This is a genomic window from Micromonospora parva, from assembly GCF_040649675.1.
Taxonomy (GTDB): Bacteria; Actinomycetota; Actinomycetes; order Mycobacteriales; family Micromonosporaceae; genus Micromonospora; species Micromonospora parva.
In genome coordinates this window covers 113,219-170,503 of record NZ_JBEZFX010000010.1, presented here as the reverse complement: position 1 = coordinate 170,503, position 57,285 = coordinate 113,219, and the positions used below count along the sequence as shown (strand labels likewise).

Annotated in this window: 50 protein-coding genes (2 of these 50 only partly in view); 33 read left to right on the top strand and 17 right to left on the bottom strand. The window is 70.1% G+C overall.

Annotated features, from left to right (window positions below; all coding sequences use genetic code 11):
- Both AB0C03_RS24850 and AB0C03_RS24845 read left to right on the top strand, forming a co-directional pair.
- Window positions 1-568: the 3' portion of a GNAT family protein gene (locus tag AB0C03_RS24850; RefSeq protein WP_030330662.1), read on the top strand. 74 nt of this gene lie to the left of the window's left edge; the window shows 568 of its 642 coding nt (coding positions 75-642); the start codon falls outside the window, past its left edge; its stop codon occupies window positions 566-568.
- Between the two features lie 131 nt (window positions 569-699).
- Window positions 700-846, top strand: coding sequence for a hypothetical protein (locus tag AB0C03_RS24845; protein ID WP_167337290.1), 147 nt, complete (start codon window positions 700-702; stop codon window positions 844-846).
- 86 nt (window positions 847-932) lie between these two features.
- Here AB0C03_RS24845 and AB0C03_RS24840 read toward each other — a convergent pair whose 3' ends face one another.
- Complete coding sequence (locus AB0C03_RS24840; RefSeq protein WP_030330660.1) at window positions 933-1,478, bottom strand: CGNR zinc finger domain-containing protein; 546 nt, start codon at window positions 1,476-1,478, stop codon at window positions 933-935.
- 45 nt (window positions 1,479-1,523) lie between these two features.
- Between AB0C03_RS24840 and AB0C03_RS24835 the strand changes: the two genes are divergently transcribed.
- Both AB0C03_RS24835 and AB0C03_RS24830 read left to right on the top strand, forming a co-directional pair.
- Window positions 1,524-2,765 (top strand): MFS transporter, encoded by a 1,242-nt coding sequence (locus AB0C03_RS24835; RefSeq protein ID WP_156057434.1) that lies wholly within the window; start codon window positions 1,524-1,526, stop codon window positions 2,763-2,765.
- Window positions 2,766-2,845: 80 nt separating this feature from the next.
- Entirely contained in the window at window positions 2,846-4,879 is a 2,034-nt protein-coding gene (locus tag AB0C03_RS24830; protein WP_357639096.1) for a hypothetical protein, read from the top strand.
- Between the two features lie 70 nt (window positions 4,880-4,949).
- On the opposite strand, the gene AB0C03_RS24825 is transcribed toward AB0C03_RS24830, so the two are convergent.
- Window positions 4,950-5,366, bottom strand: a complete 417-nt coding sequence (locus AB0C03_RS24825; protein ID WP_051708298.1) for a hypothetical protein — start codon at window positions 5,364-5,366, stop codon at window positions 4,950-4,952.
- 138 nt (window positions 5,367-5,504) lie between these two features.
- On the opposite strand from AB0C03_RS24825, the gene AB0C03_RS24820 reads away from it, so the two are divergent.
- The 4 genes from AB0C03_RS24820 (at window position 5,505) to AB0C03_RS24805 (ending at window position 9,440) form a co-directional block, all read left to right on the top strand.
- Entirely contained in the window at window positions 5,505-6,530 is a 1,026-nt protein-coding gene (locus AB0C03_RS24820; RefSeq protein ID WP_357639094.1) for an NBR1-Ig-like domain-containing protein, read from the top strand.
- 199 nt (window positions 6,531-6,729) lie between these two features.
- Complete coding sequence (locus tag AB0C03_RS24815; protein WP_357639092.1) at window positions 6,730-7,593, top strand: peptidoglycan-binding domain-containing protein; 864 nt, start codon at window positions 6,730-6,732, stop codon at window positions 7,591-7,593.
- A 32-nt stretch (window positions 7,594-7,625) separates the two neighbouring features.
- Complete coding sequence (locus AB0C03_RS24810; RefSeq protein WP_030330650.1) at window positions 7,626-8,510, top strand: peptidase inhibitor family I36 protein; 885 nt, start codon at window positions 7,626-7,628, stop codon at window positions 8,508-8,510.
- A gap of 6 nt (window positions 8,511-8,516) precedes the next feature.
- On the top strand, window positions 8,517-9,440 hold the full coding sequence (locus AB0C03_RS24805) for a peptidase inhibitor family I36 protein (RefSeq protein WP_156057432.1): 924 nt from the start codon (window positions 8,517-8,519) through the stop codon (window positions 9,438-9,440).
- Window positions 9,441-9,499: 59 nt separating this feature from the next.
- Here AB0C03_RS24805 and AB0C03_RS24800 read toward each other — a convergent pair whose 3' ends face one another.
- The 3 genes from AB0C03_RS24800 to AB0C03_RS24790 are packed head-to-tail and all read right to left on the bottom strand — an operon-like array spanning window position 9,500 to window position 15,138.
- Window positions 9,500-12,367, bottom strand: coding sequence for an FAD-binding and (Fe-S)-binding domain-containing protein (locus AB0C03_RS24800; RefSeq protein ID WP_357639089.1), 2,868 nt, complete (start codon window positions 12,365-12,367; stop codon window positions 9,500-9,502).
- A 27-nt stretch (window positions 12,368-12,394) separates the two neighbouring features.
- Entirely contained in the window at window positions 12,395-13,567 is a 1,173-nt protein-coding gene (locus tag AB0C03_RS24795; RefSeq protein WP_357639087.1) for an anhydro-N-acetylmuramic acid kinase, read from the bottom strand.
- An 11-nt stretch (window positions 13,568-13,578) separates the two neighbouring features.
- A complete protein-coding gene (locus AB0C03_RS24790) occupies window positions 13,579-15,138 on the bottom strand; it encodes a sodium:solute symporter (RefSeq protein WP_030330642.1) in 1,560 nt (519 codons plus the stop codon).
- 261 nt (window positions 15,139-15,399) lie between these two features.
- On the opposite strand from AB0C03_RS24790, the gene murQ reads away from it, so the two are divergent.
- The gene (murQ, locus tag AB0C03_RS24785; protein ID WP_030330640.1) at window positions 15,400-16,293 is read left to right on the top strand and encodes an N-acetylmuramic acid 6-phosphate etherase; all 894 of its coding nucleotides are present in this window, start codon (window positions 15,400-15,402) and stop codon (window positions 16,291-16,293) included.
- Between the two features lie 103 nt (window positions 16,294-16,396).
- Here the strand turns inward: murQ and AB0C03_RS24780 are convergent, their stop codons facing one another.
- From AB0C03_RS24780 to AB0C03_RS24765, 4 genes are all read right to left on the bottom strand, one after another.
- Window positions 16,397-16,681 carry a hypothetical protein gene (locus AB0C03_RS24780; RefSeq protein WP_030330638.1) on the bottom strand — a complete coding sequence of 95 codons (285 nt, stop codon included), beginning with the start codon at window positions 16,679-16,681 and terminating at the stop codon, window positions 16,397-16,399.
- 46 nt (window positions 16,682-16,727) lie between these two features.
- The gene (locus AB0C03_RS24775; protein WP_357639084.1) at window positions 16,728-16,901 is read right to left on the bottom strand and encodes a hypothetical protein; all 174 of its coding nucleotides are present in this window, start codon (window positions 16,899-16,901) and stop codon (window positions 16,728-16,730) included.
- Between the two features lie 774 nt (window positions 16,902-17,675).
- Window positions 17,676-18,914 (bottom strand): MFS transporter, encoded by a 1,239-nt coding sequence (locus AB0C03_RS24770; RefSeq protein WP_357639082.1) that lies wholly within the window; start codon window positions 18,912-18,914, stop codon window positions 17,676-17,678.
- 74 nt (window positions 18,915-18,988) lie between these two features.
- Complete coding sequence (locus AB0C03_RS24765) at window positions 18,989-19,627, bottom strand: DNA alkylation repair protein (protein WP_210857774.1); 639 nt, start codon at window positions 19,625-19,627, stop codon at window positions 18,989-18,991.
- A 216-nt stretch (window positions 19,628-19,843) separates the two neighbouring features.
- Between AB0C03_RS24765 and AB0C03_RS24760 the strand changes: the two genes are divergently transcribed.
- Window positions 19,844-20,557, top strand: coding sequence for an alpha/beta fold hydrolase (locus tag AB0C03_RS24760; RefSeq protein WP_357639080.1), 714 nt, complete (start codon window positions 19,844-19,846; stop codon window positions 20,555-20,557).
- A 68-nt stretch (window positions 20,558-20,625) separates the two neighbouring features.
- Here the strand turns inward: AB0C03_RS24760 and AB0C03_RS24755 are convergent, their stop codons facing one another.
- Window positions 20,626-22,509, bottom strand: coding sequence for an alpha/beta hydrolase-fold protein (locus AB0C03_RS24755; protein ID WP_357639078.1), 1,884 nt, complete (start codon window positions 22,507-22,509; stop codon window positions 20,626-20,628).
- Between the two features lie 237 nt (window positions 22,510-22,746).
- On the opposite strand from AB0C03_RS24755, the gene AB0C03_RS24750 reads away from it, so the two are divergent.
- Window positions 22,747-23,139, top strand: coding sequence for a YybH family protein (locus AB0C03_RS24750; protein ID WP_357639076.1), 393 nt, complete (start codon window positions 22,747-22,749; stop codon window positions 23,137-23,139).
- A 141-nt stretch (window positions 23,140-23,280) separates the two neighbouring features.
- A complete protein-coding gene (gene wrbA / locus AB0C03_RS24745) occupies window positions 23,281-23,889 on the top strand; it encodes an NAD(P)H:quinone oxidoreductase (RefSeq protein ID WP_360054437.1) in 609 nt (202 codons plus the stop codon).
- Window positions 23,890-23,982: 93 nt separating this feature from the next.
- Here the strand turns inward: wrbA and AB0C03_RS24740 are convergent, their stop codons facing one another.
- The gene (locus AB0C03_RS24740; RefSeq protein WP_357639074.1) at window positions 23,983-24,585 is read right to left on the bottom strand and encodes a class I SAM-dependent DNA methyltransferase; all 603 of its coding nucleotides are present in this window, start codon (window positions 24,583-24,585) and stop codon (window positions 23,983-23,985) included.
- 53 nt (window positions 24,586-24,638) lie between these two features.
- On the opposite strand from AB0C03_RS24740, the gene AB0C03_RS24735 reads away from it, so the two are divergent.
- The 3 genes from AB0C03_RS24735 (at window position 24,639) to AB0C03_RS24725 (ending at window position 27,025) form a co-directional block, all read left to right on the top strand.
- Window positions 24,639-25,433, top strand: coding sequence for a hypothetical protein (locus AB0C03_RS24735; RefSeq protein WP_357639072.1), 795 nt, complete (start codon window positions 24,639-24,641; stop codon window positions 25,431-25,433).
- 76 nt (window positions 25,434-25,509) lie between these two features.
- Window positions 25,510-26,346: an alpha/beta fold hydrolase gene (locus AB0C03_RS24730; protein WP_210857763.1), complete on the top strand. Its 837-nt coding sequence runs from the start codon at window positions 25,510-25,512 to the stop codon at window positions 26,344-26,346.
- Window positions 26,339-27,025: a TetR/AcrR family transcriptional regulator gene (locus AB0C03_RS24725; protein WP_357639070.1), complete on the top strand. Its 687-nt coding sequence runs from the start codon at window positions 26,339-26,341 to the stop codon at window positions 27,023-27,025. The genes AB0C03_RS24730 and AB0C03_RS24725 overlap by 8 nt, the downstream gene beginning before the upstream one ends.
- On the opposite strand, the gene AB0C03_RS24720 is transcribed toward AB0C03_RS24725, so the two are convergent.
- Window positions 26,935-27,534 carry a CDP-diacylglycerol diphosphatase gene (locus AB0C03_RS24720; protein ID WP_357639068.1) on the bottom strand — a complete coding sequence of 200 codons (600 nt, stop codon included), beginning with the start codon at window positions 27,532-27,534 and terminating at the stop codon, window positions 26,935-26,937. The genes AB0C03_RS24725 and AB0C03_RS24720 overlap by 91 nt on opposite strands.
- A gap of 198 nt (window positions 27,535-27,732) precedes the next feature.
- Here AB0C03_RS24720 and AB0C03_RS24715 point away from each other — a divergent pair, with 198 nt between their 5' ends.
- Window positions 27,733-28,047, top strand: coding sequence for a chorismate mutase (locus tag AB0C03_RS24715; protein ID WP_030330617.1), 315 nt, complete (start codon window positions 27,733-27,735; stop codon window positions 28,045-28,047).
- Window positions 28,048-28,066: 19 nt separating this feature from the next.
- Here the strand turns inward: AB0C03_RS24715 and AB0C03_RS24710 are convergent, their stop codons facing one another.
- Window positions 28,067-28,951, bottom strand: a complete 885-nt coding sequence (locus tag AB0C03_RS24710) for an IclR family transcriptional regulator (RefSeq protein WP_167337289.1) — start codon at window positions 28,949-28,951, stop codon at window positions 28,067-28,069.
- A gap of 123 nt (window positions 28,952-29,074) precedes the next feature.
- Here AB0C03_RS24710 and AB0C03_RS24705 point away from each other — a divergent pair, with 123 nt between their 5' ends.
- The 7 genes from AB0C03_RS24705 to AB0C03_RS24675 all read left to right on the top strand — a co-directional run bounded on the left by AB0C03_RS24705 (window position 29,075) and on the right by AB0C03_RS24675 (window position 37,948).
- Complete coding sequence (locus AB0C03_RS24705) at window positions 29,075-30,268, top strand: ABC transporter substrate-binding protein (protein WP_167337288.1); 1,194 nt, start codon at window positions 29,075-29,077, stop codon at window positions 30,266-30,268.
- A 75-nt stretch (window positions 30,269-30,343) separates the two neighbouring features.
- Window positions 30,344-31,297: a carbohydrate ABC transporter permease gene (locus AB0C03_RS24700; RefSeq protein WP_030330611.1), complete on the top strand. Its 954-nt coding sequence runs from the start codon at window positions 30,344-30,346 to the stop codon at window positions 31,295-31,297.
- Window positions 31,294-32,124, top strand: a complete 831-nt coding sequence (locus tag AB0C03_RS24695; protein ID WP_210861717.1) for a carbohydrate ABC transporter permease — start codon at window positions 31,294-31,296, stop codon at window positions 32,122-32,124. Before AB0C03_RS24700 ends, AB0C03_RS24695 begins: the two co-directional genes overlap by 4 nt.
- Before the next feature lie 8 nt (window positions 32,125-32,132).
- Window positions 32,133-33,314 (top strand): mandelate racemase/muconate lactonizing enzyme family protein, encoded by a 1,182-nt coding sequence (locus tag AB0C03_RS24690; RefSeq protein WP_030330608.1) that lies wholly within the window; start codon window positions 32,133-32,135, stop codon window positions 33,312-33,314.
- Window positions 33,311-34,519: a fumarylacetoacetate hydrolase family protein gene (locus tag AB0C03_RS24685; protein WP_156057430.1), complete on the top strand. Its 1,209-nt coding sequence runs from the start codon at window positions 33,311-33,313 to the stop codon at window positions 34,517-34,519. Before AB0C03_RS24690 ends, AB0C03_RS24685 begins: the two co-directional genes overlap by 4 nt.
- The gene (locus AB0C03_RS24680; RefSeq protein ID WP_357639063.1) at window positions 34,516-36,033 is read left to right on the top strand and encodes an aldehyde dehydrogenase (NADP(+)); all 1,518 of its coding nucleotides are present in this window, start codon (window positions 34,516-34,518) and stop codon (window positions 36,031-36,033) included. Before AB0C03_RS24685 ends, AB0C03_RS24680 begins: the two co-directional genes overlap by 4 nt.
- A 331-nt stretch (window positions 36,034-36,364) precedes the next feature.
- Window positions 36,365-37,948 carry an alpha/beta hydrolase-fold protein gene (locus AB0C03_RS24675; protein WP_357639061.1) on the top strand — a complete coding sequence of 528 codons (1,584 nt, stop codon included), beginning with the start codon at window positions 36,365-36,367 and terminating at the stop codon, window positions 37,946-37,948.
- Window positions 37,949-38,046: 98 nt separating this feature from the next.
- Here AB0C03_RS24675 and arfA read toward each other — a convergent pair whose 3' ends face one another.
- Window positions 38,047-39,570, bottom strand: a complete 1,524-nt coding sequence (gene arfA, locus AB0C03_RS24670) for an arabinosylfuranosidase ArfA (protein WP_357639059.1) — start codon at window positions 39,568-39,570, stop codon at window positions 38,047-38,049.
- Between the two features lie 379 nt (window positions 39,571-39,949).
- On the opposite strand from arfA, the gene AB0C03_RS24665 reads away from it, so the two are divergent.
- The 8 genes from AB0C03_RS24665 (at window position 39,950) to AB0C03_RS24630 (ending at window position 52,166) form a co-directional block, all read left to right on the top strand.
- Window positions 39,950-42,322, top strand: a complete 2,373-nt coding sequence (locus tag AB0C03_RS24665) for a glycoside hydrolase family 3 N-terminal domain-containing protein (RefSeq protein ID WP_357639057.1) — start codon at window positions 39,950-39,952, stop codon at window positions 42,320-42,322.
- 234 nt (window positions 42,323-42,556) lie between these two features.
- On the top strand, window positions 42,557-43,552 hold the full coding sequence (locus AB0C03_RS24660) for a LacI family DNA-binding transcriptional regulator (protein ID WP_357639054.1): 996 nt from the start codon (window positions 42,557-42,559) through the stop codon (window positions 43,550-43,552).
- 213 nt (window positions 43,553-43,765) lie between these two features.
- The gene (locus tag AB0C03_RS24655) at window positions 43,766-45,907 is read left to right on the top strand and encodes an alpha/beta hydrolase (RefSeq protein WP_357639052.1); all 2,142 of its coding nucleotides are present in this window, start codon (window positions 43,766-43,768) and stop codon (window positions 45,905-45,907) included.
- 102 nt (window positions 45,908-46,009) lie between these two features.
- Window positions 46,010-47,350: an ABC transporter substrate-binding protein gene (locus AB0C03_RS24650; RefSeq protein WP_357639050.1), complete on the top strand. Its 1,341-nt coding sequence runs from the start codon at window positions 46,010-46,012 to the stop codon at window positions 47,348-47,350.
- Between the two features lie 163 nt (window positions 47,351-47,513).
- Entirely contained in the window at window positions 47,514-48,368 is an 855-nt protein-coding gene (locus AB0C03_RS24645) for a carbohydrate ABC transporter permease (RefSeq protein ID WP_245233584.1), read from the top strand.
- Complete coding sequence (locus AB0C03_RS24640) at window positions 48,368-49,252, top strand: carbohydrate ABC transporter permease (protein WP_030330592.1); 885 nt, start codon at window positions 48,368-48,370, stop codon at window positions 49,250-49,252. The genes AB0C03_RS24645 and AB0C03_RS24640 overlap by 1 nt, the downstream gene beginning before the upstream one ends.
- 81 nt (window positions 49,253-49,333) lie before the next feature.
- On the top strand, window positions 49,334-51,061 hold the full coding sequence (locus AB0C03_RS24635) for an IlvD/Edd family dehydratase (protein ID WP_030330589.1): 1,728 nt from the start codon (window positions 49,334-49,336) through the stop codon (window positions 51,059-51,061).
- A gap of 112 nt (window positions 51,062-51,173) precedes the next feature.
- Window positions 51,174-52,166: a LacI family DNA-binding transcriptional regulator gene (locus tag AB0C03_RS24630; protein WP_030330588.1), complete on the top strand. Its 993-nt coding sequence runs from the start codon at window positions 51,174-51,176 to the stop codon at window positions 52,164-52,166.
- Window positions 52,167-52,242: 76 nt separating this feature from the next.
- Here the strand turns inward: AB0C03_RS24630 and AB0C03_RS24625 are convergent, their stop codons facing one another.
- Window positions 52,243-53,943, bottom strand: coding sequence for a cellulose binding domain-containing protein (locus tag AB0C03_RS24625; protein ID WP_357639046.1), 1,701 nt, complete (start codon window positions 53,941-53,943; stop codon window positions 52,243-52,245).
- 176 nt (window positions 53,944-54,119) lie between these two features.
- On the bottom strand, window positions 54,120-55,055 hold the full coding sequence (locus tag AB0C03_RS24620; RefSeq protein WP_210858004.1) for a hypothetical protein: 936 nt from the start codon (window positions 55,053-55,055) through the stop codon (window positions 54,120-54,122).
- Window positions 55,056-55,319: 264 nt separating this feature from the next.
- Between AB0C03_RS24620 and AB0C03_RS24615 the strand changes: the two genes are divergently transcribed.
- Window positions 55,320-56,153 (top strand): SAM-dependent methyltransferase, encoded by an 834-nt coding sequence (locus AB0C03_RS24615; protein ID WP_374224179.1) that lies wholly within the window; start codon window positions 55,320-55,322, stop codon window positions 56,151-56,153.
- A gap of 6 nt (window positions 56,154-56,159) precedes the next feature.
- Here AB0C03_RS24615 and AB0C03_RS24610 read toward each other — a convergent pair whose 3' ends face one another.
- The gene (locus AB0C03_RS24610) at window positions 56,160-56,870 is read right to left on the bottom strand and encodes a DNA alkylation repair protein (protein WP_210858003.1); all 711 of its coding nucleotides are present in this window, start codon (window positions 56,868-56,870) and stop codon (window positions 56,160-56,162) included.
- Window positions 56,871-57,134: 264 nt separating this feature from the next.
- Here AB0C03_RS24610 and AB0C03_RS24605 point away from each other — a divergent pair, with 264 nt between their 5' ends.
- Window positions 57,135-57,285, top strand: the 5' portion of a protein-coding gene (locus AB0C03_RS24605; RefSeq protein ID WP_030330579.1) for a hypothetical protein. Its footprint extends 53 nt past the window's final position; 151 of the gene's 204 nt are visible here — the first part of the coding sequence; the start codon lies at window positions 57,135-57,137; its stop codon lies beyond the right edge, outside the window.

Sequence of the window (57,285 nt, the reverse complement as noted above, 5' to 3'; positions counted from 1 at the left end):
AGTGGTGCCGCAACCCAGCCGCCGGGACGCCGGAGTCATCGCCTTCACCGGGCACTCGGTGGTGTTCACCGACGAAGACCCCCAGTGGGTACGCCGTCTGCTGAGCAGCACCGACTGCGACCCGTTGGCGGCCACGATGAACCCGCGTTTCCTGGGTGCGCTGCTCGACCGCACCCGACGGTCCATGGACACCATCGACCTGCTGACCGTCGCGAGCAACCTCGCCGGGCCGCCGCCACTGCGGCTGACCGAGCTTGCCGACGGCGAGCATCCCCGCGAGGTCAGGGCCCGTCGCCGCCGTGACGACGTCCGGGTCTGGGCCGCCGAGGGTGGAGTGGTCGTGCTCGGCCGAGGGGTGGCCGGCCGTTGGGAGGCGGCGATCGAGGTCGACGACGAGCGTCGCCACCGGGGCCTGGGGCGGGCGCTGGCGACGGCGGCCCGGCATCTGGTGCCCGACGGCCAGCCGGTCTGGGCCCAGCAGGCCACCGGGAACGCCCGCAGCGTGCGCGCCTTCCAGGCGGCGGGATTTCGACCGGTGGGCGCCGAAGCACTTCTCCTCCAAGCCTAGGCACACCACATTGACGGACCCCGCGTCCACTGTGCGCATACCGTGATCCGGGGGACGTTTCCACGATCACGTCCGGGGGCATCCCGGCGGATGAAGGCAGCCGCCTCTACCCCCTGATCGAGGAGAACACCATGTCGGTCCAGGCATTTCTCTACGTCGTCGCCGTCATCCTGATCGTGCTCGCGGCCCTGCCGTTGCCCACGAGGGGTGTCTCGCTCGCGCTTCTGGGTGCCGCCTGCGCCCTGCTCGCCTACGCCTGGCCGGTGATCACCGACTGATCCTGCCGTGAGTCATCGTGGGGTCGGTCCTGGCCGGCAGCCCTAGCGCGATCGGGGTGCCGGCCACGACCGTGAGTCTGTTGTCCTCATGGTGCCGGGGTGCGCCGTCGCTGGCGGTACGCGGCCGCCTTGGCGCGGTCTCCACAGCCGCGCATGCCGCACCAGCGCCGCCGCGCGCCGCGCGACCGGTCGACGAACGCTCGGGTGCAGTGCTCGTCGGCGCACCAGCGGAGGGTCAGGCGGTCGCGACTGGCGTGCAACTCCAGGCAGTCGCGCGCCAGGACCGCCAGGACGGCGGCCAGGTCGCCGTCGCGGTGCACCCCGTCGGCCTCAAGGCGCAGCGCGGGTAGCGGCTTCGCGGCGGCTGCATTGACCAGCTCGCGGTCTGTCGGGATCGGCCCGGTGCCGTTGATCAGGGTTTGGACCAGGCGGAACATCGCCTCTCGCAGCGCCTTGGCGTGGCTCAGCCCGGCGTCGTCCACAGCGGGCGGTCGTTCGACGATGCCGGCCTGGACGGCCCAATCCGCTACGTCTCGCGGAGCGGCCAACTGCTCGACATCGGTGTGCCCACGCTCGGCGAGCGTGGGGAGGAAGTCCAGTACCGGCCGATCGGCGATGAACTCGAACCTCACGTCACCATATTGACCGGTGACGTGATGCGATGCAAGAGTGATGCGATGGCATCACCGGTTGAACGGGTGACGAGAGCGGGTTCCGGTAGCCGTCGGGACAACGCTCGACTGGTCCGGTACCTGACCGCGGCGCTGCTGGCGCGTACCGCCGACGAAGGCGCACGTGTGGCGCTGGTGATCCTCGCCCTGGACCGAACCGGCAGCGCGGCCGTCGGCGGAACGTTGGTCGCCACCCTGCTCCTCCCACACGTCGTGGCTGCGCCCCTGGTCGGTGCGCTGGTCGACCGCGCGCGACGGCCGGCGGTCGTGCTCGCCGGCGCGATCGCCGTCTTCGCCGCCGGCCTCGCCGCCCCGGTCGCGATGCTCGGCCATGCGCCGCTGTGGCAGACCTGCCTCGTCCTCGCGATCGCGGGGTGCTGCGGACCCGCGCTGACCGGCGGACTGACCAGCCGACTGGCGGCACTGGCCGGACCCGGACAGGAGGCTCGCGCCTTCGCGCTGGACTCGTTGTCCTACAGCGTCGCCGGCATGCTCGGGCCGGCCACGGTGGGGCTGCTGGCGGCGGCCGATCCCGGCGCCGGCGTTCTCGCGCTCACGGTGGCCGCCGGGCTCGGCGCCCTCGGCGTCACATCCCTGCGCCTGGTCGCCTCCACCACGACGGAGCGGACACGAGCCGCCGGCCTGTTCGACGGTGCCCGCGCGATCGCCCGGATCCCGGACCTGCGAACGATCACCCTCACCACCAGCTTCGGTCAACTGGGCCTCGGTGGTCTGGCTGTCGTGGCCACCACCCTTGCTGCCGCTGCACAGCAACCGACCCAAGCCGGGCTGCTCCTCAGCGTGACCGCCGGTGGCGCATTGGTGGGATCGCTGCTCTGGGCATGGCGGCCGCTGCCCGCCCGCCACGCACCCCGGGTGACAGTCTGGGCGATGGCCGCGGTCGGCGTACCGCTCGCGTTGGCCGCCGCTGTGCACTCCCTACCACTGGCCGCAGCGCTGTTCGCGCTGTCGGGTCTCTGCACTGGACCGCTCGGCGCAGCGCTGTTCCTGGCCCGGAATCAGTTGGCCGACGAGACGATCCGCACTCAGGTCTTCACCATCGGCGCCGGGTTGAAGGTGGCGGCCTCGGCGATCGGGGCCGGGCTCCTGGGCCTCGCCGCCCCCCTCTCGGCGAGCGCCCAACTGCTGCTGGTCGCCGCCTTCCCGATCGTCGCGGGGATCGCGGGCGGCCTGCTGGTGCGGCGCCGCCCGCAATTGTGTGCGAGCGGACTCATCGACCCTTGCTGAGTTTCTTTCACAAGCGTAGGAAGAACACCACCACCGTCAGCCCCGCATCGGTCCGCCGTCCAGCGTCGAAGGAGATGCCTGTGACCACCCCCAGAGGGCTCCGTCTCGCCGTGTCCGTGCTGGTGACCGCGGGCGCGGTCCTGCTCGGCACGGCGGCCCCCGCGGCACCGCCGACGGCACCCGCACCGGCCGGGCACCCGTCCTGCGACCCGATCGACCCGACCGCCTGCCTGCTGCCGTTCCCGAACGACTACTTCACCGTTCCGGACCGGAGCAGCCCCACCGGCAAACGGGTACGGTTCGCCGCCGCCGCGATGCCCGCCAACGTGCAGGGAACCCCCATCGACCCGACGGAGTGGAACCGGCAGGACGGATTCAGCCCGGGCTCGCCGATCCTGGTGCGCGTACCCGGTCTCGACGCCACCGCGAGCGGTATCGCCCCGGTCACCGACATCGGCCGTTCGCTGGCACCGGACGCCCCGATCGTGCTGCTCAACGCCCGGACCGGCACACGCACGCCGTACTGGGCAGAGCTGGACGCGCACGCCGTCGGCCAGCCCGACCGGCAGCTGCTGATCATCCGGCCGGCGGTGGCGCTGGCCGAGGGCACCCGCTACGTGGTCGGGCTGCGGGGCCTGCGCGACGGAAACGGGGCCCCGATCCGAGCGCCGAAGGCGTTCACGGCGTACGTGACGGGTGCCGGCGTCACACACCGCGACCCCCGGGCGCCGCAGATGCGCAGGATCCTCACCGATCTGACCCGGAGCGGCGTCAACCGGCACAGCCTCTACCTGGCCTGGGACTTCACGGTGGCCAGCCGGCACGGGCTGACCGGCCGGATGCTGGCGGTCCGCGACGACGCGTTCGCCGACCTCGGCCGGGCTGTCCCGTCGGTCACCGTCACCCAGGTGACCGACTACCGGCCGGAGCAGGACCCGCTGATCGCCCGGCAGGTCAGCGGCACCATCGGCGTGCCGTCCTATCTGACCGGCGACGGCGGCCCCGGCTCCCGGTTGCACTACGGCCCGGCCGGCGGCGCCGGGACACCGCCCACGCCCAACGCCCTGCCCACGCCGTCGGGCACGACACTGGCGGCGGACTTCGTCTGCAACATCCCGCGCAGCGCCTCGGCCGCGAAGCCGGCGCACCTCTCGCTGTACGGCCACGGGCTGCTCGGCCGGCCGACCGAGATCAACGCCGGCAACGTCAAGACGATGTCGAACACCCACAACTTCACCTTCTGCGCGACCAGTTGGATCGGCATGGCCGCCGCCGACGTTCCCTATGTGGCCGGCGCCTTCACCGACCTCAGCGCCTTTCCCGCGGTGGCCGACCGGTTGCAGCAGAGCTTCCTGAACTTCCTCTTCCTGGGCCGCGCGATGATCCACCCCAGCGGCTTCGCCGCCCACCCGGCGTTCCGGGACGCCGCCGCCCGACCGCTGATCGATCGCGGTGGCGGGCTGCACTACGACGGCAACAGCCAGGGCGGCATCAACGGCGGCGCGCTCACCGCCATCGCCCAGGACTGGACCCGGTCGGTGCTCGGCGTGCCGGCGATGAACTACTCCACGCTGCTGCAACGCAGTGTGGACTTCGCGCCGTTCCAGAGCGTGCTGGACGGCTACTACCCGGACACTGTCGACCAGCAGCTCATTCTCGCGCTGCTGCAGATGCTGTGGGACCGGTCCGAGGCCAACGGGTACGCCCAGCACCTGACCGACCAGCCCCTACCGCGCACCCCCGCCCACCAGGTGCTGATGCACGTGGCCTTCGGCGACCAGCAGGTGTCACCCGCCGCTGCGGAGGTGCAGGCGCGCACCATCGGCGCTCGGCTGCACACCCCCGCGCTCGCCGACGGCTGGTCACTGGACGTGCACCCGTACTGGGGTATCGCGCCGATCCGCCGCTACCCGTACACCGGATCGGCAATGGTGATCTGGAACAGCGGCGCGGCCCAGGCGCCACCGCCGACCAACCTCGCCCCGGCCGGGCCCGAGTTCGGCGACGATCCGCACGAGTTCCCCCGCGCCCAGATCGGGGCCCAGAAACAGAAGGCGGTCTTCCTGCTCACCGGCACTGTCATCGACGTCTGCGCGCGGACCCCCTGCCCCTGACCCGGACATCGTGACCCGGTGGGGCGCTGGACCGGCCAGCACCCCACCGGGGTACGTCGGACTCGTCAGGTCAGCAGCGCACCTCGGTCTCCTTCTGCGCCACGTCCGAGATGCCGCCGAGGGCGCGGGTGCACACCGACAGCGTGTTCGCGCCCAGCGACCAGACCTCCGGGCCGCTGGAGCACTGCAGGTCGCGCAGCGTGCTTCCGGTCACGATGGAGGTGCACACCTGGTACGCGCCGTGGCTGGCCCGGTACTGCTGCCACACGTACGTGTAGGCGTAGTTCTTACCGCAGCCCTTGTACTGCTTGACCGATGCCGCGGTCTGACCGCCGACGGTGACGTACGCCGTCGCACCGATCTGCACCGAGCCCGCACAGCGCGGGTTGGTTTCGGCGTGCGCGGGTCCGGCGAACGCCAGCGTCGCGGGCAGAGCCAGACCGGCGGCCGCGAGGATGCGTACGCCACGTCGGATATGGCTTTTCATCGGGTGACCTCCTTCAATGCACCGGGGCGTCGCCCGCCGGTGTCGTCGATGCACCACATTGATGGCGGCCACCGCCCGTTCGGTACCCTCTGACACGCTCTGACAACGCCTGACAACGTCGTCTGACATGGGGGAGTGATGAAGGACCAACGTGCTGCCACGGAGTCGACTCAGGACAGACGGGCCGCCGAGCGGTTCGCCGAACAGCTACGGGCCCTGCGGGCCGAGGCGGGCGACCCGTCGTTCCGGAAGATGGCGGGGCGCTCGGGCCGGATCTCGCACACCACGCTGCACGAGGCGGCCTCCGGAACCAGGTTCCCCTCCTGGGAGACCGTCCGGGAGTTCGTGCGAGCCTGCGAGGCGGACGAGGTCCAGTGGCGGCGTCGATGGGAGGACGCACAGCTCCCCGGGACGGTCCCCGGCATCGCGGACGCCGAGGTGGCACCGATCGGCACCGCTTCCCCGGCCGGCGTCGACACCCCGCCCGCCACCGCTGACAAGCAGCCCGACACCAGGGTCGACGCCCCGCAGACCCACCGGCCCGTCGTCTCCGGCGTCCCCGTGACGCCGCCCGGGGATCGGGGCACGCTGGTCATCACGGGCTACCCGCGGACCGACGAGGAGGTGGTGGGTGCGCGGCGGCACCGGCTGCCGTGGCTCGCCGCCGCCTCGGTCGTGCTGGTGGTGGCGATGGTTGCCGTCGTGGGTGTCATCGTCCGCGACAAGTCCCGGGACGACCCCGGTGCCGTGGCCGCGTCGCCCGCACCGCCGACGTCGCCCTCCGAGTCAGCGTTCTCGGACTCGCTGATCCCCGGCGACTCCAGCAAGTTCATCTCCGACGTGACCATCCCCGACGGCACCCGGGTGCGGGTGAACTCCCAGTTCGTCAAGGTGTGGGCCCTCAAGAACGTGGGGAAGGTCGCCTGGCACAACCGTTTCCTCGCCCGGACCAACCCGACCGCCGACGCCGACGGTTGCCAGGTGCCGGACCGGGTGGCGATCGGTGACACGCCTCCCGACGAGCAGGTGATGATCAGTGTTCAGGTCACCGCACCGAGCCGCCCCGGGAAGTGCTGGGTCAGTTGGAAGATGGTCGACGAGAACGGGCAGGAGTTCTTCCCCACCCGCCGGCCGGTGTACTTCATGGTCACCGTCATCGCCTGAGCGCACCCCCGGTCGCCGGTGTCAGCGCACGATCAGCCGGTGTCAGCCCCGGTGCCGCCGAAGCTGACAACACCACATCCGTCGAGGTCGATGACCATCTGACGGATCTGACAGGACGGCGGGGGTACCGAACAGCAGGTCGATTCTCGCAAGGTGATGTCCGTTCCGAACGACTCACCAACCGCGAGGAGAATCGACAGTGCGTCGTCAGTGGTTGTCCGTCGGGCTCGCCGCGCTCTGCGTGGCCGTCGGGGTCCCGGCCCACGCGTGGGCCGCCACATCCGGCACCACCGCGCAGCGAACCGTCACCACGGCCGTGCGGCCAGTCGTGGACATGGAAGCCACCGTCCTGGCCGCCCAGATCGACCCCCGTCGGCCCGACAACACCCTCACCCCGGGCGCGAAGAGCTCCGTGCTCGCCGTCGAGCAGGCGTTGCAGGCGCAGGGCCTGCTGAACGCGCAGTGGGTCGACGGCTACTTCGGCACCGTGACCATCTCGGCGTACGCCGCGTACCAACGCACGCTCGGCTACACCGGGCTGGCCGCGAACGGGCTGCCCGGCACGACGTCGCTGACGAAGCTCGGGCAGAACCGCTACACCGTCGTCAACACGATCGGCCCGGGCGCGAAGGTCCCGCGCGACGGGTACGTCGTCAACGCCCGTACCCAGGCGATGCTGGCGCAGGCGCAGCGGCTGCTCGGCTACCCCCTGGTGCTCGACCAGGGCTCGTACAACCCCGGCGGCGACCCCACCTCGGCCGGTACGCACGACGGCGGGGGTGTGGTGGACATCGCGGTCACCGGCATGACCGCGGCCAGGCGCACCGCAGTTGCCCGGGCCCTGCGCCAGGTCGGCTTCGCCGCCTGGGTCCGCAACCCGGATCAGGGCGACTGGCCGTGGCACATCCACGCCACCGCGATCAACGACACGGACCTGTCCAGTCAGGCGCAGCACCAGGTCGGCGACTACTACCTGGGCCTGAACGGTCTGGCCAACCAGGGTCCGGACGACGGCCCCCAGGTCCCGATCAGGACCTGGGAGCAGTACCAGCGCGGGCAGTGACCCGCACCCCTCACCAATTCTGAAAGGACACCATGAACATCCGGAAGAGCCTTGCGGCCGTCGGCGTCGCGCTGGCCGCGACCACATCGATCCTCAGCGTCGGATCGCCCGCGTCGGCGGCGGCCCGAGACGGGGTCTGCGAGAGCGGCGAGTTCTGCTACTACTACAACAGCGACAACGCGGGGTCGGTCTCGGACTTCACCGGCTCGCTCGACGACTACGGCACCGAGCAGCCCTCGTGCTACGACTTCAAGGGCGCCGGCGCTGGCAAGGGCCTGTGCATCAAGAACGAGGCCGCCTCGGTCTGGAACCGCAGCACCAAGACCGTGCGCGTCTACTACAACAGCGGCTACGCCGGTTCCTACCAGGACTTCGCGGCCGGCGCGAAGGGCAACCTCAACGCCACGCTGAAGAACAACAACGCCTCGCACGAGTTCTCGCCGTCGACGCGCACGAACCTGTCGTACGCGCTGTACCAGGCCAGCGGCGGCTCGGTCACCTGCGCCTTCGACGGTTACACCACCACGCCCGGCCGGCACGAGGGCATCGACATCGCCCGCAGCGTCGGCTCGGACGTGCGTGCCCTGGTCTCCGGAACTGTCACCTACGTGGCGCGGGGCGCCACCGGCAGCGGCGGTCTGTCCACGATCTCCGTCTACAACTCCTCGCTCAACAAGACGGTGATCTACCTGCACACCGCGCCGAGGTCCGGGGTGAGCGTGGGCGACGCCATCAGCAAGGGCCAGATCATCGCCGACGAGTCGTGGCACGGGGTGTCCTCCAGCTCGGGCGCGCACACCCACGTCGAGGTCCGGGCCGGCCGGCAGACCCACGCGGCCGTCAGCGTCGGCGACCCCACCCTGGACAACGCCGACCCGACCGCGTTCTGGAACTCCCAGGGCTACAACGAGAGGTAGGACGCCGTGAATTTTCGCAAGGGCCTCGCCGTCGTCGGCGCCGTCCTCGCCATGTCCACCTCCATCCTGAGTGTCGCCTCGCCGGCAGCGGCGGCGGGACGGGACGGAACCTGCGACAGCGGCGAGTTCTGCTACTACTACAACAGCGACCAGGCCGGCTCGGTCTCCGACTTCACCGACTCGCTCGATGATTACGGCACGACCCAGCCGACCTGCTACGACTTCAAGGGCGCGGGCAGCGGCAAGGGCCTGTGCGTGAAGAACAACGCCGCGTCGGTGTGGAACCGGACCGGCAAGACGGTGCGGGTCTACTTCAACAGCAACTTCGCCGGTTCCTACCAGGACTTCGCAGCCGGCGCTATGGCAAACCTCAACGCCACGCTGAAGAACAACAACGCCTCGCACGAGTTGGTGAGCGGGGCGACGGGCTGTAGCACCGACGGCACCAACACCAAGCTGCCGAGCACGATCCTCGTGTACCGGGTCAGCCTCGGGCGCGTCGATCGGGTCGACTTCAAGACGTACGTCAAGAACGTCCTCCCGAACGAGTGGATCACGAGCTGGCCGGCCGCCTCGCTGGACGCCGGTGCGATGGCCGTCAAGAGCTACGGCTGGTACTGGGCGTTGCACTCGACCCGGAAGACGTCCGGTGGACAGTGCTACGACGTCCGGGACGACACCGGCGACCAGGTCTACCGGCCGTCGACGGCAGTCTCGTCCACGTCCGCCGCTGTGGACCGGACCTGGTCGGCCCGGATGACCCGCAACGGCAACATCCTGCGGGCGCACTACTGCGCGACGACGACCGCGTGCGGTGGCTGGGTCGACGGGGACTGGTTGTCGCAGTACGGCTCGCGTGACCTCGCCAACCAGGGCAAGACCTACCAGGCGATCCTGCGCTACTACTACAGCGACATCGCCCTGTCCTGAGATCACGTACCAACCGCGCCGCCCGCCGCAGTTCGCGGCGGGCGGCGTGCGCGTGCCGGTTACGCCGGCGGCTCGACGGCCTCGACGAGAATTTCCAGCACGTGCCGGTACGACTGCCCGGTGGCCCGGCTCATGCCCAGCTCGCAGGTGCGGTTGCTGGAGGCGTACGCGTCGTGGCCGCGCTGGTTGATCTCGGTGGCCTGCGCCGCCGTGGCACCGGCAGTGACCTCGGGGTGCAGCAGCCCCCGGTCACCGGCGAAGGCGCAGCACCCCCAGCTGTCCGGCACGGTGACGGTGTCGGCGACCGCCCGGGCCACGGTGCGCAGGTCGTCGATGCCGTCCAGGTGCACAGTGGAGCAGGTGGGGTGCAGGGCCAGCGAGCGCAGTCGCCGGGGCTGCGGCAGCGCCGGCAGGAGGTGCTCGGCGGTGAAGCTCACGCTGTCGACGACGCGCAGGCCGGCGTAGCGGGCCCGATCCTCCTCGGCCAGCGCGGCGGTCAGCTGTGTGAGCCCGTGCGTGCAGGACGACGCGTCGCAGACGACGGGCAACCGGCCCTCGTCGCTGGCCGCCCAGAGCGCGGCCAGGGTCCGTTCGGCCATCGCCCGGTGCCCGGCGGGGTAGCCCTTGGACTGCCACGGGGTTCCGCAGCACAGGCCCGCTGTTCCGGTCGGTACGACCAGCGGGACTCCGGCCAGTTCGCAGAGGCGCAGGAACGCCGTAGCCGCTCCGCCGGACCGGCCGTCCTCGGGAGCGAAGAGGCTGCCGACGCAGGCCGCGAAGAACACCGCCCGGGCGTCCGGCTCGCTGCGGGGCGCGGGGCGGGGCGCACCGGCGCGCGGCATGTCGTCGCTCCACAGCGGCATGAGTTCGGTCCCGCCGAGCCCTCGGATCACCCCGGTGGCGGCGCGGGTCAGCGGCGCCGGTACGGCGTGCGCGGCGGTCAGTCCCACCCGGACGCCCGTCACGGCGGCCTGCCAGTGCCGTGCGGCGGTGCGGGCGGTGCGCTGGGCGCGTGGGCTGTGCCGCTCGGCGCGCAGCCGCTTCATCGCCGCCCCGGTGTCGATGCCGACCGGGCAGGCGGTGACGCAGAGGCTGTCGGCGGCGCAGCTGTCCACAGCTGCGTACGTGTAGTCGGCGGTGAGTTCCCGGCGGCGTTCCTCGTCGCCGGCGGCGGTGGCGAGGGCGATCTGTCGTTGCAGGACGATGCGCTGCCGGGGGGTGGTGGTGACGTCGGCGGTGGGGCAGACCGGCTCGCAGTAGCCACACTCGACGCAGGCGTCCAGCTCGGGGTCGACGGTCGGCACGGCCTTGAGCTGCCGCAGGTGCACTGTCGGGTCGTCGTTGAGCAGGACGCCGGGGTTGAGCAGGTCGGTCGGGTCGCACAACCGCTTCAGCTCGCGCATCACGTCGTACAGCTCGTCGCCGTACTGCCGCCGGACGAAGGGTGCCATGGCCCGGCCGGTGCCGTGCTCGGCCTTGAGGGTGCCCCCTTCGGCCAGCACCAGGTCGACCATGTCGTCGGTGAACCGGGCGTAGCGCTCGATCTCGGCAGCGGTGTCGAAGGACTGGGTGAGCATGAAGTGCAGGTTGCCGTCGCGGGCGTGCCCGAAGATCACCGCGTCCGGGTAGCCGTGCCTGTCGAACAGACGGATCAGCCCGTCGCAGGTGCCGGTCAGCCGTGGCATCGGCACCGCGATGTCCTCCAGCAGGGCGGTGGTGCCGGGCGGGCGGGCACCGGCGACGGCGGTGTAGAGGCCCTTGCGCAGGTGCCAGAGCTGGGCCCGTTCGCGCGGGTCGCGGGTCAGCTCGGTGCCCGCGACGGCCGGCAGCCGGTCGAGCACTACCCGGGCGTCGGCCAGCGTCGCGGCCAGCCGCTCCGCGCTCTCCTCGGTGAACTCGACCAGCAGCGCGGCGTGGCCGGTGACCGTCAGCCCGCGCAGGGCCGGGCTCGCACCCGCGTCGCGCTGGCTGACCCGCAGCGCTGCCGCGTCGAGCAGTTCGGCGGTACGGGCACCGGCGGCGAGCAGGGCGGGCAGCGCGTCGGTGGCGGCGGTGAGACCGGGCAGGATCAGCAGGCCGGTGGCGGCGTGGTCGTGGATCTCGACGGTCCGGAAGACGGCCTCGGCCACGAAACCGAGCGTGCCCTCGCTGCCGATCATCAGGTGGGCGAGCATCTCGACCGGGCTGTCGTGGTCGAGCAGCGAGTTCAGCCCGTACCCCATGGTGTTCTTCATGGCGAACAGCCGCTCGACGGTGGCGCGCGACTGCGGCGTCGAGCGCACCCGGTCGCGCAGCCGCAGCAACCCGGCGTGCAGCTCGGGCTCGTCGGTCCGCAGCCGGTCGTCGGCGTCGCGGGCGCCGGAGTCGACGACGGTGCCGGACGGGAGCACGAAGCGCAGCGATTCCATCGTCCGGTACGCGTTGTCGGTGGTGCCGCAGGTCATCCCGCTGGAGTTGTTGGCCACCATGCCACCGACGGTGCAGGCGGCTTCGCTGGCCGGGTCCGGGCCGAGCCGGCGTCGGTAGCGGGCCAGCCGGGCGTTGGCCTGCCGGATCGTCAGGCCGGGTTGCAGCCGGATGCGCCGGCCGTCGTCGAGGACCTCGGCGTGCCGCCAGTCGGTGCGGACGTCGACCAGCACGCCGGCGCCGCCGGCCTGCCCGGCGAGGCTGGTGCCACCGCCGCGCAGGGTCAACGGCACGCCTGCCTCCCGGGCGCCGGCCATCAACGCCCCGACCTCGGCCGCCGAGGCGGCGCGGACCACGGCCTGCGGTTCGAACAGGTACGGCGAGGCGTCGTGAGCCGCCGCCAGCCTCCGGGGCAGCTCGGCGCTGGCCCGGCTGGGATCATCGAGGCGCTCGCGCAGCAGTTCGGCGACCGCACGGGCGCGGACGCCGGCCGAAGTTGGCGCGGGTACGGCGGTGCTCATGGGCGATCCTCCCGGGCGAGGGGGCGGTCAGTCGGCGACGATCTGCAGCCGGTTGGGAGTGGTGCTGACCGGCGCGGGCAGCCGTAGCGGCTGCCGGCCGGGCGTGATGCTGCCGAGTACGGACGGGTGCCGCGCGCCGGTGCCCGAGCGCAGGGTGCCCGGCAGCCCGTGCACGGTCAGGTAGCCCAGCAGCGCGAAGGCCAACGCCTCCTTGGCGTCCGAGGCGATGCCCAGGTCGTCGCTCGACGACAGGTCGACGTCCGGCAGCTCGTCGGCGATCATGCGCATCAGCGTCGGATTGCGCGCCCCGCCGCCGGAGACGACGAGCCGGGTGACGCCGTGATCGCGGCAAGCGTCGGCCACCGTGACCGCCGTCAGTCGGGTGAGCGTGGCCAGCACGTCCTGCGGGTCCGGGGTGGGCGCGTCGGCGAGGGCGGCCAGCAGGTAGGGCGTGTGGAACAGCTCCTTGCCGGTGCTCTTCGGGCTGGGCAGCCGGTAGTACGGCTCGTCGAGCAGTCGCCGCAGCAGGGCCGGGTTCACCTGCCCGGCGGCCGCCCCGCGTCCGTCCCGGTCGTAGTGCTCGGTGCCTCCGCTGAAGTGGCGGGCGGCGGCGTCGAGGAGCGCGTTGGCCGGGCCGGTGTCGAAGGCGAGCGGGTCGGCGTCCGGCGCGACGACGGTGATGTTGGCGATGCCGCCCAGGTTCAGGGCGGCCGGGACGCCGGGCAGGCCGCCCAGCAGCAGCGCGTCGAAGAGGGCGACCAGGGGGGCACCCTGGCCGCCGGCGGCGACGTCGCGGCTGCGCAGGTCGGCCACCACCGCAAGACCGGTGGCCTCCGCGATCCAGGCCGGCTGACCCAGCTGGAGGGTGCCACGCACCGTGCCGTCCTCGACCCAGTGGTGCATGGTCTGCCCGTGCGAGACGAGCAGGTCGGCGTGGCCGTCGCAGAGTTCCGCGAGGGCCCGCACGCCAGCCTCGGCGAACGCCTGGCCGATGCCGGTGTCGAGTACGCAGATCGCCTCGGTGGTGGTCGGGGCGGGCGGCAGGGCGGCGGCGATCCGGGTGCGCAGCTGCTCGGGGTACGGGTGACTGAGCCGGCCCAGCGTTCGCATCCGCAGCGTGTCACCGCTGAGGTCGAGGTCGGCGGCGGCGGCTTCGATGCCGTCGTAGGAGGTTCCGGACATCAGGCCGATCACGCGCATCACGTCCTCCTTCAGGCCCGGCCGGCGGGCGCTGCCGTCTCGTCGACCTCGTCGGTGCGTCCATGGTCGTACGGCGTCTCCGGGGCCGGGTGGAACCGGCTCGACACCGCGCCGACGACCAGGGTGATCAGGACGCCGATCGGGACCAGCCACTGCGCGGCGATGGCGGTGGCGGTGGTGGTCCCGGCCGTCGTCACATCGATCTTGACGTAGCGGACGATGTAGGTCATCACCGCCACGGTGACCAGGAAGGCGATCACCGCGTCGACCTGGTTGGCCCGCTTGACCAGGCGGCCGAGCAGGAAGGCCCCGAGCAGTGCGCCGTAGGTGTAGCCGGCGATGGTCAGACCGGTCAGGTAGACGTTTCCGGTGCTGGAGCTGAACGCGCAGGCGAAGACCGCCATCAGCACCGCCCACACCAGGGTCATCACCCGGGCGAGCCGGAGCATCACGTCGTCCGACGGGACCGTGCGGAAGAAGCTGTGGATGAAGTCGGCGACGGTGGAGTTCGACATCGAGTTCAGTGCCGACGACAGCGAACCCATCGCGGCGCCGAGGATGCCGGCCACCAGCAGACCCGAGATGCCCACCGGCAGGGCGTGCAGGATGAAGCTCGGGTAGAGGTTGTCGCTACTGGCCAGGCCGAGCTCCTTGAAGCTCTGACCCTTGTTGTACGACCACAACAGCGCCCCGACCAGGGAGAACGCCGCGAACTGGATCACCACGAAGATGCCCGAGGAGATCATCGCCTGCTGCCCCTCGCGCAGCGTCCGGGTGGACAGGATGCGCTGGACGATCAGCTGGTCCGACCCGTGGCTGGCCATCGCGAAGATCGCGCCACCGATGATCGCGGTCGGCAGGGCGAACGGGCTGGTGAGCACGTGCGCGAGGTCGAAGTTGGTGTCGAAGAGCTGGAACTTGCCGGCGTCGAATGCCTGCGAGTAGCCGTCGAAGCCGACGGCGTGGCTGAGCACCGCGATGGCCAGGATCGCCCCACCCAGGTACAGCCCCATCTGGATGGCGTCGGTCCAGATGACCGCTTTGATGCCGCCGAGGTAGGTGTAGACCACCGTGATGAGCGTGAGCACGATGATGATGGCCTGGTAGCTGACGTTCAGCCCGAACTCGTCGAGGAGCAGCTTGATGGGGATGGCCGAGGCGAACAGCCGTACGCCCTCGGCGAGCAGGCGGGTGAAGACGAACGTCACCGACGCCAGACCCTGGAGTTTCAGGCCAAACCGCTCACCGAGGTACTGGTAGGCGCTGACGAACCCACCCCGCTTGTACAGCGGGATGAGCACCGCGGCCACGACGACCCGACCGATGACGTAACCCAGGGCCAGCTCGACGTTGCCGAAGCCCTGACCGCTGTAGGCGCCGCCGGGAACACTGATCACGGTCAGGACGCTGGTCTCGGTGGCGACCACGGAGAACGAGACGGTCCACCAGGGCAGTCGGCCCTCGCCGACGAAGTAGTCCTTGGCGGACTTCTGTTTGCCGGACAGGCGTAGTCCGACGAAGGCGATCACCACGAGGTACAGCACGATCACGACGAGGTCGAGTTGACGCACGGCTCGCTCCCAACCAGCGATTGTCAAGAAGTGACGTTGGACCAGGGTAACGCGAAACTTTTTGCCACCGCCCGGCCGGGCTGGTTACGCTGTGGTTTCAGCCTGCTGATACGGGGACTGTTCGCAGCTGCGCCGCGGCCTGGCCGTGGCGGCGGGTCGCGAGGACGCGCTCGACGACGAGCCGTCCCGGGCCGCCGGGCGACCGGAGATCCGCGCCCCGCCGGCCGGCGACTGCACACCAGCGAGAGGAACGAGCACCCCGTGGACCTCAGCACCCTCGGCACCGAGACCCGCAACGACAAGACCAGCGACCTCGACCGGATGTCTCCCACCGAGTTGCTTCTCGCGATGAACGACGAGGACCAGACGGTCGCCGAGGCCGTCCGCCGGGCCGTGCCGGACATCGCCGCCGCCGTCGACGTCATCGTGGCGTCGCTACGCCAGGGCGGACGGCTGATCTACCTCGGCGCGGGCACCAGCGGCCGGATCGGCATGCTCGACGCCGTCGAGATCCCACCCACCTTCGGCACCACGCCCGATCGGGTCGTCGGGCTGCTCGCCGGCGGGGCACGCGCCTTCGGTGTCGCCGTCGAGGGCGCCGAGGACGACCCGACCCGCGCCGTCGCCGACCTCGACGCGGTCGGCCTGACCGCCCGCGACACGGTGGTCGGGCTCGCCGCCAGCGGCCGTACCCCGTACGTGGTCGGCGGGTTGGACCACGCCCGCGCGCGCGGCGCGGCGACCGTCTCGGTGGCCTGCAACACCGACGCGGTGACCAGCCGGCACGCCGACGTCGCCATCGAGGTGCCCACCGGGCCCGAGGTGCTCACCGGCTCCACCCGGCTCAAGGCCGGCACCGCCGAGAAGCTGGTCTGCAACATGCTGTCGACCGCCGCGATGGCCCGGCTGGGCAAGGTCTACGGCAATCTGATGGTGGACATGAACGCCACCAACGAGAAGCTCGTCGACCGGGCCCGTCGGATCGTCGCCGAGGCCGCCGACACCGACCTGGACACCGCCGCGCGGGCGCTCGCGGCGGCGCGCGGGCACGCCAAGACGGCCATCGTGCTGCTGCTGGCGAACTGCACCGCCGAGGAGGCCGCGGCCCGGCTGCGCGACGCCGACGACGACGTCCGGGCGGCCGTCGCCGCCTGACCCGTCGGGAGGCCGGCCTTCGGCGGGGCGAGCTGTCCCGCGGCTGACCCGCTACCAGATCGACGAAGCGCCCCGTTCGTTGCGGACGGGGCGCTTCGTGGTGTCAGTGCTGCTGGGTGTCGGGAGCCGGCTGGTCCCCGTCCGCATCGTCTCCGGTGGCGCTGGCCAGCTCGATCCGGGGGGACCGGTCCGGCGGGAGGTGGGCGAAATCGGCGATGACGACGACATCCACCTCCCCGTCGATCATGCTCTGTTCGACGGTCTCCCACGGTGCCCGCACGGTTCCCGCGAATCGGTACGAGTGTCGGCGAAGGTGGCGGAGACACTTCGCGACGGCGGGCTCCGACGGCTCGATGTCGGCGGGGATCCAGATGACGGCGATTTCCATGAGTCTCTCCTGATCAACGTCGTGGACGTGAGTGGGCGATCAGGAGCTACCGGGGTGGGGGAGGACCCCGCTCCACCGGTAGACCGGTAGCGCGCAGGTCGACGGCGCTGACGGTGAACCCGGCCCGCAGCAGCGGGATGGATGGCGGAGCTTCGGCTGTCGACGGAGGTGGCTCGGCACCGCCGGTGCTGGTGGTGGCCGGCCCGGTGGCGAGCGCCACGACGAACACCGGCGGCCCCGGTGCGGGACGGGCCGGCGGGACGGGCCGCTCACCGGTGACGGTGGCCGTCGTTGGCCGCGCCCGATCCGACGCGCGGCCATCGGACCTGCCGTGGGCACCGCCCGGGGACACCGTCGACGGCGCCGACTGGTCAACGCGTACGGCAGTCGGGACCGGGGCGGCTGGCGTCGGCGTGGTGCGCGGCGACGAGGGGGCACGGGCCGGACGACGTGGCGCGGTGGTGGCCGGCCTGGCCGACACTGTCGGTACCGGCCTGGCCGACAGTGTCGGTACCGGCAGGGGCGGCGGCAGGGGCGGCGGTTCTATCGACGGCAGGGGCAGCGGGTCCGTGGACGGCAGGGGCAGCGGGACGGCAGTGGTCCGCACAGGCAGTGGGACATCCAGCTGCACCTCGACGACGTCGTCCACCGAAACCGAGAGGGCCTGCGGCGAGGTGGCGACCTCCAGCGGCGGGAGACGCGACGGTGACGGGCTGTCGGCGTGGGCGGGGCTGGCGCCCAGGGCCGCCCCGAGCGCCGCCGCCCCGAGCGCCATCGGGGGAAGGCTGTGCCTCAACCGCATCAGCCGGCGGCCGTCGGCAGCGACGTCGCCGGCCCTGCCCGGCCGGGCTCGCCGGTGCGGTGCCGCTGGTCGGGCAGGTACCCGTGCCGCAGTGTCGCTTGCCTCATGTGCGGGTTCTTGCCCCGGTGAACCGTTGGCTACACCTTCTGTCGATGTCCTGGCCGAGCACTGTGGACGGAGCGGGGGTGGGCTTCACACCCTGGCCTCGGTGGGGGCCGGCGCGCTGTCGAGTGGCAGGTCGCGCAGGCCGCGGATCGGCGTCGACAGGTAGATGATCGGGGACAGCACGGTGAGCGCCCCGAAGATCAGCAACGTGGTGCGGGCACCGAGCGGCCCGGCCAGGAGGCCGGCGAGCAGGCCACCGACCGGGATGGCGCCCCAGGAGACGAACTTGACGGTGGCGATCACCCGGGACAACAGCTCCGGTGGGCTGGCGAGCATCCGGTACGTGCGGGTGGTCACGCTGAGCACCACTGTGGAGCTGGCGAGGATGAGGTTTCCGGCCGCGAAGGCCAGGAATGCGGCGGTGCCGGTGCCCAGCGGGATGATGAGCGCGCCGGCCACGCCGACGAAGGCCGCGATGATCAGGCCGCGGGCGGTGCCGAACCGGTTGGTGAAGCGGGTCGTCAGCGCGGCGCCGATGAGTGTGCCGAGACCGTCGGTGGCGATCAGCAGCCCGACCAGGATCGGCGATGCGTGCAGCTCGCGCACCAGGTAGAACGGGAAGAGGGCCAGCATCGCGCCGCTGACGAAGTTCGTCGCGGTGGCGTCCCACATGGCTGGTCCGATGATCGGGTGTCGGAGCACGAAATGCCAGCCCTCGCGGATCATCGTGACCATCGGTGGTCGCTCGGCCGGTCGCTGCACCCGGCGAGCCGGCAGGGTGCGCAGCAACACCGCGGAGACCAGATAGCTGACGGCGTCCACGAAGAGCGTCGGCACCGCGCCCAGCACCGCCACCGCGAAGCCGCCCAGGGACGGCCCGCCCAGCGTGGTGGCGGCATGGGTGCCGGAGGTGAGGCTGTTGCGGGCCTGCAACTGCGCGGCCGGCACGATCTCCGGCAGGAACGTCTGGTTCGCCACGTCGAACAGCACGTTGGCGAAGCTCACCACCAGGGCGACAGCGATCAGCTGGGCCACGGTCAGCATGCCGAGCCACCAGGCCAGCGGGACCGACGCGATGGCGAGGGCCCGGACCAGGTCCAGGCCGACCTGCATGCCGCGCAGCGGCACGCGCTGCACGATCACCCCGGCCGGCAGGCTGATCAGCAGGTACGCCAGATAGCCCGCCGCGGTGATCAGACCCATCTCGAAGGCCGACGCGTGGAGCACGTTCAGCGCGGTCAGCGGTAGGGCCAGCGCGCCGACCGCCGAGCCGAGGTGGCTGGTCGTGCCGGCGACCCACCACCGCCAGAAGGTAGTAAGTCCCATAATGGAACTCACTATAGGGACGAGTGCCGGACGGCGTCGACCCCGTTCCGAGGGCTCGTCCGGGAAGGTGCTGTCTATCCCGCGCGGCGGACCATCTCGGTGATCCAGATCGGCGCGAACGGAGACGTGCAGCCGGGGGAGGTCGGGTAGTCCCTGAGCACCCCCAGGCGTTCGCCGATGTCGATCGCCCGAGCGCGGTGCTCGGCGTGCTCGATCCCGATCTGCGCCAGGCAGTGGTTCATCGCCCACTGGAGGCGATCCGGCGCGTCCGCCATCTCGGTCTCGATCACATCGAGCAGTCCCGGGAGGTCGAGACTCTCGGGACTCTTCGTCACGCGTTCGGTGGTCAGCGCCCACCCGGCGCTCGCGACCACGGGATCCGCGTCGGCGAACCAGGCCAGCCGCAGCTCGTCGGCGTGCCGGTTCTTCTTCACCACGTAGTTGACCAGCCAGTCGTGCACCTTCGGGGTGCGCGCCTCGCGCACCATGACGTCCAACTCGTCACTCGTGAACGCCCGGGGACGACAGATCAGGATCGCCAGCAGTCTCGCCGCGGACTCACCCGTCGCCCAGAGTTGGCGCGCGAGATCGTGCTGCGTCTTCAGCCGCTTCGCGAGCGCCCGAAGCGCGCCGAGGTTCACACCATGATCGTCACCGTGTCTGGCGTTCACCTCGCGTGCCCTCGGGTCCGCCAGCTCGGCCAGCTCGGCCATCACCTCGGCCACCGTCGCAGTGTTCGTCGTCGCCGCCACCGCAGCCTCCTGCCCATCGGGGTTGATGCAGCTTACGGCGCTGGCCCGCCGACCGACGCGTTCGGCAGGACCGGTGCAGGCCACCGGGACCGGACGTTTCACATTCGCGTGACGGGTATCCAGGCGTACCAGTGCGACCGGCGGTGAACAGCTTCACGGAGTGAGGGGGCACCAGTCATGCCTGATCCACAGCCCACCATCGTGCTCGTGCACGGGGCGTTCGCCGAGTCGGCGAGTTGGAACGGAGTGCTCGAGCGCATGGGCGCCGCGTACGACTCGGTGGCCGTCGCGAACCCGCTGCGCAGCGTCGCGGGCGACGCCGCGTACGTGCGGGACGTCGTACGCGGGATCGGTGGACCGGTCATCCTCGTCGGCCACTCGTACGGCGGCATGGTGATCACGCAGGCCGCGGCCGGCGACACCTCGGTGCGGGCCCTCGTGTACGTCAACGCCTTCGCCCCGGACACCGGGGAGTCGGCACTGTCGCTGTCGGGCAAGTTCCCCGGCAGCACCCTGGCCGACACGCTGGTGCAGTACCCGGTGTCGACGGGTGGCAACGAGGTGGCGATCGCCCAGGACCGGTACCACGCGCAGTTCTGCGCGGACGCGTCGGGCGACATGGCCGCGCTGATGGCCCGGACCCAGCGGCCGATCACCGAGCAGGCACTGGGGGACCAGCTCACCGGCGACCCTGCCTGGCGGTCGCTGCCCAGCTGGTTCGTGTTCGGGGACCTGGACAAGAACATCCCGGTCGAGGCGCACCGCTTCATGGCCGAGCGGGCCAACCCTCGGGGGCAGCGCGAGGTCGTCGGCGGGTCGCACGCGATGGCGGTGGCCGACCCGAGTGAGGTCGCCGAGTCGATCATCGAGGCGGTTCGGGGGGTGAGCTGACGGTCCGGACGCTCAGCTGACGGGGGGGGCCGACGCCGGAAGGCCGCCGGCCCACCCCGCCTGCTTGTCTAGCGGACCCGCAGCTGCTGGTGGACGGCCGCGGTGGGGGCGTGCACCGGGTCACCGGAGTAGGCGACGTGCACCGGGTACACCCCCGCGGACAGTCCGTCGGTCGGCAGGTCGACGACGGCCGCACCACCGCGCAGCGCCACCACGTGGGTCGCGCCGCCGAAGCTGACCGCGACCTCGCCGGTCACCGTCGGAGCCTTCGGGTGCGGCGACTGTGCCCGTACGTCGACGCGCAGTGTGAACGTGTCACCGCGAACGACCGAGGCAGGCGCGGCCTTCGCCTTCACCGTGACCCGTGCCGTGCCCGCCGGCACCACTGTGACCTGGGCCGAAGCGGACTTGGTCGGATCGACCACCGACGTGGCCACCACCGTGAGCGACGACGCGGTCTCCCCGGCGGCGACCGAGAGCAGGCCCGCCGCGGAGATGGTGGTGTCCGGGGAGGTCGCCCCCCGCACCGACCACGTCACCGCCGGGCTCACGCCCTCGTTGGTCGTCACCCGGGCGCGGAACTGCCTGGCCCAGTTCCACCCTGTCGTCAGGTTCACCGACGCGGGCGTCACCGACACCGAGTCCACCCCGGACCACAGGTGGTCCCGGGCGAAGATCGTGAACAGTTGGCCCGCCGTCATCCCGTCGTGCGCGCCGGGAACCTGGGCCGTCGCGGCGGCGTATCCCCGGGCCCGGAAGTTGTCAGCGATGGCGTTCTGGGTGTTGAGGTTGCCCTCGAAGACGCCGTTGCCGAGGAAGACGGAGAGGTCGTCGTCTCCCACCGCGTTGGCGATGGTGTCGTAGTCCCCGGTGGTGAGCGACGGGTTGCCGGAGAAGTGTCCGTAGAACCCGAAGGTGGTCGGGTAGTTCCTGATCACGACGCCGCCCGTCATTCCGCCGTACGAGAACCCGGCGTAGGCGCGCCCGGAGCGTTCGGTCGAGACGTGGTAGCGGCCCTCGATGAGGGGCAGGATCGTCTGGACCAGGTTGTTGGCCGCGTTGGTCTGGTTGTAGGAGGCGAAGCCGAGGCTGGTGCCCGTGAAGTGGTTGCCCATGGTGACGACCACTGTGGGCTCGATCTCGCCCTTGGCGATCATGTTGTCCAGGATGTTCGGGACGTTCGCGGGGACCATGAAGTCGGTCTCGTCGCCGAAGATGCCGTGCGCGAGGTACGCGACCTTGTACGGTTGCGCGCGGTTGGCGTCATAGCCGGCCGGCAGGTACACGCCGAGGTAGTGGCCGCTGTCGCCCAGGATCGTGGTGTACGGGATGTAGGTGACCGTGCCCCGCTTCGCGCGGTCGGCCACCGGCAACTCGTAGCCCGCGCGTTCCTTGAGCACCGGGTCGTTCTGCTTCTCGGCGTACGGCACGGACACGGCGTCGAGAACGTCGTTGTTCCTGACCCGGAACGAGGACTCGCCCGGGGGCCGCGGGTTCGTCGAGGCGGGATCCCAGATGCGCTTGTTCTCCCAGCCCTGGGTCGGGTCCCAGACCCGGTACCAGTAGCTGAGGCCTCCGGCGTGCAGCGGGACCGAGACCGACCAGTTCCCCTTCGGGTCTCTGGTCATGTCGCGGAGGAACTCGGTGCCGCCGGAGTGGTAGCGCCCCGGTTGCCACTGTTCCGGCTGGTAGCGCGTGGTGCCGGTGTTGACGTCGAGCAGGGTCAGGTCGCCGGCGAGGCGGACCTGGGTGGCGTGCGGGTTGCGGTAGACGAACGTGACGGTGTAGCCGGTGGGTGAGGTGCGGTCCGCCTTGACGGTCGCGCCCGGCGCGGGGGTGGGCCTGCCGGCGGCGGCAGCTGGCGCGGGGACGACGGCCCCCGCTCCGAGTGCCGTGAACGCGAGAATCGAGATCGCAAGCCGGAGCCTGCGTCTTCCGGTCGTTTCCCTCATGCGCGAAGACTCCTCTGTGGTCGCACGTCGCGGTCTGGTCCGGGCACTGGCAGTCGAGGGGTTTCGATGGACGCTAAATCGAATTAGCATCGGGAAGTCTGGCGGGGTATGCCGTTCGGTGTCAAGGTTTGCGGCGCCGACGCCGGGCTCGCGCCCCGCTCACCCGAGCATGCCCGCACCCCCGGCAGCCTGCGGGTTCGCCCGGCTGGCCGCCGCCGGGGTGGCAAGGTGAATTCCATGGACCGCACGCACGTCGAGGACTGGCTCGCCGCCTACGAGCGACTCTGGCGTACGCCGGGCACGGACGGCCTGGTCGGGCTCTTCACCGAGGACGCGAGCTACCAGCAGGGCCCGTACTGGACGCCGGTCGTCGGGCTGCCGGCCATCGCCCGGATGTGGGAGAAGCAGCGCAAGGGTCCCGACGAGGTGTTCCAGATGACCACGGAGATCGTCGCGGTCGAGGGTGACACCGCCGTGTCGCGCCAGGAGGTCCGCTACGGCGACCCGGTCGAGCAGGAGTACCGCGACCTGTGGGTCATCCGGTTCGCCGGCGACGGCCGGTGCCGGTCGTTCGAGGAGTGGCCGTTCTGGCCGGGGCAGCAGCCGGCCAGCTCTCCGGACGGGTCGTGACGTGGGAACGCGGCGCCCGTCGGGTGGTGTGCTCCGTCACGGCGGCGGGCATGGGCAGGACGTTGGGGTGCCGCGAGGCGACTGCTACAGTCGAGATTGTTGCGGCCGCAAATTTATCGACAGCAACTACTTTGGGAAGGGATGCCTCCGATGACCAAGCTTTCCGTCATCTACTACTCGTCCACCGGGACCCTGCACGCCATGGCCAAGCGCCTCGCCGAGGCTGGCGAGAAGGCCGGCGCCGAGGTGCGACTGCGTCAGGTTCCGGAACTCGCCCCGGGCGAGGCCATCGCCTCCAACGCCGCCTGGAGCCAGCACTTCGACGCCACGAAGAACGAGCCGAAGGCGACCGCCGACGACGTCGTCTGGGCGGACGCGGTGCTGTTCGGCACCCCCACCCGGTACGGCAACGTCGCCAGCCAGCTCAAGCAGTTCATCGACACCCTCGGTCCGCAGTGGGCGCAGGGGCTGCTCGCCGACAAGGTGTACGCCGGGTTCACCGCGTCCATGACCGCGCACGGCGGCCAGGAGTCGACCCTGCTGGCGCTCTACAACACCATCCACCACTTCGGCGGCCTGATCGTGCCCCCGGGTTACACCGACCCGCTGAAGTTCGCCGACGGCAACCCGTACGGCGTCTCGCACGTCACCGGCGGCAACAACGACGCCCCGCTGGGCGACGCCCAGTTCGCCGCCCTGGACCACATGGCCTCGCGGGTGGTCAAGATCGCCGGGAAGCTCAACGCCTGAGGGTGCTGCCGCCGAACCGGACGCCGGTTCGACGCGGGTGCGCAGTTGCGCGAGGGCCGGCCTCCCGGGAGGGGAGGCCGGCCCTCGGCGGCCTCACACCACCACCGCGGCCATGGCGGCGTGCGGTCGGTGCTGGTCGTCGCCGGCTCGGGGTAGGCGTTCGACCTCCCGGAAGCCGGCCTGGGTGAGTCGCTCGGAGAGCGCGTCGAGCGGCCACCGATAGGCGGTCACGACCTTGTGGTCGAAGGCGCCGACCTCGTCGGCGGAGAAGGTGCCCAGCACCAACCGCCCGGCCGGGACCAGCGCCCGGTGAAACTCGGTGAGTACGCCGTCGAGTTCCTGCGGCGGAAGATGGATCAACGAGTACCAGGCCAGGATGCCGTCGACGGACCCGTCGGCGACGTCGAGGTGGGCCAGCGACCCGAGCCGGAACTCGACGTCCGGGTGGGCGGCCCGCGCGTGCGCGATGAACTCGGGGACCAGGTCGATCCCCGCCGCGTCGACACCGAGTGCCCGGAGGTAACCGGTGAGGTGGCCGGGCCCGCAGCCCAGATCGAGCACCGGGCCCTGTCGATCCCCCAGGTGTCGCTCGATGAGGGCGAGGTCGTCGGGGTGTACCTGCTCCTTGGTGCCGAACATCTCGATGTACAGCTCTGCGACGGACGTGTAAGCCTGCCGTACCGGGTCCGTTTCCATCGCGGCACTATACGGGTCACCACACCTTGCGGGTCGCGCCTACCGTGATGGCCATGACACGTCGAGCCACGCTGGCCGGCATCTCTGTGGGCCTGCTTCTGCTGGGTTGCTCGGTCGGCACGCGGGCGGAGCGCGACCCGGAACCTCGAACCGCTCCGGAGTCGACCGCCAGCGCCAGCGCCAGCGCCGACGCCGCCGCCACCGCCGAGGCGGTCGGTTTGCTGCGGGCGGGCACGGCGTTCGTCAATCAGACGAGCTTTCGCAGCGACGTCGACATCGCCAGCCAGATCACCTCGCTGTCGCACACCGACAACGTCAACAAGCGTGTGAACGCCACGATCACGGCGCCGGGCGGGACGATCGAGATCCGGATGATCGACGACGACGTCTACCTGAAGGCCGGTCAGCTCCTGCGGGGCGTGGGCGACCAGTGGATGGTCCTCGACCCGGCCCGAGTGCCGGCGGGCTTCGCCCTGAGCTTCGCGCCGGGCAGGAACGACTCCGGCGGCTCGGGCCGCCTCATCGACGCGATCGTCACCGCACGTGCCGACGGCCGTCAGATCACCGGGACGATCGACGCGAGCCGGATCGGCGTCGGTAACGGGATCAGCTTCCGGCTCGATCCCGGTGGTGTCTTTCCGGACAGCGCACGGCGACACGCGTTCCGGGCGATGCTGGACACCGAGGGTCGGCTGGTCAGCTTCCTGATGCCGGAGGCCAGTGGTCTGCCGAGCGCGTCCCTGCGCTACAGCGACTTCGGGTCGACGGTCAGCGTCGTCCGGCCGGCCGGGGCGGTCGTCGCCCCCGAGGCCCTCTATCCCCAGCTCGGCATGGGTGGCGGCGGGTAACCGGGCCAGCCGTTTGCCTCCTGCGGCTAATGCGGTTAGCCTTAAGCTAATCGCATTAGCTCGCTGTGGAGGCGTCATGACCGAATACCTGGACATTGCCGGCAACACCATCGCCTACGACCTCACCGGGCAGGGGCCACTGGTCGTTCTGGCGCACGGCATGGGCGACAGCCGGCACTCGTACCGGTTCGTCGCTCCGGCCCTGGCCGCCGCCGGATACCGGGTCGCCGCCGTTGACATCCGCGGCTGCGGTGACTCCAGCCTCGGCTGGGACGGCTACAGCCGCACCGACATCGCTGACGATCTCGTCGCCGTGGTACGCCACCTCGGCGGCCCGGCGGTGCTCATCGGCCAGTCGATCAGCGGCGGTGCCGCGACCATCGCGGCGGCGACCGCGCCCGACGTGATCTCCGGCGTCATCGAGCTGGCGCCGTTCACCCGCGCGCAGTCCATCGACCTCGCCGGGCTGGTGAGGGTCAAGCGCTACCGGGCCGGTTACCTGCACCTGGCGCAGGTGCTGCTGCGGGGCAGCGTGGCGAGCTGGCGCAACTACCTCAACCTGGCGATCCCGACCAAGCCCGCCGACTGGGACAGCGAGCTGGCGCGCATCGAGGCCAAGATGAGTGAGCCCGGCCGGATGAAGGCCCTCCAGGCCATGGCCAAGACCAGCGCCGCCGACGCTGGTCGGCAGCTGCCCAACGTCACCTGCCCGGTCCTGGTGATCCAGGGCAGCGTCGACCCCGACTGGGCCGACCCGCGGGCCGAGGGCGAACGCATCATCGCCGACCTGCCGCAGGGGCTCGGCGAGCTGGCCGTCATCGAGGGCGCGGGACACTACCCGCACACGCAGACGCCCGACGAGGTCGTCGCCCTGGCCCTGCCCTTCCTCGCCCGGACGCTGACCAATGCCTAAGGCTCGGCTCACCCCGGCGTCGGTCACCGAAGCCGCCGCCGCGCTTGTCGACGAGGTCGGCTTCGACAACCTCAGCATGGGCCTGCTCGCCGAACGGCTCGGGATCAAGACCCCCTCGCTCTACAAGCACGTCAGCAGCCAGGCCGACCTGGCACACCGGATCGCGATCCTGGCCATGACCGAGGCCGGCGATGTCATCCGTGACGCCATCCAGGGTCGGGCCGGTAGCGACGCGCTCGCCGCGGGGGCGCAGGCGATGCGCACGTACGTGCGGGAACACCCCGGCCGGTACGCGGCGGCCAACGCGGTCCGCCCGACCGGCCCCGACGACCCGTTCATTCCGGCCAGCGAGCGGGTGCTCGCCTCCTGGGCGGCCATGCTCAGCGGGTACGGGCTGGACCCGGGCCAGGAGATCCACGCCATGCGGACGCTGCGCAGCGTCCTGCACGGGTTCGCGACCCTGGAGGCGGCCGGCGGGTTCCAGATCGACACGTCGGTCGACGAGAGTTTCACCTGGCTGATCAACTTTATCGATCAGGGCCTGCGTGCCGGCGCCAGCACCGGCGCCGCTGACACCGGGTCGACCCCTCAGCCGTACGCGAGCAGGAAGTCGACGGTGCCCGTGCCACCGGGTTGCCCGGCCGGAACCGGCAGGCCGGGCTCACTGTTCAGCACGTAGAACCCGCCGCTTCCGGTCAGTCGGGGCGTCACGGCCAGCATCTGCGCCGCCATGGTCGTCCCGGTCGGCCGCACCACGCTGTCCAGGAGGAGCCGGAAGAGGTTCCCGTTCAGGTTCGCGACGTGCAGCACCCGGTACGAGCGGGGGGCGGGCAGGCCGGTGCTGGTCAGGCCCCAGACCGGCACGATCTGGTTGCGCCACCGCGTCGGATCGTTGCTGATCGCACTGTCGTGGTTGTTCAGTTGCGTCTGGATTCCCGAGTGGATGCCGGCCAGGTGGATGTGCAACTGGTCCTGCATCCGGATCGTCGGGTCGGCGGAGTTGACGCCCAGCCCGATGTGCGGGTAGACGACGTGACCGGGCTGCCCCGGCTGGGCGTTGTTCCACGCCTCCAGCCAATAGTTCGGGGCACTGGCGGTGGTGATGAACGGACACTCGATGCCGCTGATCCGGCAGCTGGGGAGGAGCAGGTAGTCGTGGTTCGACCCCGACCCTCCATTGAGGACCACGTACGTGGGAGTCGTGCGCAGGCACTGGGGAAACGGTGGGCCGGTCTTCGTACCCTCGCAGACCTGGACCCGGTCCCGTGGTTGCCGTGCTGGGGGCGAACGTGAACGTTGTCGAGATTAGGGCGAAAGCGGGCAATTGACGCGACGGCCGGTGAACGGGTCGCCTGATCGTGTCGTCGTCGTGCGACGATTTCCGGCGTGACAGAGACCGCTGTGACACTGACCGAGATCCGCGCTCGGATCGACGAACTCGACGGTGACCTGGTCGGCCTGCTCGCCCGGCGCGAGGCGCTGGTCCGGCAGGCCGCCCCGCTCAAGAGCGACGGTCAGGCGGTCCGCGCACCGGAGCGCGTGGCGCAGGTGGTGGCCCGGGTCCGCGCGCTGGCGGGCGAGGCCGGCGCCGACCCGGATCTGATCGAACGGATCTACCGGGGCATGATCCAGGCCTTCATCGACATGGAGACCGACGAGCACCACCGGATCACCGGCGGGTCGGCGCCGCCGACGCGGTGATCGTCCGGGCCGGGCGCGCTCAGGTCGCGCCGTGGCCGGCACCTTCCGGGCTCGCCGTCGCTGGCGGTGCGTAGCCGAGCTCGTACGAGATCTTGTTGGCGGTCTCCAGCAACAGCGGAAGGTTGCTTTTCAGCTGATCGAGGCTCGCGATGACCTCGATCGCCGTGATCGAGGCGGCGGCGATGACCTGACCCCGTGAATCCCTGATCGGCGCGGCCACGCACATCACGTAGGCGTCGTGCTCGCCGTTGTCCATGGCCCAGCCGCACTGCTGGATGCGGGCGAGTTCGGCTTCCAGGGCGTCGTGGTCGGTGAAGGTGGTGTCGGTGAATTTCTCGAAGACGACGTGGGAGAGCAGGCGGTCGCGCTCCTGCCGGGGCAGGTACGCCAGGATCGTCTTGCCGACGGCGCTGGCGTAGATCGACACCGCGCGTCCCACCCGTGACGGCAGCTTGACGGCGTCGAACGCCGGGCTGTCCACCTTGTCGATATAGATGATCTCGTCGCCGGTCAGCTGCGCCAGGTGTACGGTGTGGCCGGTCTCGCGTTGCAGCGCACGAAGGTGCGCGGCCGCGGGCTGGCGGAGGTCCATCGAGCCGAGCGCGAGCTCGGACAACTCGATCAGGCCGCTGCCGAGCACGTAGGTGCCCGCGCCGGTCCGACGGACGAAGCGCGCGGACTCCAGTGTTTGCAGGATGCGCAGGGCTGTGGACTTGTGGACGCCGAGCACGTCCGCAGCCTCGGTAAGGGACAGCGGGTGCTCCGCGGATCGCCGGATGAGGTCGATCGCGCGACGAATCGATTGCGCCAAGGCTGTTTCTCCCCTCGCGCGACGGATAGCGCCGTCGCTGTCATTGCATATTGTGCAATATAGATGACGCGATGCGCAATCGCCACTTGACACCGTTGCACATGGCGCTACGATCGTTGCAATTTCACCCCCTTGACGCCAACTCGTAACAGTGGAGTAACGATGGGTAATCAGCGCTCTCGCTTCGGCATCGTCAGGGCGACATGTGCCCTGGGCTTGGTTGCCGCTCTCTTGACCGGTTGCGGCTCGGACGGCGACTCCGGTGACGGCGTCACCAAACTGACCTTCGCCGCCTCGACCTTCGGCGACCCCGGCCGTGGGCCCCTGTTGACGAAGTGGCTCGAAGAGTTCAACCAGAGCCAGACCAAGGTCCAGGTCTCCGCCGCCGCGGTGCCGTACCCGACCTTCGGCCAGACCGTGCTCACCCAGATGGGCAGCGGCAAGGGCCCCGACCTGGTCCGCTTCGACATGCCCGAGTTCGAGGCGGCCTCGGACGCCGGCCTCGTCGCGCCGCTGGACAAGGTGATCGACGCCAGCAAGTACGACCTGCTCAAGCAGCCGGACCAGTTCATGGTCCACGACGGTGTCCGGCACGGCGTCATCTTCGAAGCGTCGAACTACGCGATGTTCTACAACGCGGACCTGATCCCGACGCCGCCGACCACCTTCGAGCAGTTCACCTCGACGGCGAAGTCGCTGACCAAGGGCGACGTCTTCGGTCTGGCGTTCCGCCAGACCGAGGCCGAGGAGGCCGGTGTCTGGCAGGACATCTTCAACTACGTCTACGGCTTCGGCGGCGCCTGGTCCGACGGGAAGAACCTGACCATCAACTCGCCCGAGAACCTCAAGGGCCTGCAGGCGTTCAAGGACCTCTACGACGCGAACGTGATCCCGCGCGGAGCCGACGCGGCGACGTTCCGGCGGATGTTCGCCGAGGGCAAGGTCGGGATGGAGCTCAACAACGGCGGCTACGTGACCGCCACCCGCGGCCAGAACGCCAAGCTGAACTTCAGCGTCGCCCCCATCCCGTTCCCGGTCCGCAAGCAGGGCGCGATTCTCGCCCCGGTCGTCATCAACGAGGCGAGCGAGCACCAGGAGGAGGCGGGCACCTTCATCAAGTGGGCGCTGGAGCCGCAGAACCAGGTCAAGCTGCAGGAGATCCTCGGCGCGAGCAGCGTCGCCACCACCACGCAGCGCAGCGCGGAGACGCTCAAGGAGACCCCGTTCCTCACCGTCTTCGACGGGCTCACCGAGACCAGCCTGCCGCAGATCGTGTTGGGGTTCGAGGCCAAGACGCCGGACATCCGCAAGGTGGTCGTGCAGAACGTCGTCGCTGCCCTGCAGGGCAAGACCGACCTGAAGTCGGCACTGGACCGCGCCCAGCAGCAGGCGACCGAACTGGTCCGCTGACCGCTCGACACGGCGACGCTGCCGGCGCGACGATCCGTGCGCCGGCAGCGTCCTTCCCCAGAAGGATCGAACCCGATGACTGTGGTCGAGCAGACCGGAGCACCGAAGACAACATCCCCAGGCCGGGCCCGGCGTCGGCCCAGCCCCCTGGGTAGCAAGTGGACGCCGTACCTCTTCCTGGCCCCCGCCGCGCTGTTCATCCTCGTCTTCCAGGCGGTACCCCTGCTCCAGGAGGTGTACCTCAGCTTCACCAGGACGAGGCTGCTCAACCCCACCCGCAGCGAGTGGGTCGGGCTCGACAACTACAACCGGATCTTCGGCGACCCCGAGTTCCACCGCACCCTGCTGATCACCATCGTCTACGTGATCACCTGCGTCGTCGTCGCGATCGGCGCCGGGCTGGTCGTCGCGCTGCTGCTCAACAAGAAGTTCCGGGGTCGTGGCGTGGCGCGGGCGCTGGTGACGGTGCCGTGGGCCGCCCCCGGTATCGCGGTCGCGCTCATCGCCACCTGGATGCTCAACGCGCAGTACGGCATCGTGAACCGTTTCCTCGACGCCGTGGGGCTCGGGGTGCCCGGCGGCGCCATCCTGGACAGCCCGCGCTACGCGCTCCCGGCGGTGCTCGCCACGACCATCTGGCAGCTGTTCCCGTTCACCTCCGTGGTGCTGCTCTCCGCGCTGCAGTCCGTTCCGCAGGACCTCAACGAGGCCGCGACCGTCGACGGCGCGGGACGGTGGGCCACCTTCCGCGCCGTCACCTGGCAGGTCATCAAGCCGACAGTGGGTCTGCTGGCCCTGCTGATGACGATCTGGTCGCTGCGGCGGTTCGAGCTGATCTGGCTGATGACCAAGGGCGGGCCGGTCGGGGCCACCGAGACGCTCGTCATCGACCTCTACTCGCAGGCGTTCGACTCCAAGGAACTCGGATCGGCGGCGGCCATCGGCATGGTCGGCGTCGTCATCTCGCTCATCGTCATCATCGGCAGCCGCCTGGTCGCCCGTGCCGTGGAGAAGGGGGACGTCCGATGAGGCGCTTCCGTTTCGGTGTCACCGCACGGATCGTCGCCGTGCTCGTCGTGCTGGGTGTCGCGGTGTTCCCGCTGTACTGGATGTTCGTCACGGCGCTGTCCAGCAACAGCGACCTCTTCGCCGACCAGCCCCGGCTCACGCCGGACCTCGGCCAGTTCGGGGTCTTCGTGGACGCGCTGGCCGAGGGCAAGGCCGCGGGTTGGCTGCTCAACAGCCTGATCATCGCCGTCGGCACCATGGTCGTCTCGGTCGGCCTGGGCATCCCGCTCGGCTATGCGCTGTCCCGGTTCTCGTTCTGGGGCAAGGCCGTGCTGACCGTCGTGCTGCTGTTCACGCAGATGCTTCCCGAGGCGCTCATGGTCGTCCCGCTGTTCGCGCTGTTCCGCCGCTTCGAACTGCTCGACTCGCTGGCCGGCCTCGTCCTCGTCAACTCCGCCTTCGTGCTGCCGATCGTCGCCTTGATCCTCAAGGGCGCCATCGACGGCATCCCGAAGGAGTTGGAGGAAGCCGCCCGCGCCGACGGCGCCCGGCCGTTCACCACCCTCACCCGCATCAACGTGCCGCTCATCGCCCCGTCGATCGCGGCCACCGCGGTCATCGCCTTCTTCCACGCCTGGAACGAGTACGTGTTCGCGGTGACCTTCATCTTCAACCCCGACCTGCAACCCGCCTCCGTCGGCATCGCGAACTTCATCGGCGAGCTGGGAACACCGATCCAGACGGTGATGGCTGTCGCCTTCCTGTTCACACTGCCCGCCGTCGCCTTCTACCTGTTGGTCCAGAAGTACGTGGTGTCCGGCATGACCGCCGGTGCGGTGAAGGGTTGAGCCGAAAGATGAAGATCATCTCTGTCGACACGCTGGTCGTCGACTTCTACCGCACGAACCTCGTCATCGTGCGCGTGCGCACCGACGAGGGGATCACCGGGCTCGGTGAGGCCACCCTGGAGGGCAAGGAACGCGCCGTCCAGGGTGCGATCGCCGAGCTGGCCGAGGCGGTGGTGGGCCTGGATCCCACCAGCATCTCGAAGATCCTCTACGAGACCGCGCGGGACTGGTACTGGCGCGGCGGCCCGGTCATCATGACCGCGTTGAGCTCGCTGGAGATGGCCCTGTGGGACATCTCGGCGCGTGAGCTGGGCGTCCCGGTCTCCCGGCTGCTCGGCGGCGCGACCCGGGACCGGGTCCGCGCGTACGCGAACGGTTGGTTCTCCGGCGCCGTCACACCGGAGGACTACGCGGCCGCCGCGCGCCGGACGGTGGAGTCCGGCTTCCGGGGCCTCAAGTGGGACCCGTTCGAGAACTACGACCTCACCATCACCACCGCACAGTTGGACCGGGTGCTGGCCCAGATCGACGCCGTCCGTCAGGCGGTGGGCCGCGATGTCGAACTGTTCGTCGAGGGGCACGGCCGCTTCGACGTCCGCCACGCCATCAAGGTCGCCAACGAGATCGCCCAGTTCGACCCGGTGTGGTTCGAGGAGCCGTGCCCACCGGACAATCTTGACGCGCTCGTCGACATCCGTCGCGCGTCGCCGGTGCCGATCGCGGCGGGGGAGCGGTGGTACGGCCGGCAGGGTTTCGCCCCGGCGCTGGCCCGCCAGGCCGTCGACTTCGTCCAGCCCGACGTGACGCACGCCGGTGGGATCGCCGAGCTGGCCTTCATCTCCACGCTCGCCGCGACCAGCTACGTGGGGTTCGCGCCGCACAACCCGAGCGGCCCCCTCAGCACCGCCGCGACGCTGCAACTCGGGGCGACGCTGCCCAACTTCCGGTACCTGGAGATCATGGCGACCGACGTGCCGTGGCGTCCGGAGATCACCAACGAGCGGCTGGTGCTGACCGAGGACGGCGACATCCTCATCCCGAACGGGGTCGGCCTGGGCATCGAGGTGGATCTCGCCGCGATCGAGCAGCACCCGTTCACACCCCATCCGCTGCGGATGTTCCAGGACGCCGTCTACGACATCCGTCCCCGCGACGAGCGGTCCTTCTTCAACCTGGAGAGCGACTCATGACGGTGCCACGGCCGCGAGGGCAGGCCGCGGGTGCGGACTGGGTCGGCACCGCCGCCGAGGCGTTGCCGGACGACCCCGACAGCGTCCTCATCGGCCGGATCTGGGATCCGACCGGCGACGGCCCCTCACCGGTGACCGTCCGCGACGGCGAGGTCATCGACCTCAGCCACCGGTTCCCGACCGTCCGCGACATCTGCGAGCTGCCCGACCCGGCCGCGACGATCGCCGGGATCGACGGGCCGAGGGTGGGTGACTTCGGGGAGATGCTGGCCAACACGGCGCCCGCGACCCGGGACCGCGACCACCCCTGGCTGCTCGCCCCGGTCGACCTCCAGGCGCTCAAGGCCGCCGGCGTGACCTTCCCCATCTCCATGATCGAACGGGTGATCGAGGAACGGGCGCGGGGAGACCTCGCGCTGGCGGCGGACATCCGTCAGCGCATGCTCGACGACGTCGGCGTCGACCTGCACAACCTGGCGGCCGGCTCACCGGAGGCGGACCGGCTCAAGAGCCTGCTGGTGGCCGAGGGCATGTGGAGCCAGTACCTGGAGGTGGGGATCGGCCCGGACGCCGAGATCTTCACCAAGGGACAGATCCTCTCCGCCGTCGGCACCGCCGTCCCGGTCGGCGTGCTCGCCGCGTCGACCTGGAACAACCCGGAGCCCGAGGTCACGCTCATCGTCGCGTCCAGCGGCCGGGTCGTCGGCGCCACCCTCGGCAACGACGTGAACCTGCGCGACATCGAGGGCCGCTCGGCGCTCCTGCTCCCGCTGGCGAAGGACAACAACGCCTCCTGCGCCCTCGGGCCGCTGATCCGGCTCTTCGACGACCGATTCGGTATGGATCGGGTCCGCGAACTCGAAGTGCGCCTGGAGGTTCGCGGTGTGGACGGCTTCCACCTGGAGGCGGTCTCGGAGATGACCCGGATGTCGCGTGATCCGCAGGAGCTGGTCCGGCAGCTGATCGGGCCGCACCACCACTATCCCGACGGCGCCGCCCTGATGCTCGGCACCATGTTCGCGCCCATCCAGGACCGGGACCGCCCCGGCGAGGGCTTCACCCACAAGGTCGACGACGTGGTACGGATCAGCTGCCCGGCGCTCGGCACCCTGGTCAACCGGGTGCGGCACGCGGAGGAGTGCGAGCCCTGGCACTTCGGAGTCCGCGATCTGATGGGCAATCTGGTGAGGAGAGGACTGCTGTGAACGTGGTCAGCACTGTCGATCCGCGCGACGGTCAGCGTCGCGCGACGGATCTCAGCGAGACCGACGAGTCTCGGCTGGAGGTGATCGCCGGTCAGGCGTCCGGGGCGGCGCAGTGGTTGGCCGCCCGCGGGCGGGTCGGCCGCGCGGAGCTGCTGGACGCGATCGCCGCGTCGCTGGAGTCCCGGCGGGCGGACCTGGTCGCCGCCGCCGAGGTGGAGACCGGGCTGAGCCACGCGCGACTCGACGGGGAACTCACCCGGGCGGCGGTCCAGTTCCGGATGTTCGGCGAGGTGCTGCGCGACGGAGCGTACGTCGAGGCGGCCATCGATCACGCCGCCGACACACCACTCGGGCGCGGCCCGGACCTGCGGCGGATGCTCGTGCCGCTCGGGCCGGTCGCCGTTTTCGGGGCCAGCAACTTCCCGTTCGCCTTCTCGGTTGCCGGCGGTGACACTGCCGCCGCGCTGGCCGCCGGGTGCCCGACGATCCTGAAGGCCCACCCGTCGCACCCGCTGACCTCGCAGGCCTCCGCCGCCGCGATCGAGTTGGCCGTCCGCGACCTCGGCGGGCCCGAGGGCGTCATCTCGATCGTGTACGGCGAGCAGGCCGGTCGCTCGCTGGTGCGCCACCCGGCGATCCGGGCGGCCGCCCTGACCGGCTCGGTCGGCGCCGCCCGCGCCATCCAGGCGGCCATCGACGAACGACCCGACCCCATCCCGCTGTACGCCGAACTGAGCAGCGTGAACCCGATCGTGGTGCTGCCCGACGCGGCCGGCGCCCGGGCGGACCAGATCGCCGAGGGGCTGTTCGGGTCCTTCACGAACTCGGGCGGTCAGCTGTGCACCAAGCCCGGCCTGGCGTTCGTCCCGTCGGATCCGGGTGGTGACCGTCTGGTCGACGCGCTGCGGTCGAGGGTCGACTCGTCGGGCGGCGCGGTCCTGCTCAACGAGCGCATCCGGGACGCGTACGAGAGTCGGGCCACGGAGTTCGAGCGGGCCGGCGCGCGGGTGGCGGCGCGGCCGCAGGTCGACCGGGGCGCGGGCTTCACCGTGGCGCCGACCCTCCTGGAGGTCGGCCTCCCCGGCCTGACCGCCGAGATCGCCGACGAGTGCTTCGGACCGCTTCTGGTCGTGGTCCGCTACGAGGACGACGCCGACCTCGACGCCGCGCTGAACGCCGTTCCGCCGTCGCTGACCGGCTCGCTGCACAGTGGACCGGGCGACGACCCCGACGTGGTACGCCGCCTGGCCGACGTGTTCGCCGCCCGCGCCGGTCGCGTCGTCTTCGACGGCTACCCCACCGGTGTCCGGGTGTCGTGGGCCCAGCACCACGGTGGGCCCTGGCCGTCGACGAACGCCGTGCACACGTCGGTCGGCGCCACGTCGATCCGACGGTTCCTGCGCCCGCTGGCGTGGCAGGACGCCCCGGCCTGGGTCCTGCCCGAGGAGTTGCGCGACGAGTACACCGCCATTTCCCGGCGAATCGATGGGAGGTTGGTGCCAGCGGCCGGGTAACCGCCTCCGCCGGTCGTTGCGGGTGCGTTTTCGCGCCACCTGTGGCTGGCGCGCGAATTCCTTGCCGAAATTGACCAGACAGGGAATTCGCGCGCCGGTCGTTCTGGCGCCGCCGAAGCGTGCCCAAATTGTTTGTGGCGCAATCTATTTGGTCCGGGTTCACGGACCCTTCTTGACCATCAATGCAATTCATGGTTTTGTTTTCGACAGGGAACGATGTTAGCGCTCGCATCGCTGCATCGCTCGTTACTGGTATCCCTTCGCCTCACCATCGAATGGTCGGTCGGCCGCTCGGTTGCGGTCTGACCACACGCCGAAGAGGGAGCAGGACATGCCCGTTGCACCTCCCCGTCCCCTGACGCCGGCACCGACGCGCCGGCTGATGCTCGCGCTGCTCGCCGCCATCACCGTCACGGCCGGCACGGTCGCCGCACCGGCGGCCTCGGCCGCACCGCCGGCGCCGCCCGCGCCGCTGGGCCCGACCGTCACCCGCACCGACCAGGCCCCCACCGGCTACACAGTCACCTTCCGGTACCAGGCGCCAGCCGATGTCCAGCAGGTCCACATCTACGGCGACTGGTTCTACTCCCGACCGGAGAACATCGGCTGCCAGGACTGCGGCGACGCGCGCCCGCCCGCCGAGTGGCAGCCGGGCGACGTCGCGGCCACCCCGTGGCACACCCAGGCCATGCGGAAGGGTCCCGACGGGGTGTGGACCTTCACCACGCCACTGCCGGCGGGCACCTTCCGCTACGCGTTCACCCACGACTGCGCCAACGAGCTCGCCACCGGCTGTGCCCTGCACGACGACCCCGCCAACCGCTGGCAGATCCAGCCGCAGTACCCGGGAGCGCCCGGCGCGGTACGCAGCACGATCTACGTCCCGGCCAGTCGGAAGTTCCCCACGTACGACACCGGTTACCAGGCGCCGGTGGCCAAGGTCGGCCGGCTGGAGTCCCGGCGGTACCCCTCGCCACTGTCGACCAACCCGGCGGGAGTGCACGACATCGTCGTCTACCTGCCGCACGGCTACGACCCGAACCGGGCCACGCCGTACCCGACGCTCTACCTGAGCCACGGCAGCGGTGACCACTCGACCGCCTGGACGATGCAGGGCGTGGCCCACCTGATCCTGGAGAACGCGGTCAAGGACCGGGCGGCGCAGCCGATGGTGATCGTCTCCACCGACTTCAACGGCCTCCCCGGTGGCAACGAGGGCTACGTCAACGAGCTGCGCGACAACATCTTCCCGTTCGTCGAGCAGAACTACCACGTCTCGACCCGGGCGCAGGACCGCGCCTTCGCCGGCTTCTCCGCCGGTGGCAGCCGGGCGTACACCATCATGTACAACCACACCGACCTGTTCGGCTACCACGCGGCGTGGAGTGCGGGCGGTCCGGCAGCCACCCCGGCGCAGGTCGACAGCATGAAGGCGGTGACCGGTGGCATCATGATCGGCACCGGGCTCCAGGACCGGCTGGGCAACATCGCCGAGAACTCCCAGCGCAACGCCGCCGCGCTGCGGGCGGCCGGCGTCGAGTTGGACGAGTACAACGTGCCGGGCGTGCACACCTGGCACGTCTGGCGCCCGCTGCTGGACCACTACCTGCGTACCCTGGCCTTCCGGGCCACCACCACCGGTCTCGACGTCACCACGTCGTCGGCGGGCGGGTCGCGGCTGACGAAGGTCACCGCCACCGCGACCGTCGACGCGGTCAGCACCAGCGCGTCGGCACCGGCCGGCCGGGTCGACTTCTTCGCTGGTGACACGCGTCTCGGGTCGGCCCCGGTGCGCCACGGCGTCGCCCGGTTGACGACGACCGTCCGCGGTGAGCTGAACGCGCCGGTGGTCGCCCGCTACCAGGGCGACAAGCTCTTCAACGATTCGCACAGCGATCCGGTCGACGCCCGGTAGTCCCCGGCTCGACCCCGTACTCCCTGTGGTGGGGAAGCCCCGGCCGCGCACCCCTGGTGAAGCCAGGATGTGCGCGGCCGGGGTGGTTCGTCAGCCGATCACGCGCTGGTGTCGGTGGCGCGCAGCCGCAGCATGGTCCAGGACGCCTGCGGAAGAGTCAGTCCGACGCTGCCGTCGGCGCCGCGTGCGGTGCCGTTGGGGCGCGGCGCGGCGTGGTCCGGACCGTCGGCGGTGTTCTTGGCGTGCAGGTCGGTGCCGCCGACGGTGACGCACTCGATGATGTCGGTGACCTGGGCGCCGGCGACGTCGATGGTCACCTCGGCCGGGGTGTCGAGGGCCCGGTTGACGAGGAAGACGCTCATCTCCCCGGTGCTGTCGTCCCAGGTGGAGACCGCGTCGACCGCGTCGACCTCGCCGTAGCGGCCGGTGGTCGTCGTGCTGCCGTCGCGCAGCACGTCCAGCACGGTGCCCTGGGCGTGCCGGGCGGTGCGGGCGAAGGGGTGGAAGATGGTCTGCCGCCAGGCCGAGCCGCCCGGCTCGGTCATGATCGGTGCGATGACGTTGACAAGTTGGGCCTGGCAGGCCGCTGTCACCCGGTCACTGTGCCGGAGCAGGCTGATCAGCAGGCCGCCGACGACGACCGCGTCGGCCACGCTGTAGTGATCCTCCAGCAGCGGCGGCGCTACCGGCCAGTCCTCGCCGCTCGGGGGCGTGGACGGGGCGGCGGACTGGTACCACACGTTCCACTCGTCGAACGCGATCATGATCTTCTTGGTCGACCGGCGGATCGCGCCCACCGAGTCGGCGATGGCGGTGACGGCGTCGATGTACCTGTCCATCTCCTCGGCCGAGGCGAGGAAGCTGGCCAGGTCGTCGTCGACCGGCTGGTAGTAGGCGTGCAGCGAGATCAGGTCGACGTCGTCGTACGCCTCGGTCAGCACGTCGCGCTCCCATCTGCCGAAGGTCGGCATGCCGAGGTGTGAGGAGCCGCAGGCGACGAGTTCGAGATCGGGGTCGAAGCGGCGCATGGCCTTAGCGGTCTGCGCCGCGAGACGCCCGTACTCGGTCGCGCTTCGCTGGCCCACCTGCCACGGGCCGTCCATCTCGTTGCCCAGGCACCACAGCTTGATCCCGTACGGGTCGGTCGCGCCGTTGGCGCGGCGCTGGTCGGCGAGGTGACTCCCGCCGCGGTGATTGGCGTACTCGAGCAGGTCGACGGCCTCGGCGGTGCCCCGGGTGCCGAGGTTGACCGCCATGATCGGGTCCAGGTCGGCCTTGCTGACCCAGCGCATGAACTCGTCCAGCCCGAACGCGTTGGTCTCCAGGCTGTGCCAGGCGAGGTCGAGCCTCGTCGGTCGTTTGTCGACCGGGCCCACGCCGTCCTCCCAGCGGTAGGAGGAGACGAAGTTGCCGCCCGGATAGCGCACCGTGGTGACGCCCAACTCGCGCACCAGTTCGAGGACGTCGCCCCGGAAGCCGTCGGCGTCGGCCCTCGGGTGGCCCGGCTCGTAGATTCCGGTGTAGACGCAGCGACCCAGGTGCTCGACGAACGAGCCGAAGAGCCGGCGTGGCACGGGCGCGACTCGTCGGCGGGGGTCGAGGGTCAGGCGGGCCGTGTTCACGACGTGCTCCGGCGCGCTGTCGGGGTGGGTGTTCAGGGCTGGCTCCCTTCGTGCGCGGTACGACGCGGAGATCTCTACCCGAGCGCCGAGACCGAGGGGTGGTGGAGGCGGTGTGAGCTCTGGACAACGTGATCGCGCTCGATTACGTTGTCGATCGATGTAAACGTTACCGATTACGTTTACGTAAGGGAACACGGCGCCTGGATCAAAGTGTGGACGGCCCACCCGACGGAGGGCTGCGCCGCGCAGCTGGCCGGGCGTCCGGCTCCCGCGCCTCGCCGCCACCCGGCCCGCCGCCCGCAGCGCGCGGCCCGGCGCCGGTGGCGTGGTGACCGACGAGGCCGGAAGACCAGCTTGTCGCGGTGATTGGGGTGACCGGGTGACCAGTGTTGAGCCGGCGATCGAGGCGACCTACGCCGACGCGAACGCGCCCGTCGACGAACGGGTGGCGGATCTGTTGGCCCGGATGACCCGCGAGGAGAAACTCGCGCAACTGGGCAGCACGTGGGCGTTCACTCTGTTGGAGAGCGGGCGGTTCGCACCGCAGCGGGCCCGGTCGGTGCTGGCGCACGGCCTGGGGCACGTGACCCGCGTCGCGGGTGCGACCAGCCTGAAGGCGGCGGAGGTGGCCCGGGCCGCCAACGCCATCCAGCGGTTCCTGGTGACCGAGACCCGGCTGGGGATCCCGGCGATCGTGCACGAGGAGGTCTGCTCGGGGGTGATGGCCCGCGAGGCGACCATCTTTCCGCAGGCGATCGGCGTCGCGAGCACCTGGGAGCCCGAGCTCAACCGGCAGATGGCCGACGCCGTCCGCGCCCAGATGCGCGCCATGGGCAGCCACCAGGGCCTCTCGCCGGTGCTGGACGTGGCGCGCGACCCACGGTGGGGCCGGACGGAAGAGACCTACGGCGAGGACCCGTACCTGGTGTCCCGGATGGGAGTGGCGTTCGTCCGGGGCCTGCAGGGCGCCGACCTGACCGACGGTGTGCTCGCCACCGCCAAGCACTTCGTCGGGTACGGGGCGTCCGAGGGTGGGTTGAACTGGGCGCCGGCGCACCTGCCGCCGCGGCTGCTGCGCGAGGTGTACCTGTACCCGTTCGAGGCGGCGGTCCGCGAGGGCGGCCTCCAGTCGGTGATGGCCGGCTACCACGAGCTCGACGGCGTCCCCTGCCACGCCAACCAGGAACTCCTCGCCGACGTGCTCCGTGGCCAGTGGGGCTTCACGGGCAGCGTGGTCTCCGACTACTTCGCCGTCAACGACCTGCACACGTACCACCACTTCGCCCCGGACAAGCAGCAGGCCGCGGCGGTGGGTCTCGGCGCGGGCGTGGACGTCGAACTGCCGGCGACGGACGCGTACGCGGACGCCCTTAGTCGCGCCCTGGACGCCGGCGAGGTCAGCGAGGCCCAACTCGACGAGGCGGTCTCGCGGGTCCTTCGGCACAAGGTCGAACTCGGGCTCTTTGAGAACCCGTACGTCGACGAGGACGCGGCCACGACGACGGTGAACGCCGAACGGCACCGGGATGTGGCGCTGGAGATCGCCCGCCGCAGCCTCGTCCTGCTCAAGAACGACGGCGTCCTGCCGCTGCTCGCCGAGGCCGGAACCGTCGCGCTCATCGGCCCGAACGCGGACAACGCCCGGCACCTGCTCGGTGACTACTCGTTCGTGGCCCACATCGAGGCGTTGATCGCCGCGCGCAAGCGGCGCGGGCTGCTCGGCGAGATGATGACGATCCCGGACGACCTGGAGATCGACGAGAGCATCGGCGGGGTGCCGACGGTGCGCGACGAACTCGCGGCGCGGCTCGGCGAGCGGCTGCGCTTCGCCCCGGGCTGCGACGTGCTCGATCCGTCGACGGAGGGGTTCGCCGAGGCGGTCGCGGTGGCCGCGGCAGCCGACGTCGCGGTGCTGGTCCTGGGGGACCGCTCGGGGGTGACGCTCGGGACCACCACGGGGGAGTCGCGCGACCGCTCCAGTCTGGACCTGCCGGGCGTGCAGGAAGAGCTGGTCCGAGCCGTCGTCGCCACCGGTACGCCAGTCGTGGCGGTGCTCGTCGCGGGTCGACCCGTCGGCACTGACGTCCTGCACGAGGAGTGCGCCGCGGTGCTGATGGCCTGGCTGCCGGGGGAGACCGGGGCGCGGGCGATCGCCGAGGTGCTCCTCGGCGAGGTGAACCCGAGCGGGAAGCTGCCCATCTCGTACCCCCGTAGTGTGGGCCAGATCCCCGTCTTCTACGGCCACAAGGTCTCCGGCGGACGGTCGCACTGGCACGGCGACTACGTGGATTCGCCGGTCGCCCCGCGCTACGTCTTCGGCCACGGCCTCGGGTACACCTCGTTCGCGATCGACGACGCCGTGGTGGAGAGCGCGCAGGTCCGCGCCGGGGACAGCGTCGAGGTCGAGGTCACGGTCACCAACACCGGGCAGCGGGCTGGGGAGCAGGTCGTGCAGCTCTACGTCCGGGACCCGCAGGCGACGATCACCCGGCCGGTGCTGGAGCTGAAGGCCTTCGCCCGTGTCGCGCTGCCTGCCGGTGGGCGGGTGGCGGTGCGGTTCGCGCTGCCCACCGGCCAGCTCGGTTTCTACGACCGGCGCATGGCCTACGCGGTGGAGGCCGGGCAGATCGAGGTGTACGTCGGTTTCTCGGCTGCCGACCACACTCACGCCGGCACCTTTGTCATCACCACGGACCCGGGCCAGCCGACGCCGAAGGTCTTTACCGGGACGGCAGAAGTTCGGCAGCTGTGATCGCTCACCCGGTCCCGGGAATGGTTCTTGACGCAGCGTGCCGTCCCGTTGTCAACGAGTAGAAGCAGCGCGGAAAACGGGGCTTAGTGGCCTCTTCTGCACTGTCGACTATGGGCGAAGAGGTCTTGTGTTCGTAATCGTTCTCCGTTACGTTGGCAACATCCTGGAAACGTAACCGATAACGATTGCAGTCCAGAGAGAGCGGGCATGATTGAAGCCAATACGCCGGTAACAATGAGTGATGTCGCCCGAGTCGCCGGCGTTTCCACCGCCACCGTCTCGCGCGTCGTCAACGGGCATTACGGCGTCAGCGCTCGCACAGTCGCTCAGGTCCGCTCCGCCATCGACCAACTCGGCTACGAGTCGAGTCTGGTGGCCACCAGCCTTCGGCGCAGCCGCACCAACGTTCTGGGTCTCGTCGCGCACAGCTTCCAGTCGTACACGGCAGAGGTGCTCAAGGGCGTCATGAAGGCGCTGAGCCGCTCCGGCTTCGATCTGATCATCTACGCCAACAGCGACCTCTACGGCTCCTATTCGGAGGGCTGGGAGCAGCGGCACCTCACTCGGCTGTCCGGCACCCTCACCGACGGGTGCATCGTCGTCACGCCCTGGGGTGAGGTCCGCAGCCGCACGCCGGTCGTGGCCATCGACCCGGTGCGGGGCTCGACGGCGCCGTCGGTGATGGCCGACAACCTCGCGGGCGCCACCACCGCTGCCGAGCACCTGCTCGGGCTGGGCCACCGGCGCATCGGGTTCATCGCCGGGCGCGACAGTCTGGCCTCGGCCTGGTCGCGGGAGGAGGGATACCGGGCCGCGCTGACCGCCGCCGGCGTGCCGGTCGATCCGTCGCTGATCGGTCGAGGGGATTTCAACCCGGAGTCGGCGACCCCCCTGGCGCGGGTTCTGCTGCAACGACCGGACCCGCCATCGGCGATCTTCGCGGCGAGCGACGGGATGGCCCTCAAGGTCCTCGAGGTCGCCCGCGAGTTGGGGTTCTCCGTTCCGGGGGACCTGTCCGTCGTCGGGTTCGACAACATTCCCGAGTCGGCGTTGACGGAGCCGGGTCTGACCACTGTGGACCAGTCGATGTACCAGCTCGGGTACGAAGCCGCCCGGATGCTGAAGTCACTGGTGACCGGCGAGTGGGACGAGCCACGCCAGATCGTGCTCCCGACCAACCTCGTCGTGCGCAGCTCGACCGCACCACCGACGAGCGCGGCACGACCATGACATCCGCCCATGGGCGCGCACGCCTGATCGCTCCCGACAGAGCGATCAGGTCGGCTGTGCCCGTGGCAGCAGCCTGAAGGAGGTGCACGCAGCACACACGGCCAGATCCACCGTTGAGTTGAGCCGGTCAGTCGGGTCGCATCCGCTGCCGGCACATGAAAGGAGTGGAGCGTGACTACCGAACAGTATCATGGGCGCTTACGCCGTCCGGGCGTGCGTCGACGGCTCTCGGCGGCGTTCACCGCCGGAGTCATCGCCACCGCGGCGGTTCTCCTCGCGCCGCAGCCGGCAGCGGCGGACACGCCGTGGCTGGACGTCTCCGAGGACCGCTACGCCTCGTTCACCGTCCCGGCGGCGTACGTCCAGGAGAAGCTGGGCACCGTCTCGCAGGTCGTCGTCGAGGGAAACTTCGGGCCGTCCGCCAGCTGGGCGGAGTTTGGTCTGACCCGCCGGGGTGACGTCTGGTCGGGCGTTCTCGGCGCGCTGGAGCCGGGGCTGTACAACTACCAGCTCACCGCGGACGACACCTTGACCATCAAGGACCCGACGAACAGCACCGGTGTCGCGTCCGACCCGCTGCTGAGCACCTTCCTCGTCGCTGGTGACTCGGCGCGGTGGCTTGTCGACGCGCCAGCGGGCACCGGCGGAAAGATCGAGACGCTGACCTACCGCACCGGGAACGCGCAGCGCTCCGCGGTGGTCTGGACGCCACCGGGTTACGCGGCCAAGGGTCCGAACGGTTACCCGGCGCTCTTCCTGCAGTCGGGTGACGGTGTCGCCGCCACCGACTGGCTCGATCTCGGTCGGTCCAAGCAGATCCTCGACAACCTCTCGGCCTCGGGCGCGATGAGCCCGATGGTCGTGGTGATGAACAACGCCGACGTTTCGGACCACAAGGAGTTGAAGGACCTCCGCAAGGCGGTCACCGACACCTACCGGGTCCTTCGCGACCCGGCGCACCAGGCGATCGCGGGTGTGTCCGACGGCGGCACGCAGGCGTTGCGGGCCGCCCTCACCAAGCCGGGCCAGTTCGGTCACGTCGGCTGGTTCTCGGGCAGGTCGGCTCCGGAGATCGACCGGAAGGACGCCAGGGCGATCAACCGCGGCACCAGGTTGCTGCGCCTGTACACGGGCAACGTCACCGATCCCGCGTACAACGCCACCTACCGCCTGACGAAGGCGCTGGACCGCGCCGACGTCCGGTTCGAGTTCGACGGGGTCAACCCGGACGGCGGCGCGAACTGGACCACCTGGCAGGAAAACCTCGTCGACTTCCTGCCGCGACTGTTCCGCGACGTGCGCGACCACGGGCCGAGCCCCGGTCACCAGCCGCTCAAGCGAGAGTTCACGCCACCTCCGGCCGGCACCACCCCGACGCCCTTCGTCACCGAGGACGGGTTCGTCACCTTCGAGACGACCACCGAGTTCACCGCCGCCCAGCACGTCACGGTCTGGGCGAACGTCGCGCCGGGCGGCAGCTGGCTGCGACTGCCGCTGCACCGCGACGGTGACCGGTGGCGGGCGACAGTGGGCCCACTGGAGCCCTGGTTCTACTACTACCGGCTGATCGTGGACCGGGTCGCGGTCAAGGACACCTCCAACCCGACGAAGGTGACCACCGAACCGATGTGGAGCACCTTCTTCATCCCCGGGCCCGGCGCCCGACTGCTGTCGGACGTGCCCGCCGGTCAGGGCGGAACTGTCGAGAGCATGACCTACTCCAGCACCGTGGCCGGTCAGGACCGCACCGCGCTGGTGTGGACCCCACCCGGGTACGACCCCGGCCGGGAGCAGCCGTACCCCGTCCTCTACCTGCAGCACGGTGGCGGCCAGAACTACACCGACTGGGTCGAGATGGGCCGGGCCAAGCAGATCCTCGACCACCAGTTCCTCGACGGTGATCTCACGCCGATGGTGGTCGTGATGGGCAACGGCAACTCCTCGAACTTCAACAGGGAGTTGCGGGAGAACATCGTTCCGACGGCCCGTGCCCGCTACCACATCTCCAGCGACCCGTCCCAGCAGGCCCTCGCCGGCCTGTCGATGGGCGGCGGGCAGGCGTTCGGGGTGCTGAAGGCCTACCCGGGTGAGTTCGCCTACGTGGCGGCCTTCTCGGCCGGGTTCGGCAGCAGCACCGGCGTCGACGCGGCGGCGATCAACAACGGCACCAAGATGCTGCGCCTGTACGTCGGTGACCAGACCGACTTCGTCTACCCGAGCTTCATGGCCTCGCTGACCACGATGGACAACCTCGGTATCCGCTACGAGTTCGACGGGGTCACCCCCGGGCCGCACGGCTGGGACGTGTGGCAGAAGAACCTCATCGACCTGGCGCCGCGTCTGTTCAAGCGCTAGGAGCCGTTCCAGGCGACGCCACCGGGAGCAGGTTTCCTGCCCCGGTGGCGCCCGCCACGGCACGGCCGCCCCCCGCACCGCCACCCGAAGGGAACCACCTCAATGAAGAGAAGACGGATACTCGCCACGGTTGCCATGCTCGCGGTCGGGACCGGCCTCGCGGCCTGCTCCTCCGACGAGGGCGGCAGCGACGCGAGCAATTGCACCAACACCATCACCAAGAAGGACCTGCCGGTCGTGACGATGTGGGGTTGGTACCCCAACACCCAACTCGTCGTCGACAACTTCAACAAGCTGAACAACGAGGTGCAGGTCTGCTGGACCAACGTCGGGCAGGGCGGGGACGAGTACGACAAGTTCCAGACGGCCATCTCGGCGGGCACCGGGGCGCCCGACGTGATCATGGTCGAGGCGGACCGCATCCCGACCTTCCAGATCCAGGGCGCGCTCGTCGACATCAAGAAGTACGGCTACGACGCGGTCAAGGCCAACTACAGCGAGGGTGCCTGGAAGGACGTGTCGGTCGGTGACGCGGTCTACGGCGTCCCGGTCGACGGCGGCCCGATGGGCATGATCTACCGCAAGGACATCTTCGACAAGTACAAGATCACGCCGCCGAAGACCTGGGCCGAGTACGAGCAGGCCGCGCAGAAGGTCAAGGACGCCGGTGGTCCGCTCTTCGGGGACTTCGGCGCCAACGTGCCGGCGGTCCTGATGGCGCTCCAGATCCAGAAGGGCGCCACGCCCTTCACCTCCGATCCGGCGCAGCCGAACGCCATCGGTGTGAAGCTCAACGACCAGGCGTCCAAGGACGTGCTGGACTACTGGGGTGGCCTGGCCAAGAAGGGCCTGGTCGGCACGCAGAACCAGTTCACCCCGGAGTACATCTCCGGCGTGATCAACGGCAACTACGCGACGTACATCTCGGCGGCGTGGGCACCCGGCTACCTCACCGGCGCGGGCGTCGGCAAGGGCCAGGACACCGGCAAGTTCGCGGTGGCGCCGCTGCCGCAGTGGGACCCGGCCAACCCGGTGCAGGTGAACTGGGGCGGGTCGGCGTTCTCGGTGACCAAGCAGGCGAAGAAGCCGGAGCTGGCCGCGAAGGTCGCCTACGGGCTCTACGCCGACAAGGAGTCGCTCACCGACGGCTGGACCAACCAGATCATCTTCCCGCTGAACCTCACGGCGCTCAAGGATCCCGCCTTCGTCGACCTGAAGGTGGCGTTCTTCGGCGGCCAGCAGGCGAACAAGGAGGTCTACGTCCCGGCCGCCGACGCCTACCAGGGCGTCCAGTACGCCCCCTTCGGCCAGTACTACCTCGACGCGATGGAAAAGCAGGTCAGCGAGGTCATCAAGGGGTCCATCACCGGATCGCAGGCAGCCGACCGGCTCCAGGAGGACGTGGCGAAGTACGCCAAGGAACAAGGCTTCACCGTTCAGTGACCAGCTGGGTGGGCCGCGCCGGCACCGCTCGGCCGGCCCACCCTCCCCCCTCAGCGTCCACGTCCCGGAGACCGCAATGACATCCCTGACCGAGAAGCGCGCAGCGCGTACACAGCCTGAGACGCGCACGATCCGTGGCAAGGTACACCTTCGCGAGCACCTGATGGGATGGCTCTTCGTCGGGCCGTTCGGGGTCGTGTTCCTGGCGTTCCTCATCGCGCCGCTGGCGTACGCGCTGTATCTCAGCCTCTTTCAGAAGAAGCTGATCGGCGGCACCAGCTTCGTCCTCTTCGACAACTACGTGAAGGCGTTCACCGACCCGAGCTTCCTGTCCGGGGCGTGGTTCGTCATCCGCTTCTCGCTCGTCTCGATCCCGGTGCAGATCATCATCGCGCTCGCGATGGCGCTCATCCTGGACTCGGTGACCACTCTGTTCGCCCGCTTCTCCCGCCTCATGATCTTTCTTCCGTACGCCATCCCGACGGTCATTGGCGCGGTGATGTGGGGCTTCCTCTACAGCCGGGGCTTCGGCCCGCTCACCGACATCTTCGGGCTCTTCGGCGCCACCGCTCCCGACTTCCTCGGCAGCGACCTGATCTTCTACGGGCTGCTCAACGTCGTCACCTGGCAGTGGGCCGGCTACTACATGATCATCCTGTACGCGGCCCTGCAGGGCGTCGATCCGACGCTCTACGAGGCGGCCCGGATGGACGGCGCCGGACGGTGGCAGATCGCGACGCGGATCAAGATCCCGCTGATCGCGCCGGCGCTGATCCTGATCCTGGTCTTCTCGCTCATCGGCACCCTGCAGTTCTTCAACGAACCGCAGATCCTGCGTTACCTCGCCGCGGGCACGATCGGCTCGGACTTCACCCCGAACATGTACGCGTACCAGCAGGCGTTCTCGCTCGCCAACTTCAACTACGGGTCCGCGATCTCCTTCGCCCTCGGCGGGATCGTGTTCATCTGCGTGTACGCCTTCCTGTTCTTCACCCGCAAGCGGAGGAGCTTCCTCTGATGACCGACCACAGCAGCCTCCGCGCCGGCGCCCGCCGACCGCAGCGCTATCTCCCGATGCAGATCCTGCTCGGCTTCCTGGTGATCTACTTCCTCGTACCGTTCTGGTGGGTCATCGTCAACAGCTCCAAGGACGCGCCCGGCCTGTTCGGCGGCGGCAACACCCTCTGGTTCACCGACCAGATCGACTACCTCGGCAACCTCAGGCAGCTCTTCACCTACGACGGCGGCATCTACCTGCGGTGGATCCTCAACTCCACCCTGTACGCCATCGCCGGCGGAGTCGGCGCCACGGTCCTCGCGGTCATGGCCGGCTACGGGTTCGCCAAGTACCGGTTCGCGGCCCGACGCTTCAGCTTCGCCGTCGTGCTCGGCGCGCTGATGGTGCCCGCCACCGCCCTGGTCATCCCGACCTTCATCATGTTCTCCCGGCTCGGCCTGACGAACACGGTCTGGGCGGTGATCCTCCCGTCGCTGCTCAACCCGTTCGGTGTCTACCTGATGCACGTGTACGCGCGCGACGCGGTTCCCGACGAGCTCCTGGACGCGGCGCGGGTCGACGGTGCGGGGGAGCTGCGGACGTTCTTCCAGATCGCCCTTCCACTGATGCGTCCCGCGGTGGTCACCGTGCTGCTGCTGTCGGCGGTGGCGTCCTGGAACAACTACTTCCTGCCCCTGGCCATGCTCTCCGACAACCGGCTCTTCCCGGTCACCGTGGGCCTCGGCCTCTGGCAGGGAATCGCGTCGGCGAACAACGCGGGAACCACCTCGCTGTGGAGCCTCATCATCCTGGGCTCCCTGGTGTCGGTGATCCCACTGATCATCGCGTTCTTCAGCCTCCAACGACACTGGCGCGGCGGCCTGTCCGTCGGAGGCCTCCGGTAGGCCACGCCACCAGCCAACGCACCACACGCGCATGGATCGCCGCACTGGACGCGGCCGGACGGATGACAGAGAGGTGTGCTGATGTCGACGACGAATCGACCGCTGCGCAGCGGGGAGTGGTTCGGTGCGGAGGGCCGCAACGGGTTCATCCACCGGTCCTGGATGCGCAATCAGGGTTTCGCGGACGACGTGTTCGACGGTCGCCCGGTGATCGGCATCGCCACCACCTGGTCGGAGCTGACGCCCTGCAACGCCCACCTGCGCGACCTGGCCGAATCGGTGAAGCGGGGGGTGTGGGAGAGCGGCGGCCTGCCGCTGGAGTTTCCGGCGATGAGCCTGGGCGAGCCGCTCATGCGACCCACGACCATGCTCTACCGCAACCTGCTGGCGATGGAGTTGGAGGAGTCGGTCCGCGCCAACCCGCTCGACGGGGTGGTCCTGCTCTCCGGCTGTGACAAGACCACCCCCGGTTTGCTGATGGGAGCGGCGAGCGTCGACCTGCCGACCCTGATGCTGACCGGCGGCCCGATGCTCAACGGCAAGTTCCGGGGTCAGGACATCGGCTCGGGCACCGTCGTGTGGCGCTTCACCGAGGAGATGCGGGCCGGCCGGATGACCGCTGCCGACTGCTCCGAGGCGGAGGTCGGCATGTCCCGCAGCCGGGGGCACTGTATGACCATGGGTACCGCCTCCACGATGGCCTGCGTGACAGAGGCGCTGGGCGTGCAACTGCCGGGGGCGGCCGCCGTGCCGGCGGTCGACTCGCGGCGGTACGCGCTCGCGCACGCTGCCGGACGCCGGATCGTCGCCATGGTCGAACAGGACCAACGGCTGTCCTCCGTGCTCACCAGGCAGGCATTCGAGAACGCGGTACGGGTCAACGCCGCGATCGGCGGCTCCACCAACGCGGTCGTCCACCTGCTCGCGATCGCCGGACGCCTCGGCGTCCCGCTGTCGTTGGCGGACTTCGACACACTCACCGCCGACGTGCCGATGCTCGTCAACCTGATGCCGTCGGGGGCGTACCTGATGGAGGACTTCGCCTACGCGGGCGGCCTGCCGGTGGTGATGAAGGAGTTGGCCCCGCTGCTGCACATGGATCACGTCACCGTCAGCGGCAGGAGCGTGGCGGAGAACGTCGACGGCGCCCAGTGCTGGAACCGGGACGTCATCGGCACCCTGGAGGAGCCGTTCCAGCCCGCCGGCTCGGGCACCGTGGTGCTGCGCGGGTCGCTCGCGCCGTCCGGTGCGGTGTTGAAGGTCTCCGCCGCCTCCGCGAACCTCCTCACGCACACCGGCCCGGCGCTGGTCTTCGACCGGATCGAGGAGTACGTCGCCGCCGCCGACGACCCGGACCTCGACGTCACCCCCGACACGGTGATCGTCGTCCGCAACGCCGGCCCACGGGGTTACCCCGGCTTCCCGGAGGTGGGCAACGTGCCCATGCCACGACGACTGCTCGCCGACGGCATCACGGACATGGTGCGGATCTCCGACGCCCGGATGAGCGGCACCGGCTACGGCACCTGCATCCTGCACGTGGCACCGGAGGCGTCAGTGGGTGGCCCGCTCGCGCTGGTCCGTACCGGTGACCTGATCTCCGTCGATGTCCCGACGCGCCGGCTGGATCTCCTGGTCGACGACGGGGAACTGGCCCAGCGCCGCGCCGCCTGGCAGCCTCCGCAGCCGGTGGCCGACCGGGGTTGGGTACGGCTGTACAGCGAGCACGTCCTGCAGGCCGACAGCGGCGCCGACCTCGACTTTCTCGTCGGTGGCAGCGGCAGCGCGGTGCCCCGTCACTCACACTGACGACCACGGACGGACGAGGTCCACGAGGAACTGATCCCATGGAAGAACGGACGGCCCGCCAGTGCGAGTTCACGCAAAGGCCGCTGTGACAGGGGCCGACCGGCCACCGGTCATGGCCGACGTCGCTCGCCTGGCGGGCGTGTCACACCAGACGGTTTCCCGGGTCATCAACGGGGCACCCAGCATCAGGCGCGAGACGCGGGAACGGGTCCTGGAGGCCATCCGTCGGCTCGACTACCGCCCCAACACGGCCGCCCGTGCGTTGGTGCGCGGGCGGTCCGGGATGATCGGCATCATCGGCACGGCCCGGACGCTGTTCGGCCCGACGAGCATCCACCGCAGCGTCGAGGACGCCGCCCGCGCGGCCGGCTACTTCGCCACCTCGGTGAGCCTTTCCGAGGTGACGGTACGGGCGCTCAGCGACGCCACCGAACACCTCATGCGCGTCGGCGTGGAGGGCGTCGTGATGATCGCCGGCAACGACGAGGCTCTCGAGGTGGTGCGGATGACGCGCTCGAGTGTCCCCTTCGTCGTGGTGGAGGGCGACCTGTCCCGGGCCAGCGTGACGGTCGGTGTCGACCAGGTGCTCGGTGCCCGGATGGCCACCGAGCACCTCCTCGACCTCGGGCACCGGGAGATCGTGCACGTGAGTGGCCCGCTCAACTGGGCCGAGGCCCGCGCCCGCCTCACGGGTTGGCGTCAGGCGATGAGCGCGGCGGGCCTGCGCCCGCCGGAGCCGGTCGAGGGCGACTGGCGGGCGCACAGCGGCTACGTCGCCGGGCTGCGGATCGGTGCGATGCGCGCGACCACCGCGGTGTTCGCCGCCAACGACCAGATGGCCATCGGCGTGCTGCGTGCGTTGCACGAGCGCGGCCGGCGGGTGCCGCACGACATCTCCGTCGTCGGATTCGACGACGTCCCCGAGGCGCCCTACCTCATCCCGCCGTTGACGACGGTCCAGCAGGATTTCGACGCTGTCGGTCGTCGGGCTATCACCGCTGTCACCCAGGCCATCGACGACACGGTGCCGCAGCGCCTACCGCTGGTCGTCCCCAAGCTCGTGGTGCGGCAGAGCACGGCGCCGCCGGCCGGGGCCGGCGGCTGACCTGGGTGGGCTACGCGATCGGGCGGGAGCCCCGGCGGATGACCGGGGCCCCCGGCGACGACGATGGTCCAGGTGCTCAGAGGGTGAACACCACAGTGGAGATGCTGCGCGCGCCGACGTTGATGGTGGCCTGACCGCCGTTGACGGTGGTCGGTTGGCTGGCCGCGTTGGCGTTCTGCGAGGTGAGGTAGTGCTCGGCCCGGGTGACGTTCTGCGGTGCCTGGATCACGGCGTTGTTGACCGCGCTGTTCGAGCGGTTCAGGATCACCAGGGTGATCTTCCCGTCGCCCTGGTAGGCGGTCACCTCCAGTGGCGAGGCCTTCGTGCTCTTGGTCAGGGCGACCCGCTGGTAGCCGGGACGCACGTACTTGGCGTACTGGGAGAAGGCGTACCCGCGCTTGAGGGGGGCGCCCGCGACGGTGCCGTACGCCGACTCGCCGTCACCGATGAAGGAGTAGTAGCGCTTGCCGTACCACCAGATGTAGGCGTTCCAGTTGGCCTCCATCGACTTGTGCACGGTGCGCATGATGTCGTCGAGCGTCTCGTTCCAGACCGCCGTGTTGGCGGGGTTGCCCCAGATGTTGGAGCCGCCCCCGTCGGCGGCGTGCAGGTTCCACTCGGTCATCCACACCGGCTTGTTGTGCTGCTCCGCCAGGGAGTACGGCCGCAGTCGGCCCGACTCCTCGGTGCCGTACAGGTGCCCGCCGATGTAGCCGATGTTGTTGCGGGCTGTCGCGTCGTTGAGGGTCGGGTCGGTGAAGGTGTAGTTCATGTTCACCGCTTCGGCGACCATCAGCTTGGTGTTCTGCACCCTCGCGCCCTGGTCGCGGACGAAGGTGCGTAGCTCGGTGCCGCTCCAGTCCATCGAGTCGTAGTCCGGGTGCCAGTCGGGCTCGTTCTGCACCGACGTGACGTCGACGGTCACGCCCTGGCCGCGCATGTACTGCACGTAGCTGTTCAGGTGGTTGGCGTAGTCGTCGTAGTAGTCGGTCTTCAGCTTGCCGCCGTTGACCCGACTGTTGTTCGTCTTCCACGCCGCCGGGGCGGTCCACGGCGAGGCGAGGATCTTCACGTTGGACCCGTACGACTTCGCCGTCTTCAACGAGTTCACGTGCGTGGCCCACTCGCTGGACACCGGTGACAGGCCGGTGCGCACGATGGACAACCCCAACTGGTTGGCGCCCATCCCGACCAGTGTCTGGGTGTCGGTTGTCGACCAGGCGCTGCCCCAGATGGACTGCGCGGCCCCGAAGCCGTCGACGGTCTGGTACCGGGTCGCGCTGTTCACCGTGATGTCGGCCGGCCCGTTCGGGGGTGGAGTTGTGGGCGGCGGGTCCGTCGGCGGGGGCGTGGTCGGCGTCGTGGCGCCGGTGCAGGCCACCCCGTTCACCGCGAAGGTGCTCGGATCGGGGTTGCTGCCGGTCCATGAGCCGTTGAAACCGAACGAGACCGTCCCGTTGGTCGGCAGGGCACCGTTGTAGTCGACATTCTTCGCGGTGACGGCGGCGCCGCTCTGGGTCACCGTCGCGTTCCACGCCTGCGTGACCGTCTGTCCGGCGTCGTAGCGCCAGGTCAGTGTCCAACCCGTCAGCGCGTCACCGAGATTGGTGATGGTGACGTTCGCGCCGAATCCGCCCTGCCACTGCGACGACACGCTGTAGTTCACCGAACAGCCGGCGGCCGCGGCACCCGCCGGCACCGCCACGGCGACCGCTGCCGACGCCAGCAGGACGGCGCCGGCCGACACCAGGGCGGTGTGTGTCACTCGTCTTCTCATGAGTCTCCTCCGGAAAAATGGTGGTGGTTTCCACGCCTCGGGAGGGCTCGTCTGCGGTGAGAATCAGCGACGGTCGGACGGTGGGGGGTTGGGAGCGCTCCCAGGTGCTGATCTCAGAAAGCTAATTCGTATAACGATTCCTGTCAATGCATCTGAGCCGGGGCCTGCGGGTGCCGTCACCGGCCGCAGGTCCTGCACTGCCCGCGTGTGCGCAGGTGGTAGTCGGTGGACGCGACGACCAGACCCAACCCCATGACGAGGTACGCCGAGATCGCCACCCACAGGAACGCGTCCGAGAACTCGCTGGGCGAGCCCGAGATCACCTGCGCCATCCCCATCCCGAAATAGGCCACGATGCCCGCGCCGAGCCCGAAGCCGGGCACCAGCAGCAGCGGTCGAGGAATCACGCGGCCCGCCACCAGCGGCACCCAACCGGGCCAGACCTCACCCCAGTGGTGCACCAGCGCCAGCGGCAGCAGCACTCCCGCCAGCACCAGCCCGATCTCCAGCCCGAGCACCGAGGCGTCCTGGTCGACGCTGTCGAATCCCACCACGAACTGGGCCGCGAACCGGGTCACGAGGCCACCCACCACGGCGTACGCGGCCCAGCGCGCCCACCGCGCGGACGTCGAGCGCCGCGCACCCGGCCGGACGGTCCGGCAGCAGTCCGGACAGTCGCCCCGGGTGCGCCGCTGGTAGCGCGCGGTGGACAGAGCGAGCAGGACCGCTCCGGTGACACAGCCGAGCCGGCTGGCGAACGCCGTCGGATCGAAGTACGGGCCGACGGTGAACAGCAGGAAGTCCACCAGCTCCGGCAGGAGGATCGCGGCCGCCGCGACGAGCGACCCGGCGACCGTCCAGGCGAGCCCCGCGAGCGCGGGCCGCCAGGTCGGCACCCACTCCAGGGCAACCGCCAGCCCGCCCGCCGCCGCGCACAACAGCACCGACCACCAGCCGGTGAAACCGAGCAGGTCCAGCCCCAGCCGTCCGAACTCCGGAGCCTCGCCGACCGTCCAGGCCAGACGTACGCCCCCGTATGCCACGGCCCAGCCGAGCACTGCGTACGTCAGACCGTGGACGCCCCGACCGCTGATTGGTGTCGATGCCGCCATGCACCCGATCCTTGCGGCGTCCGGTGGCGGGCGAACCCCGCTGGCAGGGGACCGCCCTCCCTCCCGGGAGGGACGGTGCTCAGCTGGACGGTGTGCGCCGTCCGCTCAGCGTGAGCGGGTCGCGCCGCAGGGTCTGCTGTGGAGCGACCGGTGTGGTGCGGATGTCCGACCTTCTATACCGTGGCACGGTCACGGGCGGTCACTTCCTCCACGTGGGCCGTCCCGGGGACACCGTCGCGTACGCATACATATGGGGGTTTCGTCGTGACCATGGAATCGTCGACGAGCGGCCGGCCCGAAGCCGGTGCGGCTGGCAGTCCGCAGAAGATCGACACGTCGGTGCCGCATTCGGCGCGGATCTGGAACTACTGGCTCGGTGGCAAGGACAATTTCGCTGTCGACCGCGAGGCCGGGGACCAGTACCGGCAGGTCTTCCCCGGCGTCGTCGACGTGGCCCGGGCCTCCCGGCAGTTCCTGGTCCGCTCGATCATGTTCCTCGCCGCCGATGCGGGCATCCGCCAGTTCCTCGACGTCGGCACCGGCCTGCCGACCGCCAACAACACCCACGAGGTGGCCCAACGGATCGCACCGGAGGCGCGGATCGTCTACGTCGACAGCGACCCGCTGGTGCTGGTGCACGCCCGTGCTCTGCTGGTGGGCACCGCCGAGGGCCGGACCGCCTACATCGACGGCGACCTGCACGACCCGGCCGCGGTGATCGCCGAGGCCGGCAAGACGCTCGACTTCGCACAGCCGATCGGCCTCATCCTCAGTGGGGTGATGGGCCACGTGCCCGACTACGAGACGGCCCGCTCGATCACCCGGCAGCTGGTGGCGGCGCTGCCGAGCGGCAGCTACCTCTCACTCAACGACGGCACGAGCCTGATCAGCGCCGAGATGCAGCAGGCGCAGGACGACTACAACGACAGCGGGGCGACTCCGTACACGCTGCGCTCGCCGGACCAGATCGCCGGCTTCTTCGACGGGCTGGAGCTGGTCGAGCCCGGCGTCGTGCCGTGCCCGCAGTGGCGACCCGACGACGCGGTCGACACGCCTGTCGACATCGACGCCTTCGGCGGGGTGGGCCGCAAGCGCTGACGCTGTCTAGACGGCGCCGGACAGGTACTCGCGACGACGCCGCGGTTCGAACTTCTCGATCGCGTACCGCAGCATGACCCGTGGCATCACCTGGTAGCGGCGGGCGAGGAACTCCTCCTCCGCCGCTCTGTCCCGGTTGCCCACCTCGCGCAGCATCCAGCCCACCGCCTTGCGGACGAGGTCGTGCGGGTCGTGCAGGAGCCGGTCCCCGAGTCGGAAGGTCCACTCGAAGTCACCGACCTTGATGAAGGCGAACGTCGCCATGATGGCGATGCGGCGGTCCCACACCAGGCTCGACCCGGCCAACCGGTCCAGAACGCTCCGGTCCCTGTCGATCAACCAGGGCCCGACGATGTACGGCGCTGACGAGTCCACCAGGTCCCAGTTGTTGATGTGGCGGGTGTTGGCCAGAACGGTGTCGAAGATCTGGCCGCGTTCCCGCTCGTCGCCAGTGCTGAACTTGCGGACCAGGATGAAGAGCGCGGTCAGCCGCTCCTCGTGCACGTCACCGCTGAGCAGCCGTGTCGTCTCGGCCAGCGCGAGGTCGCGCCAGTAGCGCGCGGCGACCTTGCGCTGCTCCGGCACGGAGACCCCGATGGCCCGGTCACCCTCGCCGTACCCACCGGCGACCATCTGCAGGAACCGGCTCGACGCCTCGGCTCGACGTGGGTCGGCGAGGCTGGCGAGTGCCCGGCGTACGTCGACGCTGGTGACCATGACCGTCAACGCTACCGGGGGTCAGCCCGCGCGGCGTAGGCGTCGGAGCATTCCGTTGAGGTCCTGGACGAACAGGTCGTGGCGGAAGAAGTGCCCACCGGCACCTCGCGCCACTACGGCGTCCGGTTTGGGTCGTAGCACCAACTGATGAGGCCGTTCTCGTTCCCCGTGTCGATGGCACGGCCGACATTCGGGGCCAGAGTGAATGCAGCGTCGTCGCGCGGTCGGCGGGGGTCCTGGCACCAAGGTCGAAAGAGGTCATCCGTGAGTGGGGAAGAGCAGCAGAACGGCAAGTGGGCGCCCTGGTGGATCTATGTCCTCGTCATCCTTGGCAGCAACTACGTCAAGCAGTACCTCGTTCAGGACCTGCCCGTGGCGGTCAACGCCGTGATCACCCTCGTGCTCGTCGGCACGC

What these genes read in the sequence shown, in the direction of transcription:
- AB0C03_RS24845 (WP_167337290.1), top strand. Translation starts at nt 700, where the DNA reads ATGTCGGTCCAGGCATTTCTCTACGTCGTCGCCGTCATCCTGATCGTG.
- AB0C03_RS24835 (WP_156057434.1), top strand. Translation starts at nt 1,524, where the DNA reads ATGGCATCACCGGTTGAACGGGTGACGAGAGCGGGTTCCGGTAGCCGT.
- AB0C03_RS24825 (WP_051708298.1), bottom strand. Translation starts at nt 5,366, where the DNA reads ATGAAAAGCCATATCCGACGTGGCGTACGCATCCTCGCGGCCGCCGGT.
- AB0C03_RS24820 (WP_357639094.1), top strand. Translation starts at nt 5,505, where the DNA reads ATGAAGGACCAACGTGCTGCCACGGAGTCGACTCAGGACAGACGGGCC.
- AB0C03_RS24810 (WP_030330650.1), top strand. Translation starts at nt 7,626, where the DNA reads ATGAACATCCGGAAGAGCCTTGCGGCCGTCGGCGTCGCGCTGGCCGCG.
- AB0C03_RS24800 (WP_357639089.1), bottom strand. Translation starts at nt 12,367, where the DNA reads ATGAGCACCGCCGTACCCGCGCCAACTTCGGCCGGCGTCCGCGCCCGT.
- AB0C03_RS24795 (WP_357639087.1), bottom strand. Translation starts at nt 13,567, where the DNA reads ATGCGCGTGATCGGCCTGATGTCCGGAACCTCCTACGACGGCATCGAA.
- AB0C03_RS24780 (WP_030330638.1), bottom strand. Translation starts at nt 16,681, where the DNA reads ATGGAAATCGCCGTCATCTGGATCCCCGCCGACATCGAGCCGTCGGAG.
- AB0C03_RS24770 (WP_357639082.1), bottom strand. Translation starts at nt 18,914, where the DNA reads ATGGGACTTACTACCTTCTGGCGGTGGTGGGTCGCCGGCACGACCAGC.
- AB0C03_RS24765 (WP_210857774.1), bottom strand. Translation starts at nt 19,627, where the DNA reads ATGGCCGAGCTGGCCGAGCTGGCGGACCCGAGGGCACGCGAGGTGAAC.
- AB0C03_RS24760 (WP_357639080.1), top strand. Translation starts at nt 19,844, where the DNA reads ATGCCTGATCCACAGCCCACCATCGTGCTCGTGCACGGGGCGTTCGCC.
- AB0C03_RS24755 (WP_357639078.1), bottom strand. Translation starts at nt 22,509, where the DNA reads ATGAGGGAAACGACCGGAAGACGCAGGCTCCGGCTTGCGATCTCGATT.
- AB0C03_RS24750 (WP_357639076.1), top strand. Translation starts at nt 22,747, where the DNA reads ATGGACCGCACGCACGTCGAGGACTGGCTCGCCGCCTACGAGCGACTC.
- wrbA (WP_360054437.1), top strand. Translation starts at nt 23,281, where the DNA reads ATGCCTCCGATGACCAAGCTTTCCGTCATCTACTACTCGTCCACCGGG.
- AB0C03_RS24740 (WP_357639074.1), bottom strand. Translation starts at nt 24,585, where the DNA reads ATGGAAACGGACCCGGTACGGCAGGCTTACACGTCCGTCGCAGAGCTG.
- AB0C03_RS24735 (WP_357639072.1), top strand. Translation starts at nt 24,639, where the DNA reads ATGACACGTCGAGCCACGCTGGCCGGCATCTCTGTGGGCCTGCTTCTG.
- AB0C03_RS24730 (WP_210857763.1), top strand. Translation starts at nt 25,510, where the DNA reads ATGACCGAATACCTGGACATTGCCGGCAACACCATCGCCTACGACCTC.
- AB0C03_RS24725 (WP_357639070.1), top strand. Translation starts at nt 26,339, where the DNA reads ATGCCTAAGGCTCGGCTCACCCCGGCGTCGGTCACCGAAGCCGCCGCC.
- AB0C03_RS24700 (WP_030330611.1), top strand. Translation starts at nt 30,344, where the DNA reads ATGACTGTGGTCGAGCAGACCGGAGCACCGAAGACAACATCCCCAGGC.
- AB0C03_RS24695 (WP_210861717.1), top strand. Translation starts at nt 31,294, where the DNA reads ATGAGGCGCTTCCGTTTCGGTGTCACCGCACGGATCGTCGCCGTGCTC.
- AB0C03_RS24690 (WP_030330608.1), top strand. Translation starts at nt 32,133, where the DNA reads ATGAAGATCATCTCTGTCGACACGCTGGTCGTCGACTTCTACCGCACG.
- AB0C03_RS24685 (WP_156057430.1), top strand. Translation starts at nt 33,311, where the DNA reads ATGACGGTGCCACGGCCGCGAGGGCAGGCCGCGGGTGCGGACTGGGTC.
- AB0C03_RS24675 (WP_357639061.1), top strand. Translation starts at nt 36,365, where the DNA reads ATGCCCGTTGCACCTCCCCGTCCCCTGACGCCGGCACCGACGCGCCGG.
- AB0C03_RS24660 (WP_357639054.1), top strand. Translation starts at nt 42,557, where the DNA reads ATGAGTGATGTCGCCCGAGTCGCCGGCGTTTCCACCGCCACCGTCTCG.
- AB0C03_RS24650 (WP_357639050.1), top strand. Translation starts at nt 46,010, where the DNA reads ATGAAGAGAAGACGGATACTCGCCACGGTTGCCATGCTCGCGGTCGGG.
- AB0C03_RS24645 (WP_245233584.1), top strand. Translation starts at nt 47,514, where the DNA reads ATGGGATGGCTCTTCGTCGGGCCGTTCGGGGTCGTGTTCCTGGCGTTC.
- AB0C03_RS24640 (WP_030330592.1), top strand. Translation starts at nt 48,368, where the DNA reads ATGACCGACCACAGCAGCCTCCGCGCCGGCGCCCGCCGACCGCAGCGC.
- AB0C03_RS24635 (WP_030330589.1), top strand. Translation starts at nt 49,334, where the DNA reads ATGTCGACGACGAATCGACCGCTGCGCAGCGGGGAGTGGTTCGGTGCG.
- AB0C03_RS24630 (WP_030330588.1), top strand. Translation starts at nt 51,174, where the DNA reads ATGGCCGACGTCGCTCGCCTGGCGGGCGTGTCACACCAGACGGTTTCC.
- AB0C03_RS24625 (WP_357639046.1), bottom strand. Translation starts at nt 53,943, where the DNA reads ATGAGAAGACGAGTGACACACACCGCCCTGGTGTCGGCCGGCGCCGTC.
- AB0C03_RS24620 (WP_210858004.1), bottom strand. Translation starts at nt 55,055, where the DNA reads ATGGCGGCATCGACACCAATCAGCGGTCGGGGCGTCCACGGTCTGACG.
- AB0C03_RS24610 (WP_210858003.1), bottom strand. Translation starts at nt 56,870, where the DNA reads ATGGTCACCAGCGTCGACGTACGCCGGGCACTCGCCAGCCTCGCCGAC.